The sequence below is a fragment of the Absiella sp. AM09-50 genome (genome assembly GCF_003433845.1).
Classification (GTDB): Bacteria; Bacillota_I; Bacilli_A; order Erysipelotrichales; family Erysipelotrichaceae; genus Hoskinsella; species Hoskinsella hominis.
Window position 1 is genome coordinate 60,870 of sequence record NZ_QVFI01000004.1, and the last position, 57,671, is coordinate 118,540.

General features: G+C 36.0%; 51 protein-coding genes (2 of these 51 cut by a window edge). 5 read left to right on the forward strand and 46 right to left on the reverse strand.

Annotated elements, in window-relative coordinates; translation table 11 throughout:
* From DW114_RS05295 to DW114_RS05355, 14 genes are all read right to left on the reverse strand, one after another.
* Positions 1–368, reverse strand: partial view of a hypothetical protein gene (locus DW114_RS05295; RefSeq protein ID WP_117452747.1) — the 5' portion only. Its footprint begins 49 nt before the window's first position; the window shows 368 of its 417 coding nt (coding positions 1–368); its start codon is at positions 366–368; its stop codon lies beyond the left edge, outside the window.
* A 9-nt stretch (positions 369–377) separates the two neighbouring features.
* Positions 378–830 carry a helix-turn-helix domain-containing protein gene (locus tag DW114_RS05300; protein ID WP_158552169.1) on the reverse strand — a complete coding sequence of 151 codons (453 nt, stop codon included), beginning with the start codon at positions 828–830 and terminating at the stop codon, positions 378–380.
* A 4-nt stretch (positions 831–834) separates the two neighbouring features.
* Positions 835–1,185 (reverse strand): hypothetical protein, encoded by a 351-nt coding sequence (locus DW114_RS05305; RefSeq protein ID WP_147322611.1) that lies wholly within the window; start codon positions 1,183–1,185, stop codon positions 835–837.
* Positions 1,186–1,340: 155 nt separating this feature from the next.
* The gene (locus tag DW114_RS05310) at positions 1,341–1,541 is read right to left on the reverse strand and encodes a hypothetical protein (RefSeq protein ID WP_117452750.1); all 201 of its coding nucleotides are present in this window, start codon (positions 1,539–1,541) and stop codon (positions 1,341–1,343) included.
* A 7-nt stretch (positions 1,542–1,548) separates the two neighbouring features.
* Positions 1,549–2,865: an HAD-IIB family hydrolase gene (locus DW114_RS05315; RefSeq protein ID WP_233509528.1), complete on the reverse strand. Its 1,317-nt coding sequence runs from the start codon at positions 2,863–2,865 to the stop codon at positions 1,549–1,551.
* Positions 2,866–2,934: 69 nt separating this feature from the next.
* Positions 2,935–5,541, reverse strand: coding sequence for a cation-translocating P-type ATPase (locus tag DW114_RS05320; protein ID WP_117452751.1), 2,607 nt, complete (start codon positions 5,539–5,541; stop codon positions 2,935–2,937).
* Between the two features lie 238 nt (positions 5,542–5,779).
* On the reverse strand, positions 5,780–7,414 hold the full coding sequence (locus DW114_RS05325; RefSeq protein ID WP_117452752.1) for a putative manganese-dependent inorganic diphosphatase: 1,635 nt from the start codon (positions 7,412–7,414) through the stop codon (positions 5,780–5,782).
* 113 nt (positions 7,415–7,527) lie between these two features.
* Positions 7,528–8,268, reverse strand: coding sequence for an N-acetylmuramoyl-L-alanine amidase family protein (locus DW114_RS05330; protein WP_233509529.1), 741 nt, complete (start codon positions 8,266–8,268; stop codon positions 7,528–7,530).
* Positions 8,269–8,358: 90 nt separating this feature from the next.
* Positions 8,359–11,865, reverse strand: coding sequence for a pyruvate:ferredoxin (flavodoxin) oxidoreductase (gene nifJ / locus DW114_RS05335; RefSeq protein WP_117452754.1), 3,507 nt, complete (start codon positions 11,863–11,865; stop codon positions 8,359–8,361).
* A gap of 202 nt (positions 11,866–12,067) precedes the next feature.
* Positions 12,068–19,621, reverse strand: a complete 7,554-nt coding sequence (locus DW114_RS05340; protein ID WP_117452755.1) for an MSCRAMM family protein — start codon at positions 19,619–19,621, stop codon at positions 12,068–12,070.
* A gap of 94 nt (positions 19,622–19,715) precedes the next feature.
* The gene (locus DW114_RS21955; RefSeq protein ID WP_255411893.1) at positions 19,716–19,847 is read right to left on the reverse strand and encodes a hypothetical protein; all 132 of its coding nucleotides are present in this window, start codon (positions 19,845–19,847) and stop codon (positions 19,716–19,718) included.
* A gap of 22 nt (positions 19,848–19,869) precedes the next feature.
* Positions 19,870–20,667: a hypothetical protein gene (locus DW114_RS05345; protein ID WP_117452756.1), complete on the reverse strand. Its 798-nt coding sequence runs from the start codon at positions 20,665–20,667 to the stop codon at positions 19,870–19,872.
* Positions 20,664–21,470, reverse strand: a complete 807-nt coding sequence (locus DW114_RS05350) for a hypothetical protein (RefSeq protein ID WP_117452757.1) — start codon at positions 21,468–21,470, stop codon at positions 20,664–20,666. Before DW114_RS05350 ends, DW114_RS05345 begins: the two co-directional genes overlap by 4 nt.
* 85 nt (positions 21,471–21,555) lie before the next feature.
* Positions 21,556–22,014, reverse strand: a complete 459-nt coding sequence (locus tag DW114_RS05355; protein WP_117452758.1) for a hypothetical protein — start codon at positions 22,012–22,014, stop codon at positions 21,556–21,558.
* Between the two features lie 133 nt (positions 22,015–22,147).
* Here DW114_RS05355 and DW114_RS05360 point away from each other — a divergent pair, with 133 nt between their 5' ends.
* Positions 22,148–23,014 (forward strand): mechanosensitive ion channel family protein, encoded by an 867-nt coding sequence (locus tag DW114_RS05360; RefSeq protein WP_233509530.1) that lies wholly within the window; start codon positions 22,148–22,150, stop codon positions 23,012–23,014.
* Between the two features lie 52 nt (positions 23,015–23,066).
* On the opposite strand, the gene DW114_RS05365 is transcribed toward DW114_RS05360, so the two are convergent.
* The 9 genes from DW114_RS05365 to DW114_RS05405 all read right to left on the reverse strand — a co-directional run bounded on the left by DW114_RS05365 (position 23,067) and on the right by DW114_RS05405 (position 33,570).
* Positions 23,067–24,863, reverse strand: coding sequence for a DEAD/DEAH box helicase (locus DW114_RS05365; protein ID WP_117452759.1), 1,797 nt, complete (start codon positions 24,861–24,863; stop codon positions 23,067–23,069).
* A 170-nt stretch (positions 24,864–25,033) separates the two neighbouring features.
* On the reverse strand, positions 25,034–26,299 hold the full coding sequence (locus DW114_RS05370) for a sensor histidine kinase (protein WP_117452760.1): 1,266 nt from the start codon (positions 26,297–26,299) through the stop codon (positions 25,034–25,036).
* A complete protein-coding gene (locus DW114_RS05375) occupies positions 26,286–26,963 on the reverse strand; it encodes a response regulator transcription factor (protein WP_117452761.1) in 678 nt (225 codons plus the stop codon). The genes DW114_RS05370 and DW114_RS05375 overlap by 14 nt, the downstream gene beginning before the upstream one ends.
* Position 26,964: 1 nt before the next feature.
* Positions 26,965–27,735 carry an ABC transporter ATP-binding protein gene (locus DW114_RS05380; RefSeq protein WP_117452762.1) on the reverse strand — a complete coding sequence of 257 codons (771 nt, stop codon included), beginning with the start codon at positions 27,733–27,735 and terminating at the stop codon, positions 26,965–26,967.
* A 13-nt stretch (positions 27,736–27,748) separates the two neighbouring features.
* The gene (locus DW114_RS05385; RefSeq protein ID WP_117452763.1) at positions 27,749–30,109 is read right to left on the reverse strand and encodes an ABC transporter permease; all 2,361 of its coding nucleotides are present in this window, start codon (positions 30,107–30,109) and stop codon (positions 27,749–27,751) included.
* A 261-nt stretch (positions 30,110–30,370) separates the two neighbouring features.
* A complete protein-coding gene (locus DW114_RS05390) occupies positions 30,371–30,757 on the reverse strand; it encodes a hypothetical protein (protein WP_233509531.1) in 387 nt (128 codons plus the stop codon).
* A 762-nt stretch (positions 30,758–31,519) separates the two neighbouring features.
* Entirely contained in the window at positions 31,520–32,233 is a 714-nt protein-coding gene (locus DW114_RS05395; RefSeq protein WP_117452765.1) for a DUF554 domain-containing protein, read from the reverse strand.
* Between the two features lie 88 nt (positions 32,234–32,321).
* The gene (gene trxA, locus DW114_RS05400; RefSeq protein WP_117452766.1) at positions 32,322–32,630 is read right to left on the reverse strand and encodes a thioredoxin; all 309 of its coding nucleotides are present in this window, start codon (positions 32,628–32,630) and stop codon (positions 32,322–32,324) included.
* 64 nt (positions 32,631–32,694) lie between these two features.
* Complete coding sequence (locus DW114_RS05405) at positions 32,695–33,570, reverse strand: HAD family hydrolase (RefSeq protein ID WP_117452767.1); 876 nt, start codon at positions 33,568–33,570, stop codon at positions 32,695–32,697.
* Between the two features lie 116 nt (positions 33,571–33,686).
* On the opposite strand from DW114_RS05405, the gene ybaK reads away from it, so the two are divergent.
* Entirely contained in the window at positions 33,687–34,169 is a 483-nt protein-coding gene (ybaK, locus tag DW114_RS05410; protein WP_117452768.1) for a Cys-tRNA(Pro) deacylase, read from the forward strand.
* Here the strand turns inward: ybaK and DW114_RS05415 are convergent.
* The 9 genes from DW114_RS05415 to nagA all read right to left on the reverse strand — a co-directional run bounded on the left by DW114_RS05415 (position 34,166) and on the right by nagA (position 41,572).
* Positions 34,166–34,807 carry a hypothetical protein gene (locus DW114_RS05415; protein ID WP_117452769.1) on the reverse strand — a complete coding sequence of 214 codons (642 nt, stop codon included), beginning with the start codon at positions 34,805–34,807 and terminating at the stop codon, positions 34,166–34,168. The two genes, ybaK and DW114_RS05415, sit on opposite strands and share 4 nt — an antisense overlap.
* A complete protein-coding gene (locus DW114_RS05420) occupies positions 34,794–35,285 on the reverse strand; it encodes an RNA polymerase sigma factor (protein WP_117452770.1) in 492 nt (163 codons plus the stop codon). The genes DW114_RS05415 and DW114_RS05420 overlap by 14 nt, the downstream gene beginning before the upstream one ends.
* Positions 35,286–35,347: 62 nt before the next feature.
* On the reverse strand, positions 35,348–36,208 hold the full coding sequence (locus DW114_RS05425; protein ID WP_117452771.1) for an HAD family hydrolase: 861 nt from the start codon (positions 36,206–36,208) through the stop codon (positions 35,348–35,350).
* A gap of 83 nt (positions 36,209–36,291) precedes the next feature.
* Positions 36,292–37,011 (reverse strand): glucosamine-6-phosphate deaminase, encoded by a 720-nt coding sequence (gene nagB / locus DW114_RS05430; RefSeq protein ID WP_117452772.1) that lies wholly within the window; start codon positions 37,009–37,011, stop codon positions 36,292–36,294.
* Between the two features lie 206 nt (positions 37,012–37,217).
* Positions 37,218–37,487, reverse strand: a complete 270-nt coding sequence (locus DW114_RS05435; RefSeq protein WP_117452773.1) for a GNAT family N-acetyltransferase — start codon at positions 37,485–37,487, stop codon at positions 37,218–37,220.
* Positions 37,487–38,344: an aldose 1-epimerase family protein gene (locus tag DW114_RS05440; RefSeq protein ID WP_117452774.1), complete on the reverse strand. Its 858-nt coding sequence runs from the start codon at positions 38,342–38,344 to the stop codon at positions 37,487–37,489. Before DW114_RS05440 ends, DW114_RS05435 begins: the two co-directional genes overlap by 1 nt.
* Positions 38,345–38,356: 12 nt before the next feature.
* The gene (locus DW114_RS05445) at positions 38,357–39,145 is read right to left on the reverse strand and encodes an HAD family hydrolase (protein ID WP_117452775.1); all 789 of its coding nucleotides are present in this window, start codon (positions 39,143–39,145) and stop codon (positions 38,357–38,359) included.
* A 67-nt stretch (positions 39,146–39,212) separates the two neighbouring features.
* On the reverse strand, positions 39,213–40,370 hold the full coding sequence (locus DW114_RS05450; RefSeq protein ID WP_117452776.1) for a hypothetical protein: 1,158 nt from the start codon (positions 40,368–40,370) through the stop codon (positions 39,213–39,215).
* 62 nt (positions 40,371–40,432) lie between these two features.
* On the reverse strand, positions 40,433–41,572 hold the full coding sequence (gene nagA, locus DW114_RS05455; RefSeq protein ID WP_117452777.1) for an N-acetylglucosamine-6-phosphate deacetylase: 1,140 nt from the start codon (positions 41,570–41,572) through the stop codon (positions 40,433–40,435).
* Positions 41,573–41,774: 202 nt separating this feature from the next.
* Here nagA and DW114_RS05460 point away from each other — a divergent pair, with 202 nt between their 5' ends.
* The gene (locus DW114_RS05460) at positions 41,775–42,974 is read left to right on the forward strand and encodes an FprA family A-type flavoprotein (protein WP_117452778.1); all 1,200 of its coding nucleotides are present in this window, start codon (positions 41,775–41,777) and stop codon (positions 42,972–42,974) included.
* Positions 42,975–42,999: 25 nt separating this feature from the next.
* Here the strand turns inward: DW114_RS05460 and DW114_RS05465 are convergent, their stop codons facing one another.
* From DW114_RS05465 to DW114_RS05480, 5 genes are all read right to left on the reverse strand, one after another.
* Positions 43,000–43,611 carry a thermonuclease family protein gene (locus DW114_RS05465; protein WP_117452779.1) on the reverse strand — a complete coding sequence of 204 codons (612 nt, stop codon included), beginning with the start codon at positions 43,609–43,611 and terminating at the stop codon, positions 43,000–43,002.
* A gap of 56 nt (positions 43,612–43,667) precedes the next feature.
* A complete protein-coding gene (locus DW114_RS05470) occupies positions 43,668–45,056 on the reverse strand; it encodes an EAL domain-containing protein (RefSeq protein WP_233511339.1) in 1,389 nt (462 codons plus the stop codon).
* Positions 45,010–45,765: a hypothetical protein gene (locus tag DW114_RS21595; RefSeq protein WP_233511338.1), complete on the reverse strand. Its 756-nt coding sequence runs from the start codon at positions 45,763–45,765 to the stop codon at positions 45,010–45,012. Before DW114_RS21595 ends, DW114_RS05470 begins: the two co-directional genes overlap by 47 nt.
* Before the next feature lie 149 nt (positions 45,766–45,914).
* Positions 45,915–46,835 (reverse strand): SufB/SufD family protein, encoded by a 921-nt coding sequence (locus tag DW114_RS05475; protein ID WP_117452780.1) that lies wholly within the window; start codon positions 46,833–46,835, stop codon positions 45,915–45,917.
* 9 nt (positions 46,836–46,844) lie between these two features.
* Entirely contained in the window at positions 46,845–47,549 is a 705-nt protein-coding gene (locus tag DW114_RS05480; protein ID WP_117452781.1) for an ABC transporter ATP-binding protein, read from the reverse strand.
* A gap of 199 nt (positions 47,550–47,748) precedes the next feature.
* Here DW114_RS05480 and DW114_RS05485 point away from each other — a divergent pair, with 199 nt between their 5' ends.
* Positions 47,749–48,522, forward strand: a complete 774-nt coding sequence (locus tag DW114_RS05485) for an SDR family NAD(P)-dependent oxidoreductase (protein ID WP_199483501.1) — start codon at positions 47,749–47,751, stop codon at positions 48,520–48,522.
* Positions 48,523–48,558: 36 nt separating this feature from the next.
* On the opposite strand, the gene DW114_RS05490 is transcribed toward DW114_RS05485, so the two are convergent.
* The 6 genes from DW114_RS05490 to vanR all read right to left on the reverse strand — a co-directional run bounded on the left by DW114_RS05490 (position 48,559) and on the right by vanR (position 53,752).
* Entirely contained in the window at positions 48,559–49,917 is a 1,359-nt protein-coding gene (locus tag DW114_RS05490) for a PFL family protein (RefSeq protein WP_117452782.1), read from the reverse strand.
* A 12-nt stretch (positions 49,918–49,929) separates the two neighbouring features.
* Positions 49,930–50,199: an ACT domain-containing protein gene (locus tag DW114_RS05495; RefSeq protein ID WP_117452783.1), complete on the reverse strand. Its 270-nt coding sequence runs from the start codon at positions 50,197–50,199 to the stop codon at positions 49,930–49,932.
* A 150-nt stretch (positions 50,200–50,349) separates the two neighbouring features.
* Positions 50,350–50,853 (reverse strand): hypothetical protein, encoded by a 504-nt coding sequence (locus DW114_RS05500; RefSeq protein ID WP_117452784.1) that lies wholly within the window; start codon positions 50,851–50,853, stop codon positions 50,350–50,352.
* Entirely contained in the window at positions 50,813–51,973 is a 1,161-nt protein-coding gene (locus DW114_RS05505) for a sensor histidine kinase (RefSeq protein ID WP_117452785.1), read from the reverse strand. The genes DW114_RS05500 and DW114_RS05505 overlap by 41 nt, the downstream gene beginning before the upstream one ends.
* A complete protein-coding gene (locus tag DW114_RS05510; protein ID WP_117452786.1) occupies positions 51,970–53,070 on the reverse strand; it encodes a sensor histidine kinase in 1,101 nt (366 codons plus the stop codon). Before DW114_RS05510 ends, DW114_RS05505 begins: the two co-directional genes overlap by 4 nt.
* The gene (vanR, locus tag DW114_RS05515) at positions 53,060–53,752 is read right to left on the reverse strand and encodes a VanR-ABDEGLN family response regulator transcription factor (RefSeq protein WP_117452787.1); all 693 of its coding nucleotides are present in this window, start codon (positions 53,750–53,752) and stop codon (positions 53,060–53,062) included. Before vanR ends, DW114_RS05510 begins: the two co-directional genes overlap by 11 nt.
* Positions 53,753–53,918: 166 nt before the next feature.
* On the opposite strand from vanR, the gene DW114_RS05520 reads away from it, so the two are divergent.
* Positions 53,919–54,875 carry a D-alanyl-D-alanine carboxypeptidase family protein gene (locus DW114_RS05520; protein ID WP_117452788.1) on the forward strand — a complete coding sequence of 319 codons (957 nt, stop codon included), beginning with the start codon at positions 53,919–53,921 and terminating at the stop codon, positions 54,873–54,875.
* A 22-nt stretch (positions 54,876–54,897) separates the two neighbouring features.
* On the opposite strand, the gene DW114_RS05525 is transcribed toward DW114_RS05520, so the two are convergent.
* The 3 genes from DW114_RS05525 to DW114_RS05535 all read right to left on the reverse strand — a co-directional run.
* Positions 54,898–55,866 carry a Cna B-type domain-containing protein gene (locus DW114_RS05525; RefSeq protein ID WP_117452789.1) on the reverse strand — a complete coding sequence of 323 codons (969 nt, stop codon included), beginning with the start codon at positions 55,864–55,866 and terminating at the stop codon, positions 54,898–54,900.
* The gene (locus tag DW114_RS05530; RefSeq protein WP_117452790.1) at positions 55,850–56,722 is read right to left on the reverse strand and encodes a class C sortase; all 873 of its coding nucleotides are present in this window, start codon (positions 56,720–56,722) and stop codon (positions 55,850–55,852) included. The genes DW114_RS05525 and DW114_RS05530 overlap by 17 nt, the downstream gene beginning before the upstream one ends.
* Positions 56,723–56,799: 77 nt before the next feature.
* On the reverse strand, positions 56,800–57,671 hold the 3' portion of the coding sequence (locus DW114_RS05535; protein WP_117452868.1) for a SpaA isopeptide-forming pilin-related protein. Its footprint extends 679 nt past the window's final position; only the last 872 of its 1,551 coding nucleotides appear in the window; its start codon lies off the right edge, out of view; its stop codon occupies positions 56,800–56,802.

The window sequence follows — 57,671 nt, forward strand, 5'->3', positions numbered from 1 at the left end:
CAGTTTATAATTGGCAATACTACAGCAGTTCCTGAATCAATGGTAATAGACGTAATATTAGATCGAATGAATGGGATAACAAATGATACAAAAACAGAAATATAATCATTAATATTTTTATCTCGTTTTATATCTTCCATCGTTTCCTCATCTTGAATTTTATATCCAGCTATATAATGGAATTCATTGTTCTTTGAATTTTCATAATCTAATTCTATTACAATACTTAAAGAAAAGACACATTCTTCTTCATCATATCCATAAGAAGATATACTAATTCTTATCTCTTGTAAGTCTTCTATCTGGTTTTTTTGAAAATTAATTTTTTCTAAATGAAATCCTAAAAATAAATAAGGCTGATTTTCCATTTTTTCCTCCTATATATAGCAAGATGTAGAAGCATCTTGTTGAGATTGACTTTTTTCTTTATATAACATCTGATTAATTTCTATACAATCATTATTTTTTACAAACTTTGTATTTGTTTCTTTTTTTATTTTCTTTCTAGTAGGAATCACTTTTATTTTATAATCGTTTTGTAACTGGCAATATTCATCATTTCTTTCAAATACATAAAATTCGTCTAATAACCAATCATATTTATTTAAAAGATAAAGTAATCGACTAGCTGTCCCTTTAATGGGATTTACTCCTTGTTCCCATTTTTCTATTGTTTTTTCACTTACACCTAATATTTTTGCAAGCAAGCGTTGTGAAACATTTCTTTTTTGTCGCAATTTTTTTAAAAATGTTGGTGTTACAATTTTTTCAATATCTTTAATCTTTGTTTCGTAACCAGGTTTACGAAATGCATCGTTCCAATTAAACATTTTATTACCTCCTTTGCGCCACAGCATCTTCTACCATTTTTTTAACTAGCTTTTTTTCTTTCTCTGTTAAATCTAATTTTGGCTTTCTACCTGAAGTTTTATGATACAAATGAAATCTATACGCGTTAGAAGTTCCTATATGTCTATATTCATCTTTATATCTCATTTTATACACACTAATTGGAGGAATTGAAGTTACTTTATTCCCTTTTATTGGATTTGAATTGATATCAAAAGAAAGATCTTTTAAAATTTTAACAAACTCATAAGACGTCATATTCACATTTTTTAAGTCTTTTTCTAAATCAAAGCCATATTCCTTTTTAAAATCTTTTATAAGTGCTTTCCATTCCAATGGATTGATTACTCTCCTATTGATATCGCCATCCCCCTTCATCAATGTATATACCCTATTTAATAGGGTATATACATTTTAACAAAACCTGCATCTTATTGCAAGCTAAATCATTAAATATACAATTAACAATCTAAAAAGTGCCCTAATGGCACTTAATCATTTCTGTTGTGGCTTTGACACGTACGATTTGAGAAGGCGTTAAGTTGCTTATGTTCACATGGCATAGATCCTGCAGAAGAAACATGTCCAGCGCCATAGTAGTTTTCAATTTCTCTTGCGATATGCTCTTTACATTCAAAGCATAAGCATCCCTGTGTAGTTTCCTTACTCAGTTCGATCACTTCATTTTTCATGATCCTTTTATCCTTTCAGCTTCTTATAAAACAATTGTGCAATCTTTTGAACAACTCCATCATCATTATTGCTAGGAATGATACTTGCATGGGCAAGAATTTCTTTTTTGGCATTTTGTACCGCAAAACTTTGGGTTGCTGACCCCATCAATGGTAAATCTTCCAAATCATCCCCGAATACATATACTTTTTCAAAATGATATTGTTTCATGATATCATCCACTGCCTGTTTTTTTCCAGCATCCTTGCTGTAGATTTCCATACTGGAATATCCTTGATGAAGTTCATCTGCTTTGATTACGATATGTAACTCATAGAAACAAGGCAATTTTTTTATTTCATCATATAATGTATGGATCTGCGCTGTTTTATGAATCGCATGAATATAAATGGCATGATGTTGTTCAGGAAGCTTGCTATATACATAGGTTTTATATGGTGTTTTACGCATAGCATGATAATAGTCTTCTTCTACAGGATTTTGGAAATCTCCATAATACACATGCAGCATATGATGAATAATCGTATGTACAAAACAATTCATATGTTGTTGCTTAAATACTTCCATTAAGGAATGGTATGTTTCAAATGGTATTTCTTTACAATGGTTATATTCTTGTTTTTTCATATCGAAGGTCGCCGCACCATTCATCGTAATGATGGGCAAAGTGAAAGGGATTCCCTGTAATTTATGTAGAAACATCGATGGTGTTTCACAGGTCGCAATTGTAATATTGGCACCTTGTTCCAAAAGCTGTTTTAATTTCACCTTTGTATAAGCTGATAATTCCTGATCATCATTCAATAATGTATGATTGAGATCACTTACAAACAAGATATCTTTATTTCTGGCAGTACCCAGGTGTAATGTATTTAACGCAAGTGCCACAAAAATACCAATCAGGGTATCAATGATACGATTAAAGGCAAACAGATATGGATTGATATCCATACCATGAGATACTGTAACACTCATAAATACAACACAGGAAATATAAGAAGCGGTTGTCATTTTTAACAGCACCGTACTATAAATAATTGGTATGATCATCAAAGATATAATTGCATAACGAAGCCATAAAGCATCATTAGGAAAAAAACTTTTTTCAACCAATAGCACCAGCATTCCACAAAACCCGCCAAGCAAGGTTCCTTTTACACGATTGATAGCGACTCTTTTACTATTGGTCACATCCTGTTGTATACATAATACCGCTGCGATACAGGAATAAAAGACGATACCTTCTGAGCGAAACAGCGATATCAAAAAGCATATAGCGACTGCACAACTTGATTTTATAATGCGCATTCCAATTTTCGGCATAGGCATTTCTCCTTTTTTCCACCATTATAAATGTTTCGAAAAAAAAAGTAAATAAGAAGAAAAATCTTCTTATTTACCTAAATGTAAATCTTTTGTGGTTTTATATGCCTGAATTAACAAGGTTGGAAGAAATGCCAGACCATAAATTGTAAGTAATTGTTCCAAAGAAATTGTCGTAACAGAGAATAATGAATGAAGTGCCGGCAACATCAGAATAGCTGTTAAGAATATAAATCCAACACCAAATGCCATGACTGAATATTTATTACTCATAAGTTTCAGGCGATATATGGATCGTTTACTACGACAGTTAAAGCCATGAAATAAACGAGCAAGACACAAAGTAGAGAAAGCCATGGTTGTGGCAATTTGCCAGCTGGTTTTCAATCCAATAAAATATGCAGCCATCGTCACAACAGCAATCATGATTCCCTGAACACCCAGCTGTTTTATTGTATCTTTTGTCAGAATTCCTTCTTTTGGATCTCTTGGTTTTTCTTTCAATACATCTTTTGTAGAGCGCTCCATACCAATCGCAATCGCTGGAAGGGAATCTGTCACTAAATTGATAAATAATAAATGAACAGGCAAGAATGGTACAGGCAGTCCTAATAAAGATGCCGCAAGAACACATATGATACCAGATAAATTACCACTTAACAGATAAATAATCGCATTTTTGATATTTGCGTAAATATTTCTACCTGTAGCCACAGCTTTTATGATGGTCGCAAAGTTATCATCCGTTAAAATCATGCTGGCAGCATCTTTACTGACTTCAGTTCCTGTAATCCCCATTGCGATTCCAATATCTGATTGTTTCAAAGCAGGTGCATCATTGACACCATCCCCTGTCATTGCGACAATATTGCCTTTTTTCTGCCATGCTTTCACAATACGAATCTTATGTTCGGGCGCAACTCTTGCATATACACGAATGTTTTCTAATTGTTCATCCAATTCATCATCCGCCATTGCATCTAATTCCATACCTTCCAAACAGATATCGCCATCATGATAAATACCAATGGAACGGGCAATACTTCTTGCGGTTACTTTATGATCTCCTGTGATCATGATTGGAATGATACCTGCACGTTGACAATTTTCAACGGCATCTTTACTTTCCACCCTTGGTGGATCCATCAAAGATACCAGACCGATAAATATCAATTCTTCTTCATCCTCCATACCGATCGTCTTTTTGTCTACATATCGATAAGCAAATCCTAACACACGTAAACCATCTTCCGCAAATGCTTCATTGCGTTGTAAGATTATGTCTTTATCTTCTTGTGTGATATCATGAATGCCATCATCTAACTGTATCTTATGACAACGTTTCAATATCTCATCACAGGCTCCCTTTAATAGTAAAACAGGTTTTTGATCGATTATCTGTAACGTGGACATCAATTTACGTTGTGAATCAAATGGATTTTCATCGATACGCATATATTTCTCTCTTGTCGCCAGCTCATCAATATGATAAGTTTCCAACAAATCAATTAATGCTAGTTCTGTAGGATCCCCAATTCTTTGATCATTGGTTGTCTGGGCATCTGTACATAAAGCAAATCCTAACAGCATCATACGATCTATTGGTTTTGTTTCTTGAAGTGTAGATGCATTAATCAATTCATGATTTCGATAGATCTGCTGGGCAGTCATTTTATTTTGTGTCAATGTTCCTGTCTTATCACTACAAATGACGCTGACACATCCCAGACTTTCTACAGAATTGATATTTTTAATAATTGCATTTTCTTTCGCCATTTGTGATGTTCCCATAGCAAGTACGATGGTCACAATACTGGCAAGTGCTTCTGGAATTGCCGCAACTGCCAATGCCACCGCAAACATTAAGGAATCCATCACAGGATCACCCTGCCATACATTTAAGCCAAATACAACAATACAAATACAGATGATTCCAATACTTAACTTTTTACTAAAATCATCTAGTGTCAATTGTAATGGCGTGCGTCGTTCTTTGGTTTCGTTCATCAAAGAGGCGATTTTACCAATTTGGGTATCCATTCCAATCGCTGTGACCATACAGACAGCTCGTCCGTATGTAACAAGTCCACTGGAAAACACCATATTTTTTTGATCACCGATACCACATTCTGAATCAATGACCGCTACATCTTTTTCTACGCTTTCTACTTCACCTGTCAAAGCACTTTCATTGACCTGTAGTGTATAGTTTTCAATAATTCTGGCATCTGCGCCTACCACATCTCCAGCTTCCAGCAACATGATATCCCCTATCGTTAATTCTTTACTGGATATCTCCATGGTTTTACCACCACGTATAACTCTTGTATGCGGTGTAGACAACTGTTTTAAACTGTTCAATGAATTCTGTGCTTTAATGCTTTGTACCGTACCTAATATCGCATTCATTGTGATTACCACTAAAATAACAATCGTACTTTCTACTTCACCGGATACCATAGAAATAATAGCAGCGATAATCAGAATAATTACTAATAAATCTTTAAATTGTGATAAAAACACCATAAATGCACTTTTGGGTTTTGTTTCCTCTAATTCATTATAGCCATAGGTTTCTATACGTTTTGTCGCTTCACTTTCTTCTATACCCTGTCGATTTGAATTCGTCGAGGACAATGTTTCCTCCACACTTTTCTGATAAAACTTATCCTGCATAAACATCTTCCTTTCTCTGCAAGTCTTTTCTATAGTTTTACCAGTTTTCCAAAATAAAAACGAGACTATAGAAAAGCTTTCTATAAGTCTCGTCATTTCAGGTTCTGACCAGAATTTTCATTCGGGTTTGTTGACCAGAGCCACACATTGTGCTGACTACTCCCTTATTGGTTCATATGATACCAAATCTTTGTCCCTCTGTAAACAATATTTCTAAAATTAACATATTCTTAACATTTCATCCTTCCTTCAATAACTTGGATAAAGTAGGAATAATTTGCTTTTTACGCGAAACAATACCATCTACAAAATATAAATCATCCATGATATCTTCCTTAAATGCTTCATCCACAACTTTCTTTAAATTTCCAACAAATAACAAGTTGCTGCCACTTCCATCTACAGAAGTAAAACACATCATCAAAATATCAAATTTATTAATCGTATTGATTGTTTCCATATAGGATAACATTTCTTCACGTATATCCCTTAATTCTTCCTCATCTGCGATATTGATTTGCCCTATCGCAATACGCTTTCCATCAATATTGTATTCTTTAAAATCATTATATAAGATTTCAGAAGTTGAACGTCCCTTTAATGTAGCGACCGCCCCAAACATTTCTGCGGCCATATCATCCAAATCAAGCCCAGCAATCTTAGATAATTCTTTGGCAATTTCACGATCTTGATGGGTCGATGTTGGGGAATGAAAATTCATGGTATCAGAAATGATTGCACAGCATAGTAAAGAAGCAATCGTCTTACAAGGTGTGATGCCATGCTCCTTATACATTTTTGCGATAATTGTACAGGTACTGCCAATGATTTCATTTCGAAAATGCACAGGCGTTGTTGTTTCTACATCCCCAATACGATGATGATCCACAACTTCCAATACTTCCCCATCTTCTAAATAATCAATACTCTGGCTTGTTTCATTGTGATCTACTAGAATAAATTTCTTTTTCGCATAATTCAATAAATGATAACGTGCAATTGAACCAATGACTTCTCCCTGATTATTCAAAACTGGATAAGAACGATAACGGCTTTGTGACATTTGATGATACGCATCATCAATATAGGCATGATCATTAAATGCTACGATTTTTCGGCTCATTATCAATTCCACACTTGGACAACGGTAGATTCTTCTTGCGACTTTAAACATATCCAGCTTTGTTTTAATGATAGTACAATGATATTCTTTCGCAAGTTTCATAATACTTTGTGATATGATATCCACACCAACCAGTATCAAACATGCAGCGCCATCTGAAATAATTCGTTTCTGTAGTTGTAAATCATCACTTAATACCACGATCGCATCTTTATAATTATCATCACTATATACACTTTGATGATTCGTCACAATATACACATTTCCATTAGGACGATATCGTTCATCTTGATGAACGAATTCTCCATCTAATACCCGACAGATATTTTCTACTGGCGTTTCTTTCATCAACGTACGATTCATTTCACTGTTTTCATTATATAAAACTTTCGCAATATCAGATAAAGATACCACACCTATCAGCTTCTGCTCATGATCTACAACGTATAATACCTTAGATTTACGCGCAGACATACGGCTCCATGCATCTTTGATCGTATGATCCTTTTGAATCAATAACGGTTCATCAAATGCTACTTCATACAATTTTACTTTCGCGTTCTGTAAATAAACTGGTTCTTCCACCTTAAATTTTTTTAAAATATAATCCGTTTCTGTATTTACTTCACCAATTCTTGCCGCTATTGCATTAACTCCCAACTCCTGTTTTAACTTAGCATAGGCAAGGGAAGCAACAATCGAATCTGTATCTGGATTTTTATGCCCTATGATATATATTTGTTCCTTCATACTCGTCCCTCTTTCTTATTACTTTTATTGTATCGTATCTGAAGAAAAAGTTCTATAGTAAAAAGTAAGCATTTACATTTTTTCGTAAAAAGAAAACATCTCCTGTGAGATGTCTATGGTTCATTCTGCTTTATGTAGTTGTAAATACCCTGAGCAATCTTATCTGCCAATGCCTGTTGACTTGCTTCATTTGTTAAATATGCACGATCATTTTCATTTTCCAAAAAGCCAGTTTCTATCAAAATAGCAGGTAATTGATTATCCTGCAATACTTGAAGCGGCGCAAGATCTTGGTCTTTGATTCCCCTGTTTTGTGTATATTGTAACTGCTCCATCTGTCCCATTACCTGTTTTGATAATTCAAAAACATTAGTATCTTTAATTTTACCCCAGATTTCAAAGCCATTTACACTGCTACCTAGTTCACTTGCATTGGTATGTATGGACACAAATACTTTCGCATGGGATGTATTGGATATTTCTACACGTCTAGTTAAATCTGCGACTTCATCTGCTGGCCAGCTAACTTCATCACTTGTTCTTGTATACGCAACCTTGATGCCTTTATTTTCCAGCGCTGTACCAATCTTCTTTGTTAAAGCAAGTGTTACATTTTTTTCATATATATCGCCAAAATTACTTCCGCTGTCATATCCACCATGTCCGGCATCCAATACTACCTGGGGATCTTCTATTATGAGTGATGTAATCGAACGTGTAATCGGATTATCTGGAAATACTTTAGCGCACAAGATCAATAAAACAAGTACGACAATCAATTCTAAACAAAGAATCATCAATAGTTTCATTGGATCTCTATGTTTCTTTTTTCTCTTTTTTGCCAATCTTCTCACTCCTAAACGAAAGTATTATACCATAATTTTACACATAATTGTGACAAGAAAAAAAAACAGGACCACCGAAGTGGTCCTTATATTTTAAGATTACATGCTTTCTTTAGCGATTGCTAATAATCTCTTGTGACGTTTCATAGCGTCTTTCTTAGTCTTCTCGAACATTTCGTAAGCTGTTTCACCTTTTACTTTTGGTAACTGGCTATAACGAGTTTCTGTCATCATGAAGTCTAACATCTTATCGTAATCTGGTTCTTTAGAATCGATTGTCAAAGGCTGTTCTTTTCTTGGGTCATAACGATATAGATCGAAGTATCCACATTCAACAGCTTTTGCCTGTGTTCTCTGGTGGTTAGCTAATCCACCCTTGATACCGTGTTCAGCACAAGGAGAGTAAGCTAAGATCAAAGATGGTCCATCGTAGCTTTCAGCTTCTTTCAATGCTTTTAAAGTCTGAGCTTTATTAGCACCCATAGAAACAGAAGCAACATATACATGTCCATAAGCCATAGCAATCTGTCCTAAGTCTTTCTTAGCTGTTGTTTTACCACCAGCAGCGAACTTAGCGATAGAAGCAGCCTGGCTTGATTTAGATGACTGACCACCTGTGTTAGAGTAAACTTCAGTATCTAATACTAATACGTTTACATTCAGGTCGTTAGCTAATACGTGGTCTAATCCGCCGTAACCGATGTCATAAGCCCATCCGTCACCACCGACGATCCAGATTGATTTACTAATCAAATCAACGTCAGCTAATTCTTTAACAGCTTCGATGTCTGATTTAGCAGCCAATTCTTTGATTGTTGGAGCAACTTCTCTTTCAGCTTCACGATCACCGTGAACTTCGATATATTTAGCGAATGCTTCTTTCAATGCAGGTTCAACATTTTCCATGTTGTCTTCCATTGCTTTCAGGATTCTAGCTTCTTTGTAGTTCTGAGATAATGCCATACCATAACCGAATTCAGCATTGTCTTCGAATAATGAGTTAGCCCAAGCAACACCTTCACCATTAGCATCATTTACGAATGGAGTTGATGGAGTTGATGAACAGTAAATCATTGAACATCCAGTAGCGTTAGCAACTAACATATCTCTACCGAATAACTGAGATACTAATTTGTAGTATGGAGTTTCACCACATCCTGGACAAGATCCAGATACTTCAAAGTAAGGCATTAAGAACTGAGAACCCTTAACAGTATCTGTTGGGAAGAATTCAGTCTTATATTCTGTGTGTTTGAATAGGTAATCTGCAAGAGGTTCCTGATCAAGTTTTTCGTTGATATCAACCATTTCAAGAGCTTTGTTACCAGCTTTACCTGGACATTCAACAGCACATAATCCACAACCTACACAGTTTGCAGGAGATACCTGGATACGGTACTGCATGTTTTCAACACCTTTACCCATAGCAGCGATTGTCTTGAATTCCATTGGTGCATTCTTAACTTCTTCTTCAGTTAATAAGAATGGACGAATTGTAGCATGTGGACAAACGAAACTACAGATACCACACTGGATACAGTTTTCTGGGTGCCATGTAGGTACCTGAACTGCGATTGTACGTTTTTCTTCGAAAGCAACATTATTACGGATAGAACCATCTAATAAGAAGTCACCTGTAAATGCGCTTACTGGCATATCATATCCTTCCAAACCATTAATAGCAGCAACATGGTTATCGAAGTATTCATCACCAGTTAATTTACGAGCTGAATCGTAAGTTAATTCTGCCCAAGATGGATCAACAGCGATTTCAACGATACCGTCTTTACCAGCATCGATTGCTTTGTAGTTCAACTGAACAACTGCATCACCCTTCTTAGAGTAAGATTTCTTAGCAGCAGCTTTCATCAAATCAACAGCTGTAGCATAAGGCATGATCTGTTCGTTCAATGCGAAGAATGCAGACTGCAGAATTGTGTTAGTTCTACGTCCCATACCGATTTCCTGAGCGATCTTAGTAGCGTTGATAATATAGAATTTAGCGTGTTTCTTAGCTAACTGTGCTTTCATACGGTTAGGCATGTGTTCAACGATTTCTTCTTTAGAGAATGTAGTATTTAATAAGAAAGTACCACCTTCTTTGATGTCTTTTACCATGTCATATTTGAACATGTAAGCATCTAATGAACAAGAAATGAAGTCTGCGTTACCGATGTAGTAAGTAGAACGGATTGGTGAGTTACCGAAACGTAAGTGAGAACGTGTAACTCCACCAGCTTTTTTAGAGTCATATGCAAAGTAAGCCTGAGCATACTGATCAGTGTTGTCACCGATGATCTTAACAGTTGATTTGTTAGCAGATACGGTACCATCTGAACCAAGTCCCCAGAACAAGCAAGAAGTGTAGTCAGCAGGAACTGTGAAGTTCTTGTCAGCTTCTAAGCTTAAGTGAGTAACATCATCATTGATTCCGATTGTGAAGCTGTTCTTCATTTCATCTTTCTTCAATTCATCAAATACGGCTTTGATGTGGTAAGGCTGAGTATCTTTAGATCCCATACCATAACGTCCACCGATGATTTCGATGTCTTTATCTTTTAATGCAGCAAGTACATCCAAGTATAATGGTTCTCCCATTGCACCTGTTTCTTTTGTACGGTCTAATACAGCAATCTTCTTAACTGTTTCAGGCAATACAGCTGTTAAATATTTAACAGAGAATGGACGATACAAGTGAACCTTGATCATACCAACTTTTTCGCCAGCAGCTGTTAATGCATCGATAGTTTCTTTTGCAGCTTCTGTTACAGAACCCATAGCAACGATAACACGTTCAGCGTCAGCAGCACCATAATAAGTAAATGGAGCGTATTCACGACCAGTGATTTCACTGATTTTCTTCATATAATCAGCAACGATGTCAGGAATAGCATCAAAGTGTGTATTTCTAGCTTCTACACCCTGGAAGAAGATATCATCGTTTTCTGCACCACCACGAGTAACTGGGTTTGTGTGTGGGTTTAATGCATTCTTACGGAATTTTGCTAAAGCTTCTTTGTCAATCATGTCTTTGAATACTTCTGTATCCATAACTTCGATTTTCTGAATTTCGTGAGATGTACGGAATCCGTCAAAGAAGTGAATAAATGGAACGCTTCCTTTGATTGCAGCCAAATGAGCAACACCAGCCAGGTCCATTGCTTCCTGTACTGAGTGAGATGCAAGCATACATGCGCCAGTCTGACGGCATGCGTAAACGTCTTCGTGATCACCAAAGATGTTCAATGCTCTTGTTGCAAGTGCACGTGCAGCGACGTGGATAACACCTGGTAAACATTCACCAACCATCTTGTAGATGTTTGGAATCATCAGTAATAAACCCTGAGATGCAGTGAATGTTGTAGCTAATGTACCAGCCTGTAAAGCACCGTGTACAGCTCCAGCAGCTCCACCTTCTGATTGCAGTTCAGCGACTTTTACAACGCTGTCAAAAATATTCTTGCGACCCTGCGTAGCCCACTGGTCAACAACTTCAGCCATAGGTGAAGATGGTGTGATTGGGTAAATCGCAGAAAGTTCGGTAAATGCGTAGGCACAATGTGCAGCAGCAGTGTTACCGTCCATTGACATAAATTTCTTAGTCATTTGTTTTCCTCCTTGCATAATTTTTACTCCCCTATTATAAAACGAAATTGTTTATTTTACTAGGGATTTTGTTATATTTTTCACATTAAATCTTACGTTTTAATCTCAAACGCGTAAAATTGTAAATATTAACCAATATATTTTCATTTAATGAAAACAAATGATAAACAATGAAAGAAAAGGCGAGTTTTCATCGCCTTTCCTAGTCAATTATGATCTTTACGGTATCATCCTTTTTTGCATCAAAGAACATTGCACTTTTGGTATTGATGATGAGAATTTCATGTTTTGTGCCATCTTGAATACGCAAGCTTGCATTACTTTTCTCTTCTCCCCCATCAATTTGATAACTCACATCATATTGACTATCTGTTTCTTCAATCGTATACGTTCCATAGGCTAAATTTTCAATCGTATACGTAAATGCATTATCCATATCTAAAGCAACCAGCCGCTCAAAATTATTGCCTTTGATGCGCATGACAAAGCTTTCTTCATCAGATGGAATGATAAGCTGTCCCATTGCATCTCGTATGCGTTTATTTAACGTCATTGTACCATTCTCTACATCATCTTCAATATTGATGATTCCCACGATATTGGTTACCCCCGGTGCCGCTGTAATAAAGGCTTCTTCTACCAATTGTGGTGAATTGATCAAATAACGTACACGGGTTGGATCCTGTGTGATCTCCCTTATCTGATAACGGCCTGCGGGTAAATCGGAAATCGTCACATGCCAGTTATTTTCTGGTACCAGATCATATTCCCGCATGAATCCTGGTGCACTTATTTCAAAACGATAAATATCAGGTGCACTTGGTGGCAGATAGTTGTCATCTTTATCTAACATATATTTAAATACTTCTACGGTATTCATATTGGTTTTACGCTCATTGATGACATCTACCATATTGCGGTTGCCTTGTACATATACAACCCCTTCACTTGTTTCCTCACTGCCATTGATCTTATACGTTACCCTGAAATTACTGCTGTCTAATTCTCTTAAATGATAAACCCCTTCTTTTAAATTAAGAAGCGTTGACTGAAAGTTGTTTTGTCCATTCAGCGTAACCCGTTGTAAAAATTCCTGATTATATACTTCTATGATATACTGGTCCCCATCTGCCGGTACACTAAGACTGCCATCCGCATTCTTAATATATTTACTGAAGAAAATACTACCTGTGGTTCCCTGAGATGCATTGATCATATTTACAACATTGGCATTTCCACGTACTTCCACAATGCCATATCGTGTTTCACTGCCCCCATTGATGACATAGCTGACTTCCCCTTTTTCATCCAGTTCATCTAATACATAAAAGCCATCCGCAAGCTGTGTGATATTCACTTTGAAATTATTGGATTGATCCAGTGTAAATACTTCATTGAAACCAGGCTTAGATACATGCAGGCGATAGCTTTGATTATCCTGTGGGTGTTTTAATTCATTATTTTCCCTTACAAATTTTTCTACCTGAATACTGCCCTGATGCATTTGCTGTTCAGCATTGATCATCTTTACCTGATTGGCGTTATCTTTGACTTCTACGATACCTTGATTGGTTTCAGTACCACCATTGATGATATACGTAACATTGTCTTCCTGATCTAATTCATTTAATACATACGTTCCATTTTCCAAATCTAATACATCTATCATAAAGTTATTTGCGGCATTTAATTTATATACCTGATTGAAGCCTGGCTTGGATATTTGTAAACGATACGTATTTTGTGAATCAGGACGTATCAGTTCATGATTACGATTTATAAATTTATCCACATGGATGCTGCCGCTTCTAAAAGATGTTGGTGGATTGATCATCACAACCGCATTGGCATTAGCGGATACTACAACGATGCCACTATTTGTTTCTGTGCCCCCATTGATGATATAACTGACACTTTCATCATGATCCATTTCATTTAACACATAGGTTCCATCTTCTAAGTCGATAATATCAACCATAAAATTATTAGAAGCATCTAATGTGTAAACTTCATTAAAACCTGGCTTTGATACATGCAGACGATAGTTATCATTTACCCCCGGAGATATAAGCTGTTGATGCTCACGAATCACTTTTTCTACATGGATACTGCCTTTTTGTATCATTCTTGGTGTATTGATCATCATCACACGGTTTTCATTGCCTCTGACATTGATGACAGCACGATTGATTTCACTGCCGCCATTGATGATATACGTGACTTCATTTGTATTATCCAGTTCATCCAGCACATACATGCCATCTTCTAAATCAGAAATATGCAAAGTGAATTGATTGGAAGCATCCAGCGTAAAGGTTTCATTATAACCTGGTCTTGATACATGTATTCGATAGCTTGCATTTTGATCAGGTGTGGTTAATTGATTTCCCTGACGTACTACTTTTTCAATGTGGATACTGCCTTTTTGTGCCATGGATGGTGTATTGATAATGGTTATCTGATGAGAGGTGCCATTCACATCAATGATCGCACGATTTGATTCACTGCCTTCATCAATGATATAGCTGACTTCATCTGTTGCATTACGCTCTGTCAATACATAAGAGGCAGGTTTTAAATCGTTAAATGTCATTTTCCATCCATTGCTTTGATCCAGATAAAACAGTTTTTGATAGCCGGGTGCTGACAGATAAAATTCATAGGAATCATCAGGTTGCGGGCGCATCATTGTACCATTGACCCTGCGATATTTCACCATGGAAATCTGACCATTCTTCATCGTGGAATTGATCACATCTATGGTATGCATGGTATTGTTTACTTCTAATCTTGCCTCCTGTGTTTCCTTTTGTCCATCTACGATATAAGATACGTTTTCATGATCTAATTCCGATATGACATAGGTACCAGGTTTTAAATTGGAAAGTGTTTCGCTGTATTGGTTACGTTTATTTAAGATGATCAGATTTTGATAGCCTGGCATTGATACATGTATCCGGTATTCCCCCTGCTCCGGCTTTTCCAACTGCTCGTTTTTTCGTATCCATTTATTGATTTGGATAGAACCTGATTTTGATGGCAGCTGATTGATGACATTGACGGTATTGGCATTATTGACCACATGAACAATTCCTTTTTTCATTGGTGCACCATTATTTACCACATAACGTACATGCTCCTGTCCATTTTCTTCCATGACCTCATACCAGCCATCTTTTAAATTACGCATGGAGGCATAGAAATGATTGGCTTCATTTAATAAAACACGACTGCTGCCTTCTTCCCCTTTGACAATGATCCAAAAGATTTCATCAGCTTTTGGATAACAATAACAGCCTTCTTCATCTTTCATCAATTTACATATCTCAATACTTCCCTGATGCATGACCTCTGCTTCATTGATGATTTTTACTGTATTTCGGTTTTGATTGATCTGCAGGATTCCTTGCTTGTCTTCCATTCCCCCATTGATGATATAGCTGACCTGTTCCCCATGTAATTCCCGTATTTCATAACGTCCTTTTTCTAGATGATGCAATACATCTTGATAGGCATTTTCTTCATTCAGATATACGATACGATAAAAGTTATCCCCTTTGACTTCGATTTCGTAGGCTTCTTCATTACATGGTTTTCTTAAACAGTCACATTCTTTATTTCGGATATATTTTTGAAGCAGCAGCATGCCATCCTGACATGGTTGTTTTACAATCAACTGAACCAGCACCTGTTGACTGTCTAATGATAGATTCCCTTCTTTTTGACGTACGTGATCTATGAAGAAGTAATGTTCATCTTCCCCTTGAAGCATGATTTGATACTCTCCATATTGCATACGCAAACGACATTTCCACTGGTTATCTTTTGACAGTTTTAGACATTCCTCCTGCGCCCCGGATATCAAAACTTCATAACATGCATCACTTGGCGGTGTTCCCAGATTTTCCCCACAATCTTCATTCATCAATTGAAATAATACAACACCTTCACTCTTCATTGGATTACAAACATCAATACGCATGTTCTCCTGTTTCAAGGTGAAGCAACCATCCTCCTGTGGTTTTCCTCCATCAAAGGAATATGTCGCATGTCCATTTTCTTCCATGATTTCATAATCGCCGCTTTGGCAGTTATCCAAACGTTTGGTAAAGTTGTTTTTGGCATGTAACTCAAACATCTGTTTTCTTCCTTTAAACATCATGGTCATCATGAAATGATCATCATTATGAGGAACCTGGCGTTTTCCTTTTTTATCAACCATCCATTTTTGAATCGTGATACTGTGTTTATTTTCTTTACGTTTTACTACCCGTATATCCACATATTCCCCATTTAATTCGACACAGACACAATCCTCAAAACGCTGGTCTTCAATTAAAAATGCGACTTCTTCTTTACCGCCTTCGCAAATGGAATAACTGCCTTTTTCTAAATGATCGATACTTGCACAGAAATCATTGCCTGCATGTAATACCACATTCTGGCTGTCCTCTCCACAAGTAATCGTTAAGATAAATTCATCAAGTGGATCCGCCTCCATAACCTCCCCATCTTTTTCTATCAGTCCCTGAAAATGCAGACAGCCATTTTTTGCTTCATGATTGATGATGGTCACATTGACATCTTCATCCCTTAAATCAATAATGGCATTATCACATGGGATATCATGAATCATATAGGATACTGGATGACGGGAACCAATTTCTTTAATTTCATAATGACCGCAAGGCAGATCATACAGACAGGCACAGAAATTATTTCGGATATCCAGCGTGACTTTGCGTTTATAGCATTCTCCCTCCAGCATGATATCAAAGCTTTCCCAGCGCTGTGGACGGATATAATTGCCACAGGCATCCTCCATCAGTTTTTCCAAACGAAGGGCTCCTGTGCGTTCCTCTTCATTGACAATCGTGATTTGCTTTTCATTTCCTTCATAAAGGAAATATCCATTTTCCTGTTCACATCCATCAATGATATATGACTTCGCACTTGCGCCAAGTTCTTTTATCTCATAATGTTGATTGCACAAATCAGTCAAACGAATACAGAAATCATTATCATCATTTAATTCAAAAATCTCATGTGTATTTCTTCCTGTTAATAATACTTTAAAGCTGTCATTGACCTGTGGTATGACCAGTTCATTTCCTTTACGAATACGTTTTTCAATCATGACGGCATTTTGTGTGGATGCTTTATTTAAGATATCGATATAAATATCTTCTTTACCCAGTGTGAATTTTGCCTGTTCACATGGCTGATGATTGATCAGATAGCGAGCATCATAACCACAGCTGAGTTCTTTAATTTCATAACATCCCTGAGTTAAGTCATCAAAGTACACACAGAAATCATTCTTTTCACATAACGTATACGTTGCGGCAAAATCTACACCCTTTAATTCAAAATGGAATTCATCATCTGCACAAGGCATGGATAACTCTCCACATTCATCTTCTATAAACTTTGTGACCTTTACCATGCCCGCACAATTGGCAATTTCATTGATGATCGTAATTTCTTGATCTTCTTTATTTAACGCAATACGTGCAAAATCACAGGCACAGCCATTTACAATGTAGTGAATCACAAAACCAAAACTGTCTTTTTGAATGATTCGATAGGTATCCTGAGGCAGTGCATCTAATAATACACACCAGTTGTTTTCTGCATTTAAGCATAAATGGTAACAGGTATCTTTTCCTTCCACCAGCACTTCAATATCCATACCTTCATATGGCTGTGAGATCTGTTCATCACAATCCTGAAGCATGGCATTGATAGTAACGATTCCATTTCGTTTTCGATGATTTAAAATCGTGACTTCTTCATTTCCTGACTGCATGCATACATAGGCTTCCTGTGTACGACATCCATTCACGATATAACAGGCATCATATCTGTCCTCTTCTTCTTCCTGAATATGGTATTCTCCCATCTTTAAACCATCTAACAGAATACACCAGTTATTAGATGCTTTTAAGCTATAGCATTCATTTAAGCCATCCCCTTCTACATGCACATGGAAGACTTCATCCCTTTGTGGTTTTACAAGCTCTCCACATTGTGTTTCTTCAAATTTACAGATACGAAGGGTTCCACAGCTTTGTTTCTGGCGATAATTGATAACTTTTACTTCACGATCTCCCCCATCCATCATAAAGCGGGCATGATGTGATTCTTTTCCACAGTCTACCTGATAAATAACCGCATAATCTGATGTGCTGCCTTTTGCCTCCTTCACTTCATAACTGCCTAAACGAAGATCATCAAAGCACATGCACCAATCATTTTCGACACTTAATGTAAAACTTCGTTTACAAAAAATACTGGATAATGTCATATCAAAGCATTGCTGCTTATCTGGTTTGATGAGATCTCCATAATCATTGCGGATATATTTACATACCCGAAGAGTTCCACTATTACGTGTAGAATTGATGATTGTTACACAAAAAGTACTGCCTTCTTCTACTCGGATACAGGCAGAAGTACGTTCAATATCATCATCAACGATATAACTGGACACATAATCATGACAGCTGGTTTCTTCAATTTGATAATACCCACTGCACAAGGATGCGATATCCACACAATAATTATTCGATTCATTTAAATTCAATGTCTGACAAAGGCCACACCCGGATAATGTTACCTGAAAGTTTTCATGATGACATGGCTTTCTTAAACATCCATCTTTACTGCGAATAAATTTACAGATACGAAGCTGAGATTCCTGAAGTGGTAAACACCCTCCTGATTTTGTTTCGGTATTAATGATCATGACTTGATTTTCTCCACATTCACTAATTTCCAAATGCGCAAAATTACGTTCACAGGCATCATTTACGATATACGTTGTATCATACATCTGTTCATCGCTTTGTTCACTGATGCGATAGTATCCTGGAATCAATCCATGTAATACAATACAGAAATCATTTTCATCACTTAAATTTACCGTCACATCATGGCGATCAGAAATGATACGTACCTCAAAGCTTTCATCACATTGCGGCCGGCATAATTCTCCACGCTCATTGCGGATATACTTAGAAATTGTCAGTGTCGTATCAAAATCAGATACATTGATGATATCTAAATCATTCACTCCTGCATTTAAAATAAAATTGTTGTCTTCAATTGGCTGTCCATTCAGCTGATAGAGCGTATCATTGTATGCATTCAGCTCACTAATCGCATATTGACCAGCAGGAATCCCTTCTAAACAACAGCTGAAATCATTGTTTTGATCCAGATTGACATATTGACAAATCCCCATACCCTCAACATATATGGTAAAGCATTCATCCACTCTTGGTAACTTCAGCTCCTGGTTTACTGAGATTTTTTTTTGAATATGCAAATCAGCTTTTTGTAAAACATGATTTTCAATACGGATGGTATAATGATCTTTTAAATCCTCCGTATGCAATCTGGCGTAGTCTTCCTGTTGTACCTCATTTTCAACAATATAAGATATTTCCATACCATCCTGATTCATCACTTGATTGCCACATTCATCTACCTGTACGACATTTACGGTAATTGCCTGTTGGTTTTCAATTGAAATACGTCCTCTTCCAAACTCATCCAATGGGATTTCATAGTGTGCGCATTCTTCTTGTGAATGACAAAGTTTGATGTACATACTTTGATTAAACATAGTAGGATCATCACTTTGTGCTTCGATATCCAGCGTGTAATATCGTTCACATGCGTCATTTTCTATTGTTTCAAGAAAGCTAACATGAAACGCATTGGTTAAGACTTTCTGAAATCGTCTGCTCATAATATCCTCCTTCTTATATAAGCACATTTCTTATACATTTCAGTATATGAGCCTACACCAGAATTGTGACCGATTCAGACAAAATAAAAAGCCTTTAGTTAAATAAAGGCTCAATCTGCATAAGGATAAAGGGACTATTTCCCTGTTTGATCAATGTTATAGAAACGATAATGATCATATCGTTTACCTGAAATCTACATACCAGCGGTATTCGCAGTTCATTCATATACATCACCCTTTTACATATATTATACGCGTATTTCTCCATCATGGATACATGCATTGACATAAAGCAGAATGATATAGGCATTGCATAAGCATATACCAAAGATCACAGAGAATAAAAACGGCAGCCACAAGGAGGCATTTTCCAATGCATGAAACAGATAAACCACACTGTCTAAGAATGGATACCAGCGATTTAATAGTTCCATTGGCAAATCAAATAATGCCACACCACCCTGCATTGAAAACATCGTCTGCATAAAATAACGATATCCAATAAACAGCAGACCAACAATCAGACAGCTGTAGAAAACAGATTGATAATGTTTCCATATGGTGATCAAACTGTTTTTTAATATCTTGACCACATTTCTTTCCTCTTCCATTTGTAAGAAGGAAAACAGCTGTACAGGTATATAGAATAAACAGGCAAGCATCAATAAGACGTTGACTAGATAAGCAAGGATACCCGTAGTTGCGCTCATCGCAAGTGAGAAAGAAGCATAGCCTAATACACACATGATGATATATAAAATGCTTTGTATCCCAAGAAAAGGCAGTATACATATTTTCAGATTCATTTGTTTCTCACGTCGCTTATCATGTAATACACGCAAAGACAAAAACGCAGGAATCATAGAAGCAAGTAATGTCAATATATAGGCAAAGCCATAAATCAATAAGACATGCTCTTGTTGATAAAGTACTTTTGATAGTAATTGATATGCCAGGGCATATATGATACAACAAAGAATCATCAAAACGATATTCTTTTTCAGCTTACCGCCGTTGTTCATCATTTCTAAAAAATCACGTATCATTTTTTATCCCTTCTTCCTAATAATGGCTGTTGATTAGGCATATAGATAGCAGCATAGCGATCATATAAGTTCGCAATCACCATAAATAAAGCTGTAATGATAAGAATCTGAAGACCATGGAAACAGATATATGTAAGTAAAATCGTTCCCCATTGCCCTTTTGCGGCCATCAACGATGTAATGATCCAGTCAAAGTTCTCCACGTTTGAAAAAACGCTCTGATACAAAGAGATTCCTAACTGCTGGGTCAATATACATATGCATATATAAGGAATACTGATGAAGAGAATCAATTTATAATTCACAAGCATCATACGGCATGCCCCACCAAAATAATCCTTTAAAGATTTGTTTTGATCATAGATGGCATAAGCCACAAGGGCATTCCAATATAGAAAGATTGCCTGAATCAGCATCATAACCACAATCGCAAGCATGGGAATAAAGGCAAACATGACCGCAATCATTTGCATGATTGATTGAAGTATGGATAATACCAAAGCAGTGATTACATGGTAAAACAGCATTTTTGCGGAACAGATAATATCCTGCAAATGGAAGCTTTCTTTTCGTATTGTTTTAATAAACAGAAACATTACCGTGTTTGAACATGCTACCAAAATAAATGAAGTCACAAAATTCACAATCAGATAAAGATTGCTTTGGGTGTCTATGATCATATGGAATATATCAGATACTGCCATATTCACAACTTTTATAAACAACAGCCAGAAAAACAGCTTCAAGAAAGCATGTGGCATCTGTTGTTTCATATCTTGTATAATTGATTTTAATTCGTTCATAAGCTCTCCTTTAATTTTTGTTGGAAACATGATGTATTATACTAGATTGCGAAAGGAAAATCAATTTCATAAAAAAAGCAGCGTTTCATGCATGCTGCTTATGAATTTGACATGTATCTTTTTGTGTCGTACATTCCGTCAAATATTTTTCGATTTTCTTTCTTGATACACATTTGATACTCACACTTTGATGATTCTTTAAAGTGATCGTCAAAGAATCCAGATCATTTTTACACTTAGAAAATTCCCAATGGTCTACATCCTCCCAGAATAACACGAAACATTCATCTTTCCCATTATTCATATAAAACAAAGCATAGCGGTCAAAGAACTCCACAAGCTTGATATTTTTCACAAAAAATAAGTAATATGCGGAAAAGATGGTAATCACACAACCGACTAAATAATAATTTGAACATAACAAAATAATTCCAGCAATCAATAAGACACATATAAATCCATATGGCTTACTGGAAATCGTATCAAGTTTCTTTCCGTCACAAGGAAGATTTCTGATTTTCAATACCTTACTTTTAACGTTCACGTGTGCTTCACCTTCTTATCAAGTTTATTATATCTAAAAAAATTTTTATATCAATAATATCACATAATTCCACTTATTTCTCTATATATTTTTGAAAATTATATGTATAATATGGATACGAGGAGTGATAAATTTGGACATTTTAAAAACCATCAATGAACTGGGTAAAGGCACCTGGTTAAAATATGGCCTGATAGAAACAATTGTTAATATGCTCATGTTTCTATTGATCGCCTATTTCTTACGCCGTCTTTGTACCCGCTATATTCAAAAGCATGTCAAGGTAAATGCGAAATTTGTGAATCGTATCGTGAAAATCACATTATATACGATTGCGATATATGCCTGTTTATCTTTGTTAACACCTTTCAATGATGTTTTGGGCAAGGTCTGGGGATCTGCTGGAATCATCGCCGTTGTCTTAGGTTTTGCGGCTCAGGAATCCATGGGAAATTTTGTGAATGGTATATTGATTACCACCTTTAAACCTTTTAAAATCGGAGATCTAGTAAAGGTAAATAATGGTGAATATGAAGGATATGTTGTGGATATCTCCCTTCGTGATACAGTTATTCAGACATATGAAAACACAAAAGTCATTATACCAAACAGTACCATGAACAAAGCTGTATTAGAAAATGTCAGCTTAAATAACAATGCTAAAGCCAATTTCTTAACATTAGATATCAGCTATGAAAGTGATATTGATCGTGCAATGGAAATCATACGGGAAGAAATTAAAAAACATCCTGATTATCAGGATGGAAGAAGTGAACAAGACAAGGCGAATCATACAGAAGAAGTCGTGATCCGTTTAACCAGCTTTAATGATTCTTCCATTACCCTACGGGCTACTGTGTATTCACAAAGCAATGCCCAAGGGTTTGCGATGTTGTGTGATTTGCGATTAGCAATCAAGAAACGTTTTGATAAAGAAGGCATTGACTTTCCTTATCCACATCGAACTGTTACATTTAAAGAGCCAAGAGAAAAGGATTAATCAATCCTTTTCTTTTACAAAAAAAGCCAGTCTTTATTGACTGACTCTATACTTATTTAACTTTTTTTCCAGATTTTCTTACGCTTTTATCATGGTTTGTAGAATTTCTTCTACCTCCCCCACGATTACTGCGTCCACCATCTTTTGAAGAACCTTTACGATCATTTCCACGATCTCTTCGATCTCCGCCTTTTGAACGTGATCTATTTCCACCATCGCGATCACGGCCACCATCACGACGTCCGCCATCTTTTCTATTCTTACGTTTTGGTGCACTGTCGATTTCAACCATGACTTCTTCTCCACGAATGTGGCTTCTTTGCATGTTGTTTAATACAGTATCTACTTTATCAGCTTCTACATCAACCAATGTGAAATCTTTGCGTACATCAATTCTACCGATTGCTTTGCCAGAAATACTACATTCTTCAATGATTGCCGCAACGATATTGCCAGGTTTTACCCCTGCATTACGTCCAATACTGAATTTTAAAGTAATCGCATCGAAATCAGATGCATAACGTTTTACATCTTCATCTGCTTCAATATCAATGATTTCATTTTTATATGTCATAGAAATCAATGCTGAAATAATATTTTCTAATGCAATACCTTCTGCGATCAATTCATTTGCAATTTCCATGCTTTCTTCAGTAATACCTTCATCACATGCTTCTTTTACTGTTTGAATAAAGGCAGTACGATTCGCTTCGATCATCTGAGCTGACGTTGGAAGTGCATGACGTGTAATATTTGTCTTTGTATAACGAATGATATCTTTGATACCACCACGCTGTTTTCCACCACTGACAAGCGTAATGGCAAGACCTTTTTTACCAGCACGGCCAGTTCTTCCTACACGGTGAATATAGTATTCATTATCCTGAGGTAAATCAAAGTTTACCACAAGATCAATATCATCCACATCAATACCACGTGCTGCAACATCTGTCGCAATCAAAATGGAAGCTCCGCCATTTCTAAACTGATCCATAACACGTGTTCTGAATTCCTGCTTCATGTCCCCATGTAACGATAAAGCTTTGATATCATGTTTATTTAATTCTGTACATAAATCATCTACCATTTTCTTTGTATTACAGAAAATCATACAAAGATCTGGATCATAGTGATTTAACAATACACGAAGAGCATTGGCTTTTTTACCTCTTGGTACATCATAATACAGCTGTTCTACCGTATCGATTGTACGTTGTGAAGATTTAATTTCTACACGTACAGGATTTTTCTGAAACTGCTCTGTGATTTTCAAAATATCCGCAGGCCATGTTGCAGAGAATAAAATTGTCTGGTGTTCATTTTCTGCAGGCATACTGCTTAAGATTTCTTCGATATCTTCTTTAAATCCCATGTTCAGCATTTCATCTGCTTCATCTAAGATTACCATGCGTGTATCATTTAAACGAAGTGTTTTTCTACGTAAATGATCCATGATTCTTCCTGGTGTACCAACAACGATTCCACATCCTCTTTTTAACAGTTTGATCTGTGAATCAATTGGCTGACCACCATAAATAGGAACGATTTTTACACCTTCCTTGTACTTTGAAAACTTTCTTAATTCGGTTGCGACCTGTGTTACCAGCTCTCTGGTTGGACAGATAATCATTGCATTTGGATATTTACTTCCCGCTTCTACCATTTCGATGGCTGGGATACCGAATGCTGCTGTTTTACCTGTTCCTGTATTGGAACGACCCAGCACATCCTTACCTTCCATAATCATTGGAATGGATTGTGCCTGAATGTCGGTTGCATTTTCATATCCCATTTCTTCAACAGCCTTCATGACTTCGCTGCTGATGTTTAACTCATTAAATAGTGTCATTGTTACCTTCTTTCTATCATTATGTATCGTAATAACTTACTAAGTGTACCATACGTAATATCAAACGTCAATGCAAATTTATGCCTTCCATACAAAAGAATACCCATATTTTTTGGTTTCTTACAAAAAGTTGAAATGAAAGCTGTTCCATCAAAAATCATCAAACGAATTTAATGGAAAACCATGATAAATGCCATGCCATCTTTTTCCTGTTGAACGAAAATTTCACCTTCCATTTTCCGCATCAATGTTTGAGCAATATATAAGCCTAGCCCATTGCCGTTTTGGTGTTGTGCATTGCTGCCACGATAAAAGCTTTCAAACAGATGCACAAGTTCACGTTCTTCCAAGACCTGTCCTGTATTAAATACACGTATCAGCTGACATCCATCTTCTTCATAAAATGTGATTTCGATAAGTCTGCCATCTCCATACTTAAAAGCATTTTCAAACAGATTTTCAAATATCTCCTGACTGCGATCTATATCACCATATAATAAACGGTTCTCGCATGGCCCAACATATAGTTCGATTTGGCGAAGCACACATTGTTCTTTGTATGTATCTAAAACTCTTTTCATTAAATCATATAGATAAAATTCACCTTTTTCTACCTGTAGATCCAGAATATTTTCTCTTGATGTTTTCATAATTTCATTTACATAACGCTCTATTTCATTACATTTATCATCAATTTTATCATAAATCTGTGCTTGTTGATCATACGATTCATATACATGTTCCTTTAATGCCTTACAATACAGCTTGATCAGGTTTAACGGTGTCTTGATATCATGTGATAAAGATAAATGCATCTGTTTCTTTTCCTTTAATAATTCGATCTGCCGTTTTCTTGATGTATCAAGGCTATCCTGCATCTGACTCATGCCCCATAGGAAACGTTGTAGATAGCGACTTTTTTCTACTTTGATGCTTGATTTATAATGCCCTTTCGCAAAACTTTCCGGTAGTGTACTCAATCGTTGAAATGGCTTGATCAAATGTTTTTTCAAATACCATAGTAAAGTAAAAACAAAGACCTCCACAATGAATAAAATCCCTTCCACAATCAGGAAAATATGCTTTTGGCTTTTCTGGATATGATAATCAAAACGAAGATATCCTTCTATTTGACCATCCTTCATCCACGGCATAATCACATAAGGGGTATCTTTATCTTCATAAAAGGAAACCATTTGTGTTGTTTGTTTATCGTTTGCGTCTAAATATGTGACAGCTGTTATGGTTTGATATGCTTTTATATTAAGCTCATCGATCGTTTTTCCTGCTTGTAGCTCCTCCATGATACGATTGACTTCGATGCGATAAGCATAAGAGGATGTTTGTTGTAAATGTACCATATGATATCCCACAACGATGGCACAAATCATATATATCAGGATAGAAACCGGTAGGAACAGATTAAATTTTCTCATAACGATATCCTACTCCCCATACGGTGATGATTCGTTTGGGCTTTCTGGGATCCTCTTCAATTTTTGATCTTAACATTTTCACATGGACCGTCAGCGTTTGATTTTCACTTTCACTGTCCATCCCCCAGATTTCATTAAACAGATACTCTTTTTGAAGGATTCTTCCTTCATTTTTTACAAACAACGTCAATAATTCAAATTCTTTGGCATTTAAATCTAAGCGCTGATCTTTTAGATAAGCGATATGAGCTGCGATATCAATTTTGATATCATTGGATATGATTTGATTTTGATGTGCAATATGTGTTGTTCTCGCCTTGATTGCATGAATTTTGGCACACAGGATATCAGGATCAACTGGTTTTGGGATATAATCATCCGCACCTAATTCAAAACCTAGCAGCTGATCTGATTTTTCACTTCTAGCACTCATGATGATTACGGGAATATCAAATTGATGACGCAGTTTTTTCATAAACGCAAAGCCATCCATATCCGGCAGCATGATATCTAACAGGATCAAAGAAGCTTCATGGGTTTCTATCCATGTGTAAGCTGAGGCAGCATTTACAAAATGACACAGGGAAAAGCCTTTCTTATTCAGAAAGGCGATAATTAATTCCGCAAGCTCTATTTGATCTTCAATAAATACGATTGTGTCCATATTACCATCCCAATTTCAATAACCATTCATTCAATTTTCTTTCCCTGCTTAATCCATCACAGCCTGTTTGCCATTTTCCCAATTGGATTTCCTCTTTGATATCCCCATCTTCGATATATAAAACTCGTTCGCATTTACTTGCGACTTTCATATCGTGTGTGACCAGTAAAATACTTGTGCCATCCTTGTTGATATTGGCTAATTCTTCCATTACTTCTATAGAATTCTGTTTGTTTAATGCACCTGTAGGTTCATCAGCGAAAATGATTTTTGGCTGATTAATCAAAGCTCTTGCGATACAAGCACGCTGTAGTTGTCCACCGGATACTTCATTTACGCCATTATCACTTACATCGGCGATATGCAGTTTTTGCATAAGCATTTTGGCACGCTGTTGAATCTGTAATCTTCCCTTTTTGCTTTTACCTTCCGGACTTTGATAAGCTGGTAATATAATATTATCATAGAGTGATAAATTTTTCAGCATATACATTTGTTGAAATACAAATCCCATTTCTTTTAAGCGAAGATCACTCATCTCATTTGGTTTTAAATGAAATAATTCTTTCCCAAAAAAATCTACACTGCCAGCACTTGCTTCATCCATACCGGAAATAGTATAGAGAAGTGTGGTTTTGCCTGAACCACTTGGTCCCATAATTGCGACCATTTCTCCTTCATGGATACTTAAATTCACATTGCGCAATACATTATTTTGTCGTTTATTCACAATATAGGTTTTACATAAATTCGTAACTGCTAATTCCTTCATCTTTCTTCTCCTCCTATTCCAGATTGTTCATTTCTTTGATATCAATTCGTTTGATTTGATAAGTTGCCACTAATGTTGCGATAATAATTCCAATCAATAAGACACCAGGATAACCTCCATAAGCTTGTAAAGCATCTACCTGAATCTTAACTTCAGCACCCATCACAGCAAAGATCGGCTTTAAAATAAACTGATTACTGATATAGGATAACGGTATTGCGATCAACATAGAACATAATGCCACAAATACCATACGTGTTAACTGCCATAAGCGAATTGTTTTATAAGGGATTCCTATGCTTTTCATCATTGCGATTTCACCTTTTTCTCTTGCGATAAACAACTTCTCCATCAGGAAGGTGATCAACATGATCACAGCACATAACATCGCTGTCATGGGAATCAGCATTTGATCTAAAGCATCCTGAATCCCTCCGATATTCTGATTGATAAAGGTCTGTGCATTCATGAAATCCTGATGAGGAAAGGCTTTTTGCAGTTCACTTAATAATTTTGCATCGGATAAATCTGAATCAATATAAAGCTGCGCATTCCAATAATCAAATAATGTTTCTTTGTCACAATTTATAACAGGACTCAAACGGGCGCTGCTTCCCATTTGCATATAATCGCTGAACACCCCGCTAATCAACATTTTTCTATCTACCCCATTGATATTAGCAATGATTTGATCACCAATGACCCAGCCTTCATCTTCCATTGCTTTTTTTGAAAAAGCAACTTCATTTTCTAATTCTGGTGCATTTCCTTCTTCATATTCTAAATAGGAGGTACGATCCCCAACTAGCTGAATACTTAAATAACTGTGTTTAAATGCGTCCGTTTTTCCATATCGAATGAAGTAAAGTGGTACAGCACTCATCTGTGCTTTATATCCTTTTTGATTCAATTGTTCTTTAAACATATCCATATCTTTTTTCAATTCTGTGATATTGACTGGTTTTTGATCCTGTTCAAATTGTTTTACAATAATGTTAGAGGAAGGATCAAGTGTAAATCGTTTTGACATTTCATCACTTCGCATTGTATTTACAGTGTTTAAAGGAATTGTGATTAATATAAAGCTAATACAGAAAGTGATAATCAATACAGCATATCGTTTTACATGTGTTACGATGTCATGCATTCCTAAATATACAGGTAATGGCAAATGCTTACATTTTGATAAAGAAAAACATTTATCATCATGAAAACGCTCTCCACTTTGTCCACCACGTATGGCCGTGATTGCTGAAATCTTATGCAGTTTTCTTGTACAGAAGTAACAGAAAGCCAAAACCAATAAGACAATGCCAGCAGCACATAAAACATTGATACCAAAATTAGCCTCACTGCTTTCCATTAGCATATTTTCACTGACACTTTCTATCATGACGGAACTTAAAGGAATACTGAGCATAAGTCCAATACATGCGCCAATGGATACAATTACAAAATATTTCATCAGATATAATTTCTTTATGGCAAGATCTCTTAAACCTATTACCTTTAAAATACCTATTTCCTGATACTGCTCCTCCATGGTGAATACCAGTGTGAATCGAAGTACTAATAACGAAATCAAAATGAAACATATGCCAATAGCGATAAATAATGCAGCTGTCATCATATCAAAACTATATGCCATAGCGTAGGTTCCCTTTTCCACGATATTGATGATGGAAGGAATACTAATATCTTTTAATTCTTTTAAAATGATGGAAGGATCATGCGCATCAACATAATATAAGCGTAATTTCTGAAAAGATGGTTCCATTTTCTTAAAGGTATTTTCACTCACCAGAAATCTGGTCATTCCCACTATATCACTTCCAAAAGCAGCATCTTTTACTTCTTGTGTGATGATCAGCTTTTCACCTTTTAAAATTAAGGTATCTCCTAATTGAAGGTTATTCTTCTTCATAAAGGCATGCGATAAGCCAATTTCATTATCTTTTAATTCTAAAGGATTGCCTTTTTGATCAAACGCTAATACAAAGTCAACATCCAGCGCAGAAACATATAAACTGCCACGAGAATCAGCTATTTCAACTGTTTTACCATCTCTTTCAGCTTTTAAATCTTTACTGTTCAAAACAATAAAATGATTTCTAGCATATCGTTCAATGGTACCCTCCTCTTTTTTCTTCTCTAAATATGTTTCTATTTCCTTACGATCTTTATCTGTATTCGTAATAAAATTGATATCGGGTACTTTTGCCTTATTTACATAATAAGATAAAGCAGAAGAAGTGACCTTGATATTGTTCACACTGCTGCATAAAAACAACGTAGCTAATATGATAAATAAAAACAGAATCAAATTAATACTTTTCCGTTTTATGAAATCTTTCTTTAATATATTCCATAACATTTCTATCTCCACCTTTCTTGTGTGACTATAGTATAACGAATCAAATATGAAAAAATCCTTAAATCTTATAATTTACGATAACAAAAAGAAAATTGATCGCAAAACGTTACATTCTGCGATCAATTTCCAAATATTATTAATATAGGGGATAGAATAGAATACGTTAATTAAAGGGATTGTTAGGGGATATTAACGTATCAGCAGTTTTCATCTGCCTGCTATATCATACCGCATAAAGAAGTAGAAATTTGTCGAATGGTGTCAGGATTCACTTTTTTCTTTTTCCACATGAATGTGATCCTTGAGCATATCATAAAAATCTTCATAAGGTACAAATTTTATCGTATCTTCTTTATATGCCACAAAATATTTACCAAAGCTGTCATACACGACATCATAAGCATCTTTTTTTAATGTGATGACACTCAACTTAGATTTGAAGCGAGTATCATTTCCATTGATCACATGATCTTCATACACATAATTCGTACTGACATATAATGGATAATCTACATCATCAATATGAATTGTACCTTTTGCGATATCGCGTACATAAAAGTCTGTGTGATCATATTCAATATAATTTTGTGGATATGCCTGCTTTGCGGCTGCTAAGACTTCTTCTTCATTTAAATTTAAAAACTGCATTATATCACCTTCACTTTACAGGGTTCATTATAACAAATGCTATCACACAATTCTACATGATTTTTCGAAACTTGTGCGACAAGTTTTAGTTATACTATTTTCAGCAAGTTTGAAAACTTGCTAGTATGAACATTTCCCCTCAAAAATTCATACTTTTTTCCTTTCAAAGAAATTAATTCTTGGCAAAAGAAGCACACTTACCCCTCTGGTGCTTCTTTTGTTTTTATGCTGTATAACATATTCATCATATGTATAGGGTTATGTGTTAGTGTAAAATAACATAATCTAACATAATTGCCACAAACTTATTCTATAACTATTTGATATACTGTAGTCAGCAAGTTGGATAAGAACTTGCTGGTATGATATTTCCCCCTCAAAAAAAATCATACTTTCTCCCTTTCAAATAAAAATATAATTCAAAAAAAATATCCCTCCCCTCGGATATTTTTTTTGCGTTGTGCTACACAATACTGTTTTAAAATTTTACGAAATATCAAATAGATACTGATTTCCAATATGGCGATAATGACAAATTGCTCTTGATATATCCCTTTTCGTCAACTTTCACAAATTTGTCAAAAACTACACACAATATAACATAATTACCACAAACTGTATCCATAAGTTTTTAGTATACTATAGTCAGCAAGTTAGATAAGGACTTGCTTATGAAATTTCCCCTCAAAAATTCATACTTTCTCCCTTTAAAAAATAAAAGATAATAATTGAAAAAATGTGCTGACTCCTCGGCACATTTTTTTATAAGAATGAACAGATAATAGCATAAGCAATCGGAATCAATAAAGCTGGAAGCAGATTTCCAATACGAATCTGTTTACCGAAGAATAAATTGATACCAACACCAAATATTAAAACAGAGCCTACAAATGATAAATTTGTGATCAATGCGGCATCAAATAATGGAGCGATTACACCAGCTAATAAGGTGATGCCTCCCTGATAAACGAATAGTGGCACAGCCGCAAAGATTGCACCAATTCCCAGTGCTGAAGCAAACACCATGGAAATGATACCATCCAAGATTGCCTTTGTGATCAACATACTGGGATCATGCGTTAATCCATCCTGTAAAGCACCAACAACTGCCATTGCGCCAACACAAATCACTAATGCATTGGCCACAAATCCCTCAATAAAGCGATCATCATCACTATGTACCATCTTTTTGATACGCTCAGCCAGCTGTTCCATTTTTCCCTCAATATCTAATAATTCCCCTACAACAGCGCCAATTCCCAAAGAAGCAATCAATAACATGGTTCCCTGAGAAACAAGTACGCCATCTTCTATTTTCATCATACCGCTGATTGCTCCCGTCATACCAATAAACATAGTACATAAACCTAAAGCCTGCATTAATAAATCACTGACACGTTTTGGCAAGCCGCCTTTAATTGCCATACCAAATACGCCACCGGCTACCACCGCCAGTGCATTGATGATTGTTCCCATCAAAAACCCCTTCTTTCTGTATTTTTTTCTGTTACTTTATCACACAAAGAAAAGAAAAGCAATAAAAAAAAGAGATCGTCATGACCTCTTATAGATATTGTTGTAGCTTTCCTAACAACTGCTGTTTTGGTGCATATCCCTGTAAAGTTCCTACAGCTTCACCATTTTTGAAAATCATCATCGTTGGTACACTCATGATACCAAAACGCATAGCTAGATTATTACTTTGATCTACATCTACCTTTACGATTTCTATTTTACCTGCCAGTTCTTCAGATAATTCTTCAAGAACTGGTGTTAACATCTTACATGGACCACACCATGTTGCAAAGAAATCTACCAATACAACACCATTTGCAATGGTTGCTTCAAATTCATTTTCATTGATTATTCTCATGTTCATTACCTCCTGTGTTCGTTATCAGTATAACACAAGAGTCAAAAAACATTCAGTGATTTACTCACAAATCGATATATTTTTTTATTGCGACAGCAATTCCATCCTCTTCATTGCTGCTTGTGACATCATCAGCAATTTCTTTTACATGTGCAAACGCATTTTCCATTGCGATGCCAAGCCCTACTTCTTTTAGCATTTCAATATCATTTTCTCCATCACCAAATGCCATCATATCCTGTAAAGAAATCCCTGATTTTTGTGCAACTCTTTCTAGCCCGGTTGCTTTGGTCACATTTGGAATCATGATTTCCAGCCAGCGAGGACTTGTAAGTCCCACCCAATAACGATCAGAAAGATCTCGTTTTGCATAATAGGTTATTTCTTCCATTTGCTTAGGATGATATGTGACACTTACCTTGTTGATGCTATGTGTAATCTCATTGTAGTCATGCACATAGACAAGATTAGGATATCCATTACGATTATCAAATATAAAATGAAAAGCTCCTGCACTCCATGGATAATCTTGGGGTAATTGATGTTGTTTACGATAAGCCTTTTTTTCCTCCATCATATCTTTTGGGATATAGTCATACATCCCATCATCAAACTGTCCGATAATCTCTACGTGATATTGCATAAAATATGCATATATTTCATGTATTTGTTCTACCTGCATCTGAGCCAAAACTTCTCTTTGATTATTTTTCACATCATATACTGCTGTACCATTCACTTCAACTAAATATCCTCCATAGATATCCATTTGCAGTTCTTTGGCATAAGGTAGTAATTTCATATAGCTGCGCCCACTGGCTAAAACCAGCTGAATACCTTTCTTTTGTACTTCCAATAATATTTCTTTGGTTTTCTTTGTTATTTGATTATGGCTATTTAATAATGTGCCATCCATATCCATTACGATCATTTTTACCATTCTATCACCCAAACAGCATTATACAACAAAGCTGCTTTTTATGCTATATCTTATATTTGTTGATATCTTTTCATCCCTTTCAAAACGTGCTATACTTAGTCACATGAGGTGATTGGATGAAAATTCAGAAAACAAATGCCATGCGTATCCTTGATCAGGCAAAACTTCCTTATGAGGTATTTACTTATGCGCATGGAAAAGAAGCTGTCGATGGTGTCAGTGTTGCCAATATGTTACAACAGGATCCGGAAAGTGTTTTTAAAACACTGGTTACAATTTCCAATACGAAAGAATATTTCGTATTTGTTGTTCCAGTTGCACATGAATTAGATTTAAAAAAATGTGCCAAAGCTGTTGGCGTGAAAAGTGTAGAAATGATTCATGTTAAAGATATTAATAAAGTAACTGGCTATATTCGTGGAGGATGTTCCCCAATTGGAATGAAAAAAGCTTATACGACAACCTTTCATGAAACATGTTTGTTATTTGATCAGATTATGTTTAGTGGTGGAAAGATTGGTTATCAAATCGCTATGTCGCCAACAGATTGTATAGAATTGATTCACGCAAATTGTGCAGATATCATAAAAGAGAGCTAATCGCTCTCTTTGTCTAATATTGCCTGTATAAAAGTATAGAATTCATCTTTTGTGACCTGCGTACCTTCGATGGTAATTGTCAGGTCTTTTTTTACAGCAGTGGCTGTAAAGAAATCATCCATCAACATGATTTGAAGTTGATACTCTCCATACGCCTTTGTATTGTGAAGTTTTGTTTCCTTATTTGTAAGTGTGATGATCACATGTTTTTGATCTTTGGTATAGGTATATATCGTGTTATCCTGATCTTTTTGCTGGAATGTTAAAGTAAATCCTTTTGGTAAAGCTTTTTTCTGGATATATTCATCTGCACTTCCTGTTTTATCTGCATTAGGATATGGAGGTGTATGAATTGCGGCATCCCCTTTTTCTTCATCAATTCCAGAAAATGATTTATCATACTGATCATAGACAATATAGTTATCCAAAAGGATGTTTGCTGTATTGCTTCCTGAATCTGTCGCAAGATGCATTTGTATCGGTAAAATAATAAACAATAAAACAGCTGCAGTCGCAATCAGAAGTGTTTTCTGCCATACATGGGATGGTGCCTTTTGTTCCTGCATTTTCATCAATGTTTTATGTTTTAAACTTTCCGCTGCTTGTATCTCATCATTGATTTCTTTATAAGATTTCATCAATATCACATCCTTCCAGCATCGTCTTTAACTGTTCTCTTGCACGCTTTAACCATGTTCGTATGGTCGCATCTTTTTTATGCAGGATATCCGCAATCTGTTTCGTTGTTAGCTGTTCATAGTAAAATAAATGAATCACCATACGATAGTTTGTCGGTAGTTTCATCACATAGTAATACAAAGCATTTTCTTCTTTTCTTTCTACTGGAATATCCACTTCTAAAGGCACATGATGCCTTAGAAAGGCTGTGGTTAAATAACTGCGACAGCAATTCCTTGTGACAGTAAAAAACCACGCTTTCGTATGCTCCTCATTTTCAAACACTGGCAATGTTTTACTATAGCGTAAAAAGACATTTTGAAAAACATCATCTGCCTGATCTTTATTTCTTGTCAATGATAAAGCAAATTTATATACCATATCTGCATATGTATTTACGATATGTTCCGCTTCATCCATGGTGCATCTTTCTTTCATATAACGCTCCCCTCTACCTTAAAAACCTTTCTATGATATAGAATGTTTCAAAAAAAGAAGATTTATGCATCTTCTCTTTCAAATATGTATTTATCCAAAGCTTTTGCGATGCCAGCACGTTCATTGGTATCTGTGACATCATATGCTATTTGTTTTAAAGACTCCATGGCATTTCCCATTGCAATGCCATATTTAACAGCCTGAAACATACTCATATCATTTTCAGCATCACCAAAAGCCATCATTTCTTCTGGTAAAATACCATTTTCTTTGCCAATCTTCAATAAAGCATTTCCTTTACTTACACCTTTTGGCATGATTTCAATCCATGCTGGTCCTACTGCCAATATTTCAAAGTCTTTTAATTCTTCACGAATTTTAGGCAGATTTTTTTCAAAATATGGAGCAGTTTGAATCAAAACGAATTTATTCACATCACTTGTGATTTCGTAATCCGCATCATGAATCGTGATAAAACGCCGCTTTCCCTGATTAAAACCATAATCCATTGGTTTTCCTTTCAGGATACTGTGCATCTTTTTCATAAACTTCAAAGATGGTCGAATAAAATCAAAGTGATCATATCCACAACAACAGATACATTCAAAATTCATCTTTTTTGCTAAATGCATTACTTTTTTTGCATCCTGTCCATTAAAAACTTTATCCACACTGTATTCTTTATGATAAAAATCATAAATGATCTGTCCATTGACACCTGCCACAAAATTCTTGCCTCTTGTCGCAAGCTCTAATGGCTCACTGACAAAATCAATACCACCTTTATCTCTGCCTGTTGCGATGACAATAGATATGCCTGCATCCATTGCCTGCTTCAGTTTTTGTTTTGTCTGTTCATCAATTGTTTTTTGTGATGTCAGTAATGTACCATCTAAATCTAACGCTATTAATTTTATTGCCATACCGCTTCCTCTTTCTATACAGGTACATTATAATGAAAAACTAAAAAAAGTAAACCCGAAGGCTTACTTTCTTAGATATTTTGTTATTTTAATTTTGCTGCAGCAGCTTCATCAACGATAACTACAACATCATTGTGGTTCTGAAGTACAGATGCTGGACAATCTTCACTAACTGGTCCGTTAACCATAGCAGCAACTGCATCAGCTTTGTTTGCGCCACTTGCTACCAATAAGATTTTCTTAGCCTTCATGATTGTTGCGATACCCATTGTGATTGCATGCGTAGGAACTTTATTGATATCATCTTCAAAGAAACGAGCATTGTCTGAACGAGTCTTTTCAGTTAATTCAACGATATGTGTTTCTTCAGTGAATGGAGTACCTGGTTCATTGAAACCAATGTGTCCGTTTCCACCAATACCTAATACCTGTACATCAACACTAACGTTTTCCATTGCTTTTTCATAAGCTTCACAATCTTCTTTAGTACTTCCATAAGGTACGTGAATCTTGTCTTCTGGTAAATCAATGCCATGGAATAAATTTTCATGCATGAATGTCCAATAAGACTGAGAGTGATTACGATCGATTCCTACATATTCATCCAAGTTGAATGACTGGCATTTTGCATAGCTAGTACCGTTTTCTTTGTGGTCTTTGATCATATTTTCATATAAACCGATTGGACTTGATCCAGTCGCAAGACCTAAAACAGCTTCTGGTTTTGCTGTAACAACTTCCTTCATTACATTAAATGCTTCTTTGCTGACTTCGTCATAATTTTTAACTACGATAACTTTCATTTCAAAATCTCCTCCTAATATTACACATATTTATTATACCCCTTTAAGCGTGCCTTTTCAATGAAATAAAAAGAAAAGTGAAAGCTTCCTAAAAATCCATTTTGTCTTTTCTACAGTATGAAATCAAGCGATTCATTTCTCTGTAAAATTTAATTTCCATTACTGCTTGCTGATATGCCATTTCTCAAAAGCAATAAACAAGCATTCTATAAGTACCAGTTTTGTTCCTTTGGATGTTTTTCAAACCATGTTTTCGCATAGCTGCAGGTTGCACGTATTTTCAGATTTTCTGCTTTACATTGCTTTAAAACTTCCTGAACCAGCTTGGAAGCAATTCCTTGTCCCTGTAATTTTTCTGATACCCATGTATGATCGATACACACATGATCAGTTTCTTTTGGAAAAGTGATTTCCGCCAACAGCTCCCCTTGTTCATCCTTGATATAAACACGGTTTTCTTCATGGATGAATTCCATTAGAATACCTCAATACTGTAAGATGTAGTAAATGTTTCATTCGCAGATAAAATCATTGTGCCTTCTCTGTGATAAAAATCTTCGCTTACTTCACTAAAATCCGCATGTCCATACCATGGCTCCAAGCAGATAAATGGTGCACCTTTTTTTGCTGTCCAGAATGCCACATATGGATAGCCAATCAAAGAAACACGAACACCGTGTTCCTTACCCTGTAAACTTACATAAGCACTCTTTGCTCCTTTGTAAACCAAAGTAGCATATTCTTCAATTAAATCATAATCACAAGGCAGCTCTGTCACATCCACTTCTTTGATTTCATAAGGTTTCTTTTTATCCTTATCAAAAACCAGCTGCTGTAAATGTTCAGGATTAGAGAACACCAGCTTATAATCCTCAAAAGCTTCTCCCTGCGTTAACGGGCAGTTAAAGCCAGGATGTAAGCCAAAGGTAAATGGCATATCTTTATCACCTGTATTGGTGATATGATAAACGATTGTTAAACGATTGTTTTCTAAGGTATATGCAATTTCATAATGGAAAGGGAAAGGATATTGTGATAATGTATTTTCATCACTGTCTAATGTCATAACAACTTTATCTTCTGTAGATGCATCTTTTAAAGTCGCATAACGAATCAATCCATGGTTCTTCATTGCATAGCGTTTTCCATCAATTTCATAATCGCCGGAATGTGTGTTTCCTACGATTGGAAACAGTGTAGGATTTTTTCCACCCCAGAAATCAGGATTTCCCTGCCACATATACTGGATTCCTGTTTCTTTATCTGTAAAGCTTTCGATTTCACCACCCTTTGTGGTAAAAGTCACAACATAACGTTCATTTTCTAATTTCATTAATTTGTCCTCCTAAATGAATTGCAGCTCTCTGCATATTTTATAAATTCCATCATCATCAATTGCATCGCAGACAATATCCGCTACTTCTTTCAAAGCATCTTTTCCATTGCCCATCGCAATGCCTAATCCGGCATATTTCAACATTTCGATATCATTATATCCATCCCCAAAACAGGCAATTTCATCCATTGTCAGATTCCATCTGTCTGCCATAATTGCTACTCCTTTGCTTTTATCAATATGCTGTGCCGTGATTTCCATCGTCTTATCTCCATGTTCAACAATATTGACCTCTTCATGCATCGAGTAGATTTTTTCCAAATGCTCTTTGGTTTTTGGATATGCTAAAACATTAAAAACGTCTTCGCCTTCATATGGTTTCACGATGGGCATATTTAAATAAAGTTTAAAGAAGTTGTCTTTGATCTGCCAGTCACACGGATAGGCAAAATGATCTCCTTCCACTGTAGAATAACGTAGCGGTATCTGATCTTTTTCGGCCATCTGTAGTAATTTTTTTAAAGCATTTTTATCAATGGGTGCCTTATGAATCATTTGATCTTTTTCCATTACCAGTGCTCCGCCATCATAAAAGGCCGCATCAAATGGAAATTCTCGAAAGAATCTTGGCAGATTTTTTGTTTCATAACGACATCTGCTGGTAGAAATACCAATTTTATAGCCTTGTTGCTTTAGTTTTATCATCGTTTCTTTCGTACTTTCTGGAATATCGTGAAATCGATGACTGTATAATGTTCCATCTACATCAAAAAAGATGGCTTTTATCTTATCTTTCATGTATATCCTCCCAATCACTTACAAGTATTAGGATACGTGATTTTAAGCGATAAGTAAATAGGCAGTTTTAATGCCCGCACACTTTACATAAAGCATCCTTGCCCGCAGCTTTTGCTTCCTCCACAGTTCCCTGTATAATCGTTTTTGATTTTTTCAAAGTACGACAACTAGAGCTTGCATGATATTTTCCACCATTCGGTGTCCAATATACAAGTCCCTGCGATGGGCTGTTTTGTTCTTCATGATAAGTTTCATTCGTGGAATTCTGCTGTTGTTTTGCTGCAGCTTCATTTTCCTGCTGCTGTTTTGCCGCTGCCTCCTGTTGTTTCTTTATCGCTTCCTGTTGCTTTGCTTCTGCTTTTTGCTGTTCTTTTGTTTCCAGATCCTGATATGCCTTTTCTGCACTTACCAAAACCGTATAATTGCTTACCTTTTTCTGGCTTGCCTTACGCAAAGCATCATACTCTTTTCGTGCTTTTTGAATCGATGCTTTGCTTTTTAATGATACTGTCCCGATATCTTCAATATCTTTTTCGACAGTTTTTATCTGTTGTTTTTCTTCATTTTGAAGTTTTTCTATTGTTTTTTCTGCTTTTTCAAGCTCTGTATAATGTTTGACCAACTGCTGGCCTTTTTTATCAAGAGCATCATAAGATGTTCTGATATTTTTTATAGCTTCTTGTTTTTCTAATGTGATCGTCCCTAATGCCACTATGTTTTTATCAATATCAGCCGCAGCCTTTTCTCTTACTTTCTGCTTTTGCGTATCCACAACTTCTACTTTTATTTTATTGCTGATCACTTTATCATGATAATACGCAAAAATCGTTGTACTGCCTTCTTTAAGTGCTGTTATTTTTCCAGTGAACACTTCTTGTTTTTGATCTTCTTCAAAACTTACAATAGATTCATCTTCACTTTGAAATTTCACTAAATTTTGCGTTCCTTCTGGTTGCACATCAATTGGTACGGATATTGTGTCTTTGATTTCTATTGTGATATCTTGAGATGAAATATGTATGGATTCTGGTGTTTCACCATTTGCCACAACCACAAAAAATATACCCCATAAAACGGATAATACAGTAGCCACCCATCTGATCATTGTTTTCCATGTTCTGTGATATTTCCACAGAAGGAATAAACCAATTGGTGGAAATATGACCAGCATGATGATGCACAACAAATTATTTTGATACCATTTTTTTCCTAAATGTGTTTTCATTTTCCCCTCCAAAAGGCAAAAAAAGCGGTGTTATCCACCGCTTCCTACCTTTACATTACTTATTAGAATGCTTCTTTACCCTTCAAGTATGTCATTTCTACAGAATAGTCATCGTTCAATACTACGATATCTGCATCATATCCGGCAACTAATTTACCTTTACGATCATCGATACCCAATAAACGAGCAGGGTTGATTGTACAAGAATTAATTGCATAATCAAATGGAATCAATGCTTTTTCTACTAGTACTTTTAATCCCTGATTAACTTTTAATGTAGATCCTGCCAGACTCTTTGCTTCTACCAAGTGGGCACTTCCATCTGGATATAATTCGATTTCATTGCCACCGAATAATACTTTTGTGCCAACTGGTAAACCTTTTACCATCAATGCATCTGTAATCATGATTGTATAATCACGGCCTTTTGCCATGAATAAATCATTTAATGCTGCTGGTGTTGAGTGATTACCATCACAGATGACTTCACCAAATACATCTCTAAAACGCATTGCTGCGCCAACCAAGCCTGGTTTTCTGTGGTGGAATGGTGTCATACCATTAAAGATATGTGTCATAGATTTTGCACCATTGGCAACTGCCATACTTGCTTCTTCATAAGTTGCAGCGGAATGTCCAATGCTGACAACAACACCATTTTCTGCACAATATTTTGTAAGTTTAAAATCTTCGTCTTTTTCTGTAGCCATCGTAATGATCTTGATTAAGCCATGTGCAGCTTCCTGATAACGTTTGAATTGTTCAACATCTGGTTTTACGATACACTGCTCTGGCTGTGCTCCTTTATAAACCATATCCAGATATGGTCCTTCAAAATGAATACCAAGGATTTCTGCACCTTCATATCCTTCTTCTACGACTTTCGCAACATTTGCGACAGCCTTTGTCAATACTTCTTCTGTCTGTGTTATTGTTGTAGGACAGATTGCAGTTACGCCTTCTTCTGGAATATGTTTCATCCAGTTACGAAGACCTTCTTCTTCTGCATCATTTGTATCAAATCCATAAGCACCATGTGTATGAATGTCAATGAATCCTGGAACGATTCGTTTATCACCATAGTCTTTATCTGCAGTTTTTGCGCCATATGGTAAAATATTGGCAATTTTGCCATCCACAACTTCTACCTGTGCTTCTAAAAACTGTCCTAATACCCACACTCTCTTACTTTGAATAATCATCAAATTGACCTCCTTAGATGTTCCATCTGCTTTTATTATACTACCCATTTTCCTTTTTTTAAACGGCAACGCTTTCGTTTTATTAATATTTGCACTTTTTCTGTTAAATAATACAAATTTTTGCATTTCCAAACATATACAAATCATATCAGTGGACAAAACAGGCAGGAACCACTACAATATTCAAATAGAGGTGATATGAATGAAACAAGCAATTCAGATTAAAGAGAACATGTATTGGGTAGGTGTACATGATTTCAATTGCCGCCATTTTCATGGGGATATTTTTCCAATTGAGGAAGGAACTACATACAATGCCTATCTAATTGTAGATGAACAAATTACATTAATTGATACGGTAGAAGAAGAGTTTTTTGATATTATGATGGAACGCATTCGTTCTGTAATTGGTGATCAGCCAATTCATAATGTGATTTGCCAGCACGCAGAACCAGATCATTCTGGTGGTTTTGTGAAATTTATGCAGGCTTATCCTGATGCACATCCTTATGCATCAAATGCAGGTGTTGGCATTATGTTAAAACAATACTTCAAAGATTATGATTACCGCAAAGTAAAAACAGGTGATACTTTAAATATTGGGAAAAACACATTAACGTTTGTCGAGATGCCGTTAATTCACTGGCCGGATAATATGCTGACATATGTGGCACAGCAAAAAATCGTATTCAGCAACGATGCATTTGGCCAGCATATTTGCAGCTATGATATGTTTGATGATGCGCATGGTTTAGATAAATGCTTAGATAGAGCAAAAAATTATTATGCCAACATTGTTATGCCATATGGTACACAGGTGGCAAATAAGTTAAAACAAATCAAGGATATGAATCTTGAAATTGATATGATTGCCCCAGCGCATGGTGTGATCTGGAGAACGTATATTGAAGAAATGTTAGCCGCATATGAAGATTTCGCAACATTCAAAAGTAAAGATAAAGTTGTTATCGTTTATGAAAGTGTATGGAAACATACCCAGCAGATGGCAGAAGCACTGGCAGAAGGCATTGGTCGCAATGGTGTCTGTGTAAAAGTATTTAAATATTCTATGACATCTCCTGCTTTGGTTATGAAGGAGCTTATGGATGCGAAAGCCATTCTTGTAGGTAGTGGCTGCTATAACAACGTGATGGCGATTGATATCAGCGGTTTCCTTGAAAAATTAAAAAGCTGTAAAATCAAAGGCAAGAAAGCTCTTGGCTTTGGATCTTATGGATGGTTCAATGGCGTCACAAAAGAAATCAATGCACGTTTAGAAAGTGCTGGCTTCACATTATTAACAGATGATGTGTTATCCCAAAACTATACACCTAGTGAAGAAGATCTGGATAAATTAATGGAGCTGGGAAAACAACTTGCAGAAGAAATTAAAACTATGTAAAAAAATCCTCATATTTTGAGGATTTTTATTTACGCTTCAATTGCTTCATGCCTTGTTTGATCATTTTCTTTTTATTGCGTTTCCCTTTCGCAAAGAATGTTCCAATAATAATCAATACAACACCACCTGCTGCACTTAGATAATATGGCATGGTATCATCTTCTTTTGTTGTTTCATTACTCCACATAGCAAGTTTCTTAGCTTTTGCTTCTTTTTCCAATTCTTTCAGTTCATCGGTATAAGCATAATCACCATAGATGTATTTGACTTCTGCCAGACCTTGCTTTACAAGTTCACGCTGAAGCAATTTGCCATCCGCATATACCCATGCAAGTACTCTGCCATATTTATCAGTTTCATCACTGCCATCATCAAATTCTAATTGAATCTTTTTGGCATTGGTCAGTGTATTACATACATATTCACTGGCTTCCTTACCAAAAGGTTCTTTTTCTTTTGTGTATTCTGGCGCATTAATTGCAAGAAAGCGTACAGTTTTATCTTTTCCATCAATTAGAAAATGTGCTGTATCACCATCCGTGCATTTACTTAGTTTCACATTCTTTTTACTGTTTGCCTCAATTGGTAACAGACACATCATCGCCATCATTACAATCAATAAGATTTTCTTTTTCATTCTATCAACTCCAGCATTATTATAACAAGCAACTTTATGATGACAAGTCTTGTTTTTTATGCTGATTTGTTCTTAAGGAAATTTTCCACAAAATCTTTTGGCGGCATTGCCTTTCCATAGTAATATCCCTGATAGATATCACAACCTAAAGAGGACAGGATATCCCGCTGTTCTTTGGTTTCCACAAATTCCGCAACAACATGATAATTTAGTTTCTTTGCCATATCAATTACACCTGTAATAATCTCTTTTGAACGATCATTATCAGAAATATTTTTAACCAGGCTGCCATCTAGTTTTACTTCATCAAATGCACTTTCCTGAAGATACATCATAGAGCTATGTCCCATGCCAAAATCATCCATACTCATGGCGATGCCTTTTGCACGCAATAACTGGATACGTTCAATAATGAGTGGAGATGTATTCAATAATGCACGTTCTGTGACTTCAAAGGTCAAGCATGTATTACGTATATCATATTTGCCGATGATATTTAATGCATCTTGCACAAAGCTTTCATTTTCCAGCTGTCTTGGAGAGATATTAATAGATATATCCATATGTTTACGGTATTGTTCCATCATCTGTACATCTTTACATGTTCGCTCAATGATATATAACCCCAGTTCATACAGGAAGCCATCTTCGTTGGCAAGTGCAATCAATAATGGTGGAGATATAAAGCCTGCGACTGGATGTTTCCAGCGTAATAATGCTTCTGCGCCAAATAACTGTTCATCATTTCCCATCTGTACCTGATAATATAATTGCAACTGGTTTCTTTGCATGGCATTGCGTAAATCGGAAGCAAGTGTTCTTGCGGCAAAGTGATGTTCATAGGAATCTGATAAAAAGCTTGGAATGATACCAACGGCTTCTCCCATTGCCATATCTGCTGTCATGGCTTTTGTGGAATTGATAAATTCTTTTGTTTGTTTTTCCTCACTGATTCTTACAAATGGAATATACATCAATACCCCTAATACAAGATTGAATAACTGTAAAAAACTGCCTCGAATAGAATCTGTCGCAATATAACCGCTCAAAAAGATTGGGACAGTCCACTTCACCGAATGTGATACAACCGGCACCAAACCAAAATACATTGCGAATGCACTGCTTAACATTAAAATGATTGGTGTTAAAATAAAAGGTATCAGCATGATTGGATTAAAGATGACTGGGAAACCGAAAATAACGATTTCATTGATATTGAATAATACGGATAAACCGGTAACTTTTGCCAGTTTTCGATTATGACTTTTCTTTGAAACCAGAAGGATGGCAATAACCAGACATAATGCAGCACCACATCCTCCCACAAAGGCAAAGGTATCTAAAAATGATTTTGAGAATATTTCGGTTGGGATAGAACCTGACTGTAAAACTTCTTTATTAATGGCAATGACGGGTTCTAAAACACGTTGTGCAACGATTTCCATCGTATTGGTTCCATGGATACCAAAAAAGCCATAGGAAATGCACAAAGAAAACGTAAAGCATTGCCCCACAAATTCCTTTTCCAACTTTATTAAACAATGTTAAAAAGAAATAGGAGCCAAAGTTTGTGATATTGATATCTCCAAGCAGCGCACGCATGATTCCTCCTAGGGAGGTAAATATTACCACGCTACATACAACAGGAAAAATCGCCTGAATTGATTTATTAAATAAATATTCTGCCCCGGCTGTATGTAATTTCTCCATCTTGCTTCCATATGCCATACCTTTGCGAAACAATGTACAGGACAGCAAGGTAATCACCATAGAAGTAAATACCCACTCTGGATTAAATATAGATATGCCTTCCTTAAATCCACCACAGAATCCTGTATAAGAAACCAAAGCGGTGACAGGATAAAAAAATACATGGTCATCACCCGTCAATTTTCCAAATGAATAGGAAATATTGACAATCAATAATAATGCAATAGAACCTAACGTTACATTGTAAACAGTTGTTAATATATTGACGATTGCGCCATGATGAAAAGATCCAATGAAATCCAGATAAGCATCCAATGGAAAACTACTCAACAATAAAGAAAATGCACCCAAAATCAAAAATGGTATGGATTGCATCAGCCCATGTCGAATAGATAATATATATATCGAGTTTTTTAATCGTTTATCGCCTTTTAATCTTGTCATATTCATTAACCTCATTAGACAATACAATTTTATCACAAGCTTGTCATAATGAGAAGAAAACCGTCAATTTTTGGAAATTTTATTTTTTTAACATAATATAGTTATATACAAAAAAGCAGATATTCTTATATAGAATACCTGCATACGGCTTATTTCAAGAAACCATCCACAATCTCTTTTTCCGCTTCATCACTGGTTAATCCAAGGGTCTGCAGCTTGATCAGCTGATCGCTGTTGATCTTTCCAATAGCTGCCTCATGAATGATTTGGGCATCCACATGGTTTGCGGCAATTTCTGGAATTGAACTGATTTTCGCTTGATCCATAATGATAGAATCACACTGAATATGTGCACGTGAGCGATTATTTCCTACCGCAATAGGATGGAATACCTGTATAGATGTATCCTTGCCTACAGAGCGAGATACAATCTGTACAACACTGTCTTCTCCATTCAGGTTGACGGTAACATCACTATGTGCCTGCTGGTGTCCATGTGTCATCAGCTTTTCATTGATCACAAGCTTTGCACCTGGACCAAGATTGGCTTCTGTTTTACGCATAGTGGAATCCACGCCTTTGATCTGGCTCATATCCATCTGCGCAAACGAACCTTCCTCCATATCAATAATCGTCACTGGATTTAAAATACGTTCTCCACTGCCGCTTCCTTCTCCATAATGTTTTTCTACATATTTCACTTTCGCATTTTTACCAATATGGAAAGTATGAATACCATCATGCTGGGAAGTATCACAGCCATCATTGTGGATACCACAGCCTGCGATAATTTCCACATCTGCGCCTTCTTCAATATAGAAATCATTATAGACCATATCATTGATGCCACTTTCTGTTAAAATTACTGGGATATGCACACTTTCTCCAGAAGTGTATGCCTTCACAATAATATCAATGCCTGGTTTATCTTCTTTTGTGACAATTTTTACATTTGGTGTAGAATGGCGTTCCACGCCTTCTCCATTTTTTCTAAGGTTAAAGGCACTGCCTGGCATAAAGCCGCTGATATCCGCAATGCTTTTTAATAAATCTTTTTCCATCTGTTCCATTATGCTCACCTACTTTTTATAAGCACAGGAATCAAATTCATCCATCAATGATGGCAGAATTTCATCCTTACTGCCTTTCTTTTTAATACTTCCATTTTCAATAATCACGATTTCATCCGCCAGCTGCATGATGCGTTCTTGATGTGATATCAGAATAATAGATTGTTTACGTTCCTCTTGCAGACGCTGGAATGTTTCTACCAGTTTCGCAAAACTCCACAAATCAATGCCGGCTTCTGGTTCATCAAATATAGAAAGCTTTAAATCACGAGCCAGTAAGCTTGCGATTTCAATACGTTTTACTTCCCCACCTGATAAAAAACCATCGACATCACGATCGATATAATCATTTGCACATAACCCTACAGCACTTAAAATCTCACAGCATTCCTCCTTGCTCATGTTGTGACCATTAGCAAGTGTTAATAAACGCTGTACACTCATACCTTTAAAACGTGGTGGTTGCTGGAAAGCATATCCAATATGTAGTTTTGCACGTTCATCAATGCGCATATTGGTAATATCCACTCCATCAAACAAAATCTTTCCGGATGTAGGAAATTCAATTCCCATAATCAAACGGGCAAGTGTGGATTTACCTCCACCATTTGGTCCGGTGATTACCGTAAAACGATCATCCGCTATCGTTAGATTTATATCATTTACAATCTTTTTTCCATCTACTTCAAAACACAGATGTTGTAATTCAAGCATATGTTTCTCTCCTCTTTTTTATTCTCAACGTTTATTATTTTAGCACATTTTGTAAGAGTTATATAATCTTTTGCGTCATAATTCTTATAATTCGTATAATTTACTTAAAAACTTAGCCAAATTGCCCTATTTGTATATTGTGTAACGCTTACATCGACCATAAGATAAAGATATAGAATACATAAATGGAGGTGTGATTATGGAACTATTTGATTTAAGTGGTAAAATTGCTGTTATTACTGGTGCAAGTGCAGGTCTTGGTAAAGATGCAGCTCTTGCGTATGCAAAAGCTGGCGCAGATGTCGCATTGCTTGCGCGAAGAAAAGAAAAATTAGAGGAAGTAAAAGCTGAAATCGAAGCACTGGGCAGACGTGCTTTGGCCGTTTCCTGTGATGTCAGTAATGAAGAAAGTGTAAAACAAGCCATGCAAGAAGTATTGGATACCTATGGCACCATTGATATTTTGTTAAATGATGCTGGTGTAGCCGTACGTGGTGGTGTACATGAAATGTCAGTAGCCGATTGGGATAAATCATTTAATGTCAATGTAAAAGGCATCTTCCTGGCTTGTAAATATGCCCTCCCAACCATGATGAAAAACCATTATGGAAAGATTGTAAACATGGCCAGTGTCAACGCTGTTGTCGCAGATAAAAACGATATGTTTATCCGCCATTCCTATAATGCAAGTAAAGCCGCTGTAAAAGGATTAACCATTGGTATGGCTTGCAGCTATGGCCAATATGGTATTACCGTAAACGCTATTGGTCCAGGCTTATTTGAATCTGAAATGACAGAGAATACTTTATTTAAATCTGAGGAATTCTTAAAGAGCTATTCCTATCAGGTACCAGCAAATCGTCCAGGTGCAAAAGGGGAATTAAATGGAACAATTATATATCTATCATCTGATGCATCCAGTTATGTGCAGGGACAGTTGATTTTGGTAGATGGAGGTTTCTCCTTAGTATAAAAGAAAGACACCCGCAAAAAGGTGTCTTTTCATTTGTTAATTTTTCAAGCTTTGAATTGGCGCAGGAATTTTTCCTTTACGATGAATCATAACAGAACAATCTGTCTGATTGATATTCATAACAGGACCACTTCCTAATAAACCACCAAATTCTAATTCATCGCCAACCTGTTTTCCGATTGCCGGAATCACACGTACAGCGGTTGTTTTTGAGTTAACCATACCAATCGCTGCCTCATCCGCAATGATACCAGAAATAATTTCTGGTTTGGTTTCTCCAGGAATGACAATCATATCCAGACCTACAGAACATACAGCAGTCATTGCTTCCAGTTTTTCCATACATAAGGTACCTTTTCTGGCAGCAGCAATCATTCCAGCATCTTCACTGACAGGAATAAATGCACCAGATAAACCACCAACAGTACTACTAGCCATGACACCGCCTTTTTTCACTGCATCATTCAGCATTGCCAAACACGCTGTTGTACCATAAGCACCACAGCCTTCAAGTCCCATTTCTTCAAGGATATAAGCAACACTGTCACCGATGGCAGGTGTTGGCGCCAAAGACAAGTCAACGATACCAAAAGGTACGCCTAAACGTTCACTGGCAAGAGATCCTACCAATTGTCCCATACGGGTAATCTTAAATGCGGTTTTCTTGATGATATCCGCAATTTCATTCATCGGAATATCCTTAGGTGCTTTAGCAAGTGCTGCACGAACAACACCAGGTCCACTGACACCAACATTGATCACACAGTCAGCTTCCCCTACACCATGGAATGCACCTGCCATAAATGGATTGTCTTCTGGTGCGTTACAGAACACTACTAGTTTTGCAGCACCCAGGCAGTTATCATCTTTAGTAAGCTCTGCAGCTTCTTTTACCATTCTTCCCATTAATTCTACCGCATTCATATTGATACCTGCTTTTGTAGAACCAATATTGACAGAAGCACATACATGTTCTGTCTGTGCTAAAGCTCTTGGAATACTTTCCATCAATTCACGATCTCCTGCAGCACAGCCTTTCTGTACAAGGGCAGAATATCCACCGATGAAGTTTACACCAACAGCCTGTGCACAACGCTCTAAAGTAAGCGCATATTTCACAGGGTCACCGCCACTCACTGCCACCAACATGGCAATCGGCGTAACACTAATACGTTTGTTGATGATAGGAATACCATATTCTCTTGAGATATCATCACCGGTTTTTACCAGGTCTTTCGCAAGACGGGTAATCTTGTTATAGATTTTCTCACAGGATTTATCGATATCACTATCTGCGCAATCCAATAAAGAAATACCCATGGTAATCGTACGTACATCCAGGTATTCTTCATCAATCATTTTTATTGTTTCTAATACTTCATGTGCACTAATCATAACGCCACGCTCCTATATCTTGTGCATGGCATTGAAAATATCTTCATGCATTACATGAATGATCATGCCAAACTCTTTGCCTTTTTCTTCCATATGTGCTGCAAAATCAGCAAGGGAAGTATTACCATTGGTAATATCGATCAACATGATCATTGCGAACATATCCTGTAGTAATGACTGTGATACTTCAATCACATTCATATTTGCCTTTTCACATTCGGTACTGACCTTAGCCAGGATCCCTACCATATCTTTTCCAATTACACTTACAACTGCTCTCATTCTCTTTCCTCCTGTTCAGATTAAGTAATATTATACTGTATAACAAAAAAAAGTACAATCCCTATATTCCAATAATTGCATACATTTGTACACGAATTGCGTACATCTGTATCCTAATGGTTATAAGGATTGCCCTTTTCCTTATATGTACTAATGAAATACTTCCTTCATCACTGCGAATTCCTGTAACTCAAATGGCTCCCATGTATTCTGAATACCCTCCAAATTACAATCAAATTCCGCTTCCTGATAAGGTGCTTCCTGCACTTTTTTCAGTTGCGTTAACAATATTCCTGTACCTTCTTTACTCAACGTCACATGTTTTACACCAGCTACCATATTCTTGTCATCAATCAAATAGATGGAGCATGGCATACATTCTTTTTCAAATATCAAAGAAGGCTCCTCATGTTCATGAATATTGAAAATAAAATCACTGGTATCAATTGCATCCAATACAGTAATCAAAAACATGGGAATATCATATTTTACCACCAGATCAATCTCTAATTCATTACGACGAAGTGCTGTCTTTTCAAAATCTGTCCATTCCTGGTCCTTGATAACGAACACAAATTCGCCATCCACAAAATCCATAATCGTTCCATCTGCCTCAATTTCTACAGGAAACTTTTCGTTCACTTCTGCTTTCATTCTTATCACCACTTTTTATTATATCATCCTCAGGCTTTTCATGCACCGGAATCTTCACATAAAAGCTAAATCGTTTTCCAATGGACTCCGCCCGGATACTACCTTTCATCATATCGATAATCTGTTTTGCGATTCCAAGTCCCATCGCATGTCCTTTAGAAGCATCATTGACTTCCTCTAAGCGATAAAAGTTATGGAACATATGAGCAATCACATCACTTTGAAAATGCGGTCCATCCACCTGCATATGCACAAAATAATCATGATTTCTTTGACGCAGGGAAATATCTATCACTTCCCCTTTGTTTCCTACATAGATCATTGTATTGATCAAATCTCGCATGACGCGGGCTACCTTCGCACTGTCCGCATACAAAGACAAATGCGAATCCTGAACCAGACGGATCTGCATTGCTTTATCCTCTGCCATATAGTAGCACTCATCAATCACCTGTTCCATCATACGATCCATAAACATTTCCTCAGGTGTCCATTTCGCATACTGAAGATTAAAACGTGTAATATCAAAAAACTCATTCATCATATCTTCCAAAAGCAGACTCTCATCTAATACATGAACGATATAATCCATCTTTACTTCACTGCTGATGCGCTGTTCACTCTCTAAAAAATCCAGATACATCATAATCTTCGCAAGTGGCATACGGATATCCTGTGCCAACAGATAAATCAAATCTTTTTTCTTTTCTTCATCATTCTTAGCGGATTTCAAATATGCCTGATATTCATCCACTACTTTCATAAGTGCTCCCTGTGCCTTTCGCATTTCTTTAGGAAATACGACTTTATTACGTTGTTTACGCATGATATCATCCATACCATCCATTAATGTCCGCATAGAAAGCGTTAAATCTTTACACAGGAAATATACAAGGATGAAACAGAAACAAGCCACAATAAAAGGCAGGAATATCTTAAACAGCTTACTAAAGGTTTCAAATGGATTTCCATTGATCAACTGTAATACATCAATGATTAGGCCATTTAAAACATCATCAAACATATAGACAATAAATAATCCCAGCATCACAAAAATCAACAGTATCAACATATAACGTAAAAACAGTTTCCATTTCACAGGGTTCAGATATTTTTTCATAACTTGCCCCCCAGTTTCTTCCATAAATGGATGGTAAACACAATTTGTTTACCTTCTTTATGTGCATCAATGCTTCCATGATGAAGCTCCACAATTTCCTTTGCGATTGCAAGCCCTAATCCCGCTCCGCCGCTACTGCTTGTTCTTGCGGTAGAAGCACGATAAAACTTCTCAAACAAATGGGATACTGCCTCTTCATCTATCTCTTCACCATCATTACGATATTCTAAAGTAATCTGTGATTCATCCTCCCTGCAATGAATATATATAATGGAATCAGAATCACTATATGTAATCGCATTACGCATTAAATTATCCAATAAACGCTGCAGCTTGTCATAATCCGCTTCAATTTCCAGCATCTCTGGAATATCCACCTGTGCTTTGATGCCACGCTTTTCCATCAATGGATAAAATCCATTCACCTGTTGTTTGATCAATGCACAAATATCCAAAGGCGATGCATCTAACATACTCACTTTATCATCATATCGAAGGATTTCTTCAAATTCTTCAATCAATTCATCTAATCGATGTGCCTTTTCATTTGCAATGGAAAGACTTTTTTCCATCTGTTCCCCGTCTACATGATGATCCAGTATATGATTAATATATCCAATCATACTTGTTAAAGGCGTCTTTAGATCATGTGCCAGATACATCAACAATTCATTTTTATGTTCTTTTTCCTGTATGGATAATTGCTTACTTTCATTTCGTTTCGCAATCATATCCTCTACTTTATCCTTCGCAATCTGAAACTCTGGCAGCAAGCGAAAGAAAAATGGCACCTTATCTACCGTATTACCTTCCAACACAGATACTAAAATGTTCATATTGCGGTAAAACAGCCCGATAAAGACGTATAAAAACAAAACATAAGCCAATACATACAAAAACAAATTGACCTCCCAGGCATGCTGTAAATAGAACATCAGGAAGTCTGATGTCGTAAGTGCCCCCTGATTGCCATAATACCCTGCACTATAGCTTAAAATGGCAATCAGTATCGAAACAGCACCAAGCACCACAAAACTACAACAAAGAAAAAGGACGGTCAGCCTTTTTCTTAACTTTCGATACGTATTATTCTTCAATTTTATACCCTACGCCCCATACCGTTTTAATAAACTTCGGATTTCTAGGTGGCTCATGCATTTTTTCACGTAATCGACGAATATGTACCATGACCGTATTATTGCTGTCAAAATACTTCTCTTTCCAAACAGCCTCAAATAATTCTTCACTCGGTACCACTTTTCCTCTATTCTTACACAAATACCATAAAATTGAAAATTCTATCGGTGTTAATGAAATCGGCTTATCATACAGCGTACACTGATGAGAATCATTATCAATCACCAAACCTTTAAAATCAATAATGTTCACATTCTCATTCTGTGCCTGATTATACTTCTGTGAACGGCGCAGCTGTGCCTTTACCCTTGCGACCATTTCCAAAGGATTAAACGGCTTTGTGATATAATCATCCGCACCTAAAGACAATCCCTGTATCTTATCCATGTCTTCCACTTTCGCTGTCAACATGATAACAGGAAACGTATATTTTTCACGAATCCATTTACAAATCTCAAAGCCATTGATCTTTGGCATCATGATATCTAGCATTGCTAAATCCACACGTTGATGCTTTAAATACTCTAATGCTTTTTCACTATCATAAAACGTAACGACCTGGTAGCCTTCATTTCCTAAATATAACGTAACCAGATCGGCAATTTCTTTTTCATCATCCAAAACTAAAATTGTCGTAGCCATCTAATCCCTCCAAACCTTATTCTTCTTTATTATAACAAATTCCCTAATACATGTCCTACATTAATCCAAAAGTAAGAAAAATTTAAGGAGCGTATCTTTCTTGTATTGACACCACTTCATTCAAGGGGTACACTTTTTATACGAAACAGAAAGGATACATATACAAATGAAAATACATAAAAAGCGATGGTATGTGGTGCTTGTCATTATCATTGCCTTACTCATAGGCGATATCAGCTTCTTTATTATGGGAAAATTCTTCCCAAATAAACTCAACGAAGGAAATACACAACTACCAACACCAAGTGAACAACTCATCACAACCCAAAATAATATCAAACAGGGAATCAAAGACATCAAACTAAACAGTCCCTATGCCATATTGATTGATTTAGAAGATCAAAGCATCTTATATGAAAAAAATGCCGATAAAAAAATCTATCCGGCTTCACTTACCAAAATAATGAGTTGTGTAGTAGCACTTGATCATATCAATGATTTAAATCAAAAAGTAACCGTCACAGAAAAAGACTTAGAAGGTTTAGCAGAAGCTAACGCAAGTGTTGCAGGCTTACAGCCAGGTGATAAAGTCACCTATGAAGATCTATTATATGCCCTTGTCCTTCCAAGTGGTGCCGATGCAGCCAATGTACTGGCAAACAACCTGTGTGGTGACATGAAAAGCTTCGTACAAGAAATGAACAACAAAGCAAAAGCCTATGGCATGGTCAATACCCACTTCATGAATGCCACAGGCCTACATGATGATAACCACTACACAACTATGCAGGACCTCAAACAAATGATGAAACATGCCTGGATCAATACAGCATTTCAAAAAGTCTTAACAACCACAAAGTATGAAATACCATCTATCAAATTAAAATTCAAAAGTACACTATTACTCTATGGAGATTCCCTATCCTTTGATGGAGGAGAAATCATTGGGGGAAAAAGCGGTTATACACTAGAAGCCGAATGTTGCCTTGTCAGTGTAGCCAAAATGAAAGATGGACACTTATATATGTTTATATCAGCCAAAGCACCAGGGGAACCACTAAGTGATCATAAGCATATTGATGATGCCAAACATATGTATGAACAAGTATCAAAATCAAAGTAAAAGGAACGCATTCCGCGTTCCTTTAATTTTGATTTTTACAATGTTTTGCGTATACCAGAATCATCAATCCAGAGAATGCAAACAACGCTACATAGAATCCTAACATTGTTGTATCACCTGTAACAACGGATTTCACTGTTGTTTTATCACCCTTCACAGTTTCAATCATACCATGTGTGATTGTATCTCTATGAATAACCAATTGATTTGTGATAATAAATTGATTCTGATTCTTTTCACTTTTCATTCGATAATTATCTGGAATTTCAATTTCTTGAACATCCCAATTTACATCTTTTGATAAATCATTCCAAGCATATGACCAGTTATTGATATCACTTAATGTCACTGTTTCATTCAATTCACCGTTTCCATATAACCCAACCTGAATAGATTCAGGGCGTGTTTTATCACGATTATTGTTGTCTTTCCAGATTTTCACTACAGATATATCATAGCTTTCTTGTGGATAAGTTACTCCATTTTTAGGATAAGTCGTAACTTGATAATTTACATTACCATCTTTGTCTACATTTGGCATTTGTACATAAAATGGTGTAGAAGTAACTGTATAGTTACTTGCATCTCTTTGATTCTGTACTACTAAATAAATACCATCATTGATATTTGAAAATACTGCTTTTCCATTTTGATCTGTTACAGTTGCAGCTAAAGGCTGTATAGAATGTCCCGCGATAAAGTTCTCACAAAGACGAGCACTTTCTTCCGCATCACCAGATGATATCAAGTTATCTAAATCTAGCTCAAAATCTTTAAAAGTATCATCCAAAACAATATGTGTTCTAGAGTTATCAGTAAATTCCGCAACCTTATAAAGTTGAACATCAATATCAGCTAACAACTCTCCTTCATGAGTTTTATCAACTATTGTAATTGAACCATTCTCAGCAGCTTTAACTGGCAATGCAAATACAGTAAGGAACATGAATGCAACCGCTAATAATCTTGTTATACTATTTAGTTTCTTCATTTTGTAGTCCTTCCTTTCTTTTGCTTTCTTTTTTCTTCTTTTTGAAGATGATAAAGCCTACAATGCCAACTATAGCAAAGCCACTGACAATTACCATCCATAACCAGTCATTCTTATGTTTAGTATAAAGTGAAGTATATTCCTCTGATGTAAAATCAAAATTAGGATCATATTCACCACGAACAAGTAACCTATGCGTATTGATACCATATGGTGTACATGTAATTAACGTTACATATGTTTTATCTTTCTGAATCAGTAAATCTTCTGTTTCTTCAGGTAAAACAACTTTTCTTTGATTTATCTTATATGCAAATACCTGATCCATCGTATGAACAAAGAAAACATCTCCGCTTTTTAAATCTTCTATTCTTGTAAATAATTCTTGCGAAGGTAAGCCAGTATGTGCAGAAAGTAAAGCATGAGAACTTTCTCCAGCAACAGGTAATGATGAATTTTCTATTAGGCCTACACCTTTATTCAAAACATCATCACTGGTTCCATAATAAATCGGAAGATATATATCAGCTTTTGGAATCTCAATATATCCAATCATTGCACCTGGTTGAACCATGAAAAAATCTTTAAATTCATCCATGGATTTTCTAGATATATTCTTTCCACTAAAAGGATCAGCAGGAAATGCTCCAGGTAATGAATTATTATAATCGTAGGCTTGTTTCATTATTTTATCAATTTCCTCTTTATCATAATTTTCAACTTTACTGGTATAATCACCAATTGTTGAAATGGCAAATTGGTTATTAATAAAATTTGCTAAACTAGGATAGACCATTAAGCCTATTCCAGAAATCATAATTAAAATGATAAGTCCCATTATTATACGTCTTTTCATTCCAGCACACTCCCATATACTATTGCTATATAAGCCGATGATTACTCATCGGCTCGTATAAGCATTATATCATAATTTTACGCTTTTTTACTTTTCTTTGAGTAAACTACTAGCATTACACCAGCTAATGCGATTAATGCAGCACCACCAATCATGAAGATTGTTGTACCCATACCACCAGTTTCTGGTAAGTTAATCCCTTTATAGTTATAAATAGTGAAAGAAATAGTACCATCTTTTACTACTGGATTAGTCGTGATTTCTTCATCAATATTAACAATTGAGACTATGCAATTACCTTTATTCTTTGAGTCTTCTTGAATATCAATTGTGATAGGCCCAGTCAATAATGCGTATTCTGTACTTGGAGCATGTATTTCTTCAATTGTATATGTTCCTGCAGCTAAACCTGTAAAAGAGATTTTACCATTTTCATCAGATTTTACTTCTTTTACTAGCTTACCGTCACTATTTTTAATTTCAAACACAGTATCTTTTAATAATCTATCATGATTACTACCATCAGCTTTTAGTAAGTCAAGAGCATAAGTATAAGTTTCTGTCTCATCTTTAATTCCTGAATCAGTTCCATCTGGTTTAGTTGTATAGTGTAATTCTGCAGTATTAGTTTCTGGATTATAAGCCACAGCATTTTCATTAATGTTAGCCAAATAATCAATTTTAACATCAACACCTAATTGAGCATCTTTACGTAACTCATCGTAGTTAAAATCAAAAGTTGTATAAGTAACATTTGCGCCATCAACTACTTTAGATTCACTAGTAAAACCACCATCTTTCAAATATGTTGGATTTACTACAACACCATTTTTAATAACCATGATTTCGCCAACTTTAACATTAATAGAAGTTTTATCTAACGTTAAACCATCTGACATTGTATCGGTAATTTTATAAATAATATTTTTATAGTTTGCTGCATATGTTG

What these genes read in the sequence shown, in the direction of transcription:
- DW114_RS05505 (WP_117452785.1), bottom strand. Translation starts at nt 51,973, where the DNA reads ATGAAAAAATATCTGAACCCTGTGAAATGGAAACTGTTTTTACGTTAT.
- DW114_RS05465 (WP_117452779.1), bottom strand. Translation starts at nt 43,611, where the DNA reads ATGAAAAAGAAAATCTTATTGATTGTAATGATGGCGATGATGTGTCTG.
- nifJ (WP_117452754.1), bottom strand. Translation starts at nt 11,865, where the DNA reads ATGACTAAGAAATTTATGTCAATGGACGGTAACACTGCTGCTGCACAT.
- DW114_RS05325 (WP_117452752.1), bottom strand. Translation starts at nt 7,414, where the DNA reads ATGAAGGAACAAATATATATCATAGGGCATAAAAATCCAGATACAGAT.
- DW114_RS05395 (WP_117452765.1), bottom strand. Translation starts at nt 32,233, where the DNA reads ATGGGAACAATCATCAATGCACTGGCGGTGGTAGCCGGTGGCGTATTT.
- DW114_RS05375 (WP_117452761.1), bottom strand. Translation starts at nt 26,963, where the DNA reads ATGGACACAATCGTATTTATTGAAGATCAAATAGAGCTTGCGGAATTA.
- DW114_RS05485 (WP_199483501.1), top strand. Translation starts at nt 47,749, where the DNA reads ATGGAACTATTTGATTTAAGTGGTAAAATTGCTGTTATTACTGGTGCA.
- DW114_RS05320 (WP_117452751.1), bottom strand. Translation starts at nt 5,541, where the DNA reads ATGCAGGATAAGTTTTATCAGAAAAGTGTGGAGGAAACATTGTCCTCG.
- DW114_RS05445 (WP_117452775.1), bottom strand. Translation starts at nt 39,145, where the DNA reads ATGAAAGATAAGATAAAAGCCATCTTTTTTGATGTAGATGGAACATTA.
- DW114_RS05405 (WP_117452767.1), bottom strand. Translation starts at nt 33,570, where the DNA reads ATGGTAAAAATGATCGTAATGGATATGGATGGCACATTATTAAATAGC.
- DW114_RS05425 (WP_117452771.1), bottom strand. Translation starts at nt 36,208, where the DNA reads ATGGCAATAAAATTAATAGCGTTAGATTTAGATGGTACATTACTGACA.
- nagB (WP_117452772.1), bottom strand. Translation starts at nt 37,011, where the DNA reads ATGAAAGTTATCGTAGTTAAAAATTATGACGAAGTCAGCAAAGAAGCA.
- DW114_RS05390 (WP_233509531.1), bottom strand. Translation starts at nt 30,757, where the DNA reads ATGCAGTTTTTAAATTTAAATGAAGAAGAAGTCTTAGCAGCCGCAAAG.
- DW114_RS05380 (WP_117452762.1), bottom strand. Translation starts at nt 27,735, where the DNA reads ATGAAGGAATTAGCAGTTACGAATTTATGTAAAACCTATATTGTGAAT.
- trxA (WP_117452766.1), bottom strand. Translation starts at nt 32,630, where the DNA reads ATGAGAATAATCAATGAAAATGAATTTGAAGCAACCATTGCAAATGGT.
- DW114_RS05365 (WP_117452759.1), bottom strand. Translation starts at nt 24,863, where the DNA reads ATGACACTATTTAATGAGTTAAACATCAGCAGCGAAGTCATGAAGGCT.
- DW114_RS05475 (WP_117452780.1), bottom strand. Translation starts at nt 46,835, where the DNA reads ATGGAACAGATGGAAAAAGATTTATTAAAAAGCATTGCGGATATCAGC.
- DW114_RS05420 (WP_117452770.1), bottom strand. Translation starts at nt 35,285, where the DNA reads ATGAAAGAAAGATGCACCATGGATGAAGCGGAACATATCGTAAATACA.
- DW114_RS05480 (WP_117452781.1), bottom strand. Translation starts at nt 47,549, where the DNA reads ATGCTTGAATTACAACATCTGTGTTTTGAAGTAGATGGAAAAAAGATT.
- DW114_RS05440 (WP_117452774.1), bottom strand. Translation starts at nt 38,344, where the DNA reads ATGAAATTAGAAAATGAACGTTATGTTGTGACTTTTACCACAAAGGGT.
- DW114_RS05520 (WP_117452788.1), top strand. Translation starts at nt 53,919, where the DNA reads ATGAAAATACATAAAAAGCGATGGTATGTGGTGCTTGTCATTATCATT.
- DW114_RS05345 (WP_117452756.1), bottom strand. Translation starts at nt 20,667, where the DNA reads ATGATACGTGATTTTTTAGAAATGATGAACAACGGCGGTAAGCTGAAA.
- DW114_RS05450 (WP_117452776.1), bottom strand. Translation starts at nt 40,370, where the DNA reads ATGAAAACACATTTAGGAAAAAAATGGTATCAAAATAATTTGTTGTGC.
- DW114_RS05500 (WP_117452784.1), bottom strand. Translation starts at nt 50,853, where the DNA reads ATGAAAGCAGAAGTGAACGAAAAGTTTCCTGTAGAAATTGAGGCAGAT.
- DW114_RS05350 (WP_117452757.1), bottom strand. Translation starts at nt 21,470, where the DNA reads ATGAACGAATTAAAATCAATTATACAAGATATGAAACAACAGATGCCA.
- DW114_RS05300 (WP_158552169.1), bottom strand. Translation starts at nt 830, where the DNA reads ATGTTTAATTGGAACGATGCATTTCGTAAACCTGGTTACGAAACAAAG.
- DW114_RS05460 (WP_117452778.1), top strand. Translation starts at nt 41,775, where the DNA reads ATGAAACAAGCAATTCAGATTAAAGAGAACATGTATTGGGTAGGTGTA.
- DW114_RS05315 (WP_233509528.1), bottom strand. Translation starts at nt 2,865, where the DNA reads ATGCCGAAAATTGGAATGCGCATTATAAAATCAAGTTGTGCAGTCGCT.
- DW114_RS05385 (WP_117452763.1), bottom strand. Translation starts at nt 30,109, where the DNA reads ATGTTATGGAATATATTAAAGAAAGATTTCATAAAACGGAAAAGTATT.
- DW114_RS21955 (WP_255411893.1), bottom strand. Translation starts at nt 19,847, where the DNA reads ATGAATGAACTGCGAATACCGCTGGTATGTAGATTTCAGGTAAACGAT.
- DW114_RS05525 (WP_117452789.1), bottom strand. Translation starts at nt 55,866, where the DNA reads ATGAAGAAACTAAATAGTATAACAAGATTATTAGCGGTTGCATTCATG.
- DW114_RS05370 (WP_117452760.1), bottom strand. Translation starts at nt 26,299, where the DNA reads ATGAGAAAATTTAATCTGTTCCTACCGGTTTCTATCCTGATATATATG.
- ybaK (WP_117452768.1), top strand. Translation starts at nt 33,687, where the DNA reads ATGAAAATTCAGAAAACAAATGCCATGCGTATCCTTGATCAGGCAAAA.
- DW114_RS05310 (WP_117452750.1), bottom strand. Translation starts at nt 1,541, where the DNA reads ATGAAAAATGAAGTGATCGAACTGAGTAAGGAAACTACACAGGGATGC.
- DW114_RS05495 (WP_117452783.1), bottom strand. Translation starts at nt 50,199, where the DNA reads ATGAGAGCAGTTGTAAGTGTAATTGGAAAAGATATGGTAGGGATCCTG.
- nagA (WP_117452777.1), bottom strand. Translation starts at nt 41,572, where the DNA reads ATGATTATTCAAAGTAAGAGAGTGTGGGTATTAGGACAGTTTTTAGAA.
- DW114_RS05530 (WP_117452790.1), bottom strand. Translation starts at nt 56,722, where the DNA reads ATGAAAAGACGTATAATAATGGGACTTATCATTTTAATTATGATTTCT.
- DW114_RS05435 (WP_117452773.1), bottom strand. Translation starts at nt 37,487, where the DNA reads ATGGAATTCATCCATGAAGAAAACCGTGTTTATATCAAGGATGAACAA.
- vanR (WP_117452787.1), bottom strand. Translation starts at nt 53,752, where the DNA reads ATGGCTACGACAATTTTAGTTTTGGATGATGAAAAAGAAATTGCCGAT.
- DW114_RS05470 (WP_233511339.1), bottom strand. Translation starts at nt 45,056, where the DNA reads ATGGAAATCGTTGCACAACGTGTTTTAGAACCCGTCATTGCCATTAAT.
- DW114_RS21595 (WP_233511338.1), bottom strand. Translation starts at nt 45,765, where the DNA reads ATGACAAGATTAAAAGGCGATAAACGATTAAAAAACTCGATATATATA.
- DW114_RS05490 (WP_117452782.1), bottom strand. Translation starts at nt 49,917, where the DNA reads ATGATTAGTGCACATGAAGTATTAGAAACAATAAAAATGATTGATGAA.
- DW114_RS05340 (WP_117452755.1), bottom strand. Translation starts at nt 19,621, where the DNA reads ATGAGCAGACGATTTCAGAAAGTCTTAACCAATGCGTTTCATGTTAGC.
- DW114_RS05415 (WP_117452769.1), bottom strand. Translation starts at nt 34,807, where the DNA reads ATGAAATCTTATAAAGAAATCAATGATGAGATACAAGCAGCGGAAAGT.